Source organism: Flavobacterium hercynium, assembly GCF_002217285.1.
Lineage (GTDB): Bacteria > Bacteroidota > Bacteroidia > Flavobacteriales > Flavobacteriaceae > Flavobacterium > Flavobacterium hercynium.
The window spans coordinates 1-57314 of record NZ_MUGW01000074.1 but is presented as its reverse complement, the minus strand read 5'-3'; the positions used below and the strand labels follow the sequence as shown (position 1 = coordinate 57314).

51 protein-coding genes and 4 tRNA genes are annotated in these 57314 nt (G+C 34.4%); 43 read left to right on the top strand and 12 right to left on the bottom strand.

What is annotated here, in order from left to right; all coding sequences use genetic code 11:
* The coding region (tamL, locus tag B0A66_RS22030; RefSeq protein WP_089051993.1) for a translocation and assembly module lipoprotein TamL at positions 1-1501 on the top strand (1501 nt) is incomplete at its 5' end.
* Positions 1502-1638: 137 nt separating this feature from the next.
* Positions 1639-2268, top strand: a complete 630-nt coding sequence (locus B0A66_RS22025) for a DUF4230 domain-containing protein (protein ID WP_089051992.1) — start codon at positions 1639-1641, stop codon at positions 2266-2268.
* A 187-nt stretch (positions 2269-2455) separates the two neighbouring features.
* Here B0A66_RS22025 and B0A66_RS22020 read toward each other — a convergent pair whose 3' ends face one another.
* On the bottom strand, positions 2456-4222 hold the full coding sequence (locus B0A66_RS22020) for an aromatic amino acid hydroxylase (protein ID WP_089051991.1): 1767 nt from the start codon (positions 4220-4222) through the stop codon (positions 2456-2458).
* A gap of 130 nt (positions 4223-4352) precedes the next feature.
* Complete coding sequence (locus B0A66_RS22015) at positions 4353-4799, bottom strand: hypothetical protein (protein ID WP_244283577.1); 447 nt, start codon at positions 4797-4799, stop codon at positions 4353-4355.
* A 220-nt stretch (positions 4800-5019) separates the two neighbouring features.
* Here B0A66_RS22015 and B0A66_RS22010 point away from each other — a divergent pair, with 220 nt between their 5' ends.
* On the top strand, positions 5020-6096 hold the full coding sequence (locus B0A66_RS22010; RefSeq protein ID WP_089051990.1) for a DKNYY domain-containing protein: 1077 nt from the start codon (positions 5020-5022) through the stop codon (positions 6094-6096).
* Here B0A66_RS22010 and B0A66_RS22005 read toward each other — a convergent pair whose 3' ends face one another.
* From B0A66_RS22005 to B0A66_RS21980, 6 genes are all read right to left on the bottom strand, one after another.
* Complete coding sequence (locus B0A66_RS22005) at positions 6097-6486, bottom strand: group III truncated hemoglobin (RefSeq protein WP_089051989.1); 390 nt, start codon at positions 6484-6486, stop codon at positions 6097-6099.
* 134 nt (positions 6487-6620) lie between these two features.
* Complete coding sequence (ilvA, locus tag B0A66_RS22000) at positions 6621-7865, bottom strand: threonine ammonia-lyase IlvA (RefSeq protein WP_089051988.1); 1245 nt, start codon at positions 7863-7865, stop codon at positions 6621-6623.
* Between the two features lie 180 nt (positions 7866-8045).
* Positions 8046-8582 carry a DUF4136 domain-containing protein gene (locus B0A66_RS21995; protein ID WP_089051987.1) on the bottom strand — a complete coding sequence of 179 codons (537 nt, stop codon included), beginning with the start codon at positions 8580-8582 and terminating at the stop codon, positions 8046-8048.
* Between the two features lie 32 nt (positions 8583-8614).
* On the bottom strand, positions 8615-10591 hold the full coding sequence (locus B0A66_RS21990; RefSeq protein ID WP_089051986.1) for a urocanate hydratase: 1977 nt from the start codon (positions 10589-10591) through the stop codon (positions 8615-8617).
* 402 nt (positions 10592-10993) lie between these two features.
* The gene (locus B0A66_RS21985) at positions 10994-11956 is read right to left on the bottom strand and encodes a 2-hydroxyacid dehydrogenase (protein WP_089051985.1); all 963 of its coding nucleotides are present in this window, start codon (positions 11954-11956) and stop codon (positions 10994-10996) included.
* A 17-nt stretch (positions 11957-11973) separates the two neighbouring features.
* The gene (locus B0A66_RS21980; RefSeq protein WP_089051984.1) at positions 11974-12156 is read right to left on the bottom strand and encodes a DUF5522 domain-containing protein; all 183 of its coding nucleotides are present in this window, start codon (positions 12154-12156) and stop codon (positions 11974-11976) included.
* 114 nt (positions 12157-12270) lie between these two features.
* On the opposite strand from B0A66_RS21980, the gene B0A66_RS21975 reads away from it, so the two are divergent.
* From B0A66_RS21975 to B0A66_RS21955, 5 genes are all read left to right on the top strand, one after another.
* A complete protein-coding gene (locus tag B0A66_RS21975; RefSeq protein WP_089051983.1) occupies positions 12271-12606 on the top strand; it encodes a hypothetical protein in 336 nt (111 codons plus the stop codon).
* Positions 12603-13511 (top strand): 1-aminocyclopropane-1-carboxylate deaminase/D-cysteine desulfhydrase, encoded by a 909-nt coding sequence (locus B0A66_RS21970; RefSeq protein WP_089051982.1) that lies wholly within the window; start codon positions 12603-12605, stop codon positions 13509-13511. The genes B0A66_RS21975 and B0A66_RS21970 overlap by 4 nt, the downstream gene beginning before the upstream one ends.
* Complete coding sequence (locus tag B0A66_RS21965) at positions 13504-14403, top strand: glucosaminidase domain-containing protein (protein WP_089051981.1); 900 nt, start codon at positions 13504-13506, stop codon at positions 14401-14403. The genes B0A66_RS21970 and B0A66_RS21965 overlap by 8 nt, the downstream gene beginning before the upstream one ends.
* A 74-nt stretch (positions 14404-14477) precedes the next feature.
* Positions 14478-15764, top strand: a complete 1287-nt coding sequence (gene hemL / locus B0A66_RS21960) for a glutamate-1-semialdehyde 2,1-aminomutase (protein ID WP_089051980.1) — start codon at positions 14478-14480, stop codon at positions 15762-15764.
* A gap of 147 nt (positions 15765-15911) precedes the next feature.
* Positions 15912-18389 carry a zinc-dependent metalloprotease gene (locus B0A66_RS21955; protein WP_089051979.1) on the top strand — a complete coding sequence of 826 codons (2478 nt, stop codon included), beginning with the start codon at positions 15912-15914 and terminating at the stop codon, positions 18387-18389.
* Between the two features lie 204 nt (positions 18390-18593).
* Here the strand turns inward: B0A66_RS21955 and B0A66_RS23175 are convergent, their stop codons facing one another.
* Positions 18594-19352, bottom strand: a complete 759-nt coding sequence (locus B0A66_RS23175; RefSeq protein WP_244283575.1) for a hypothetical protein — start codon at positions 19350-19352, stop codon at positions 18594-18596.
* Positions 19353-19591: 239 nt separating this feature from the next.
* On the opposite strand from B0A66_RS23175, the gene B0A66_RS21945 reads away from it, so the two are divergent.
* From B0A66_RS21945 to B0A66_RS21925, 5 genes are all read left to right on the top strand, one after another.
* Positions 19592-20512: a DUF4274 domain-containing protein gene (locus B0A66_RS21945; RefSeq protein ID WP_089051978.1), complete on the top strand. Its 921-nt coding sequence runs from the start codon at positions 19592-19594 to the stop codon at positions 20510-20512.
* A gap of 126 nt (positions 20513-20638) precedes the next feature.
* On the top strand, positions 20639-21664 hold the full coding sequence (locus B0A66_RS21940) for a 2-hydroxyacid dehydrogenase (protein ID WP_089051977.1): 1026 nt from the start codon (positions 20639-20641) through the stop codon (positions 21662-21664).
* Between the two features lie 66 nt (positions 21665-21730).
* Complete coding sequence (locus tag B0A66_RS21935; RefSeq protein WP_089051976.1) at positions 21731-22333, top strand: hypothetical protein; 603 nt, start codon at positions 21731-21733, stop codon at positions 22331-22333.
* A 133-nt stretch (positions 22334-22466) separates the two neighbouring features.
* Positions 22467-23654 carry an AAA family ATPase gene (locus B0A66_RS21930; protein WP_244283574.1) on the top strand — a complete coding sequence of 396 codons (1188 nt, stop codon included), beginning with the start codon at positions 22467-22469 and terminating at the stop codon, positions 23652-23654.
* Positions 23654-24247 carry an RloB family protein gene (locus B0A66_RS21925; protein ID WP_089051974.1) on the top strand — a complete coding sequence of 198 codons (594 nt, stop codon included), beginning with the start codon at positions 23654-23656 and terminating at the stop codon, positions 24245-24247. The genes B0A66_RS21930 and B0A66_RS21925 overlap by 1 nt, the downstream gene beginning before the upstream one ends.
* Before the next feature lie 51 nt (positions 24248-24298).
* Here the strand turns inward: B0A66_RS21925 and lysS are convergent, their stop codons facing one another.
* Positions 24299-26002 carry a lysine--tRNA ligase gene (gene lysS, locus B0A66_RS21920; RefSeq protein WP_089051973.1) on the bottom strand — a complete coding sequence of 568 codons (1704 nt, stop codon included), beginning with the start codon at positions 26000-26002 and terminating at the stop codon, positions 24299-24301.
* Between the two features lie 548 nt (positions 26003-26550).
* Between lysS and B0A66_RS21915 the strand changes: the two genes are divergently transcribed.
* The 6 genes from B0A66_RS21915 (at position 26551) to B0A66_RS21890 (ending at position 31436) form a co-directional block, all read left to right on the top strand.
* Positions 26551-27303: a hypothetical protein gene (locus B0A66_RS21915; protein ID WP_089051972.1), complete on the top strand. Its 753-nt coding sequence runs from the start codon at positions 26551-26553 to the stop codon at positions 27301-27303.
* A 5-nt stretch (positions 27304-27308) separates the two neighbouring features.
* Positions 27309-28010, top strand: coding sequence for a lipoyl(octanoyl) transferase LipB (gene lipB / locus B0A66_RS21910; RefSeq protein ID WP_089051971.1), 702 nt, complete (start codon positions 27309-27311; stop codon positions 28008-28010).
* 21 nt (positions 28011-28031) lie between these two features.
* A complete protein-coding gene (locus B0A66_RS21905) occupies positions 28032-28862 on the top strand; it encodes a helix-turn-helix domain-containing protein (protein WP_089051970.1) in 831 nt (276 codons plus the stop codon).
* Positions 28863-28880: 18 nt separating this feature from the next.
* Positions 28881-29780 (top strand): helix-turn-helix domain-containing protein, encoded by a 900-nt coding sequence (locus B0A66_RS21900; RefSeq protein WP_089051969.1) that lies wholly within the window; start codon positions 28881-28883, stop codon positions 29778-29780.
* Between the two features lie 86 nt (positions 29781-29866).
* Positions 29867-30706 carry an SDR family NAD(P)-dependent oxidoreductase gene (locus B0A66_RS21895; RefSeq protein ID WP_089051968.1) on the top strand — a complete coding sequence of 280 codons (840 nt, stop codon included), beginning with the start codon at positions 29867-29869 and terminating at the stop codon, positions 30704-30706.
* A gap of 139 nt (positions 30707-30845) precedes the next feature.
* Positions 30846-31436 carry an NAD(P)H-dependent oxidoreductase gene (locus B0A66_RS21890; RefSeq protein ID WP_089051967.1) on the top strand — a complete coding sequence of 197 codons (591 nt, stop codon included), beginning with the start codon at positions 30846-30848 and terminating at the stop codon, positions 31434-31436.
* A gap of 50 nt (positions 31437-31486) precedes the next feature.
* Here B0A66_RS21890 and B0A66_RS21885 read toward each other — a convergent pair whose 3' ends face one another.
* Positions 31487-32146, bottom strand: a complete 660-nt coding sequence (locus B0A66_RS21885; protein WP_089051966.1) for a ribonuclease HII — start codon at positions 32144-32146, stop codon at positions 31487-31489.
* 170 nt (positions 32147-32316) lie between these two features.
* Between B0A66_RS21885 and B0A66_RS21880 the strand changes: the two genes are divergently transcribed.
* The 5 genes from B0A66_RS21880 to B0A66_RS21860 all read left to right on the top strand — a co-directional run bounded on the left by B0A66_RS21880 (position 32317) and on the right by B0A66_RS21860 (position 37889).
* A complete protein-coding gene (locus tag B0A66_RS21880; protein WP_089051965.1) occupies positions 32317-34284 on the top strand; it encodes a putative porin in 1968 nt (655 codons plus the stop codon).
* Positions 34285-34330: 46 nt separating this feature from the next.
* On the top strand, positions 34331-35692 hold the full coding sequence (locus tag B0A66_RS21875; RefSeq protein ID WP_089051964.1) for a pyridoxal-phosphate dependent enzyme: 1362 nt from the start codon (positions 34331-34333) through the stop codon (positions 35690-35692).
* 84 nt (positions 35693-35776) lie between these two features.
* Positions 35777-36259, top strand: coding sequence for a 3'-5' exonuclease (locus B0A66_RS21870; protein WP_089051963.1), 483 nt, complete (start codon positions 35777-35779; stop codon positions 36257-36259).
* Positions 36260-36324: 65 nt separating this feature from the next.
* On the top strand, positions 36325-37596 hold the full coding sequence (locus B0A66_RS21865) for a DUF2851 family protein (protein WP_089051962.1): 1272 nt from the start codon (positions 36325-36327) through the stop codon (positions 37594-37596).
* 65 nt (positions 37597-37661) lie between these two features.
* Entirely contained in the window at positions 37662-37889 is a 228-nt protein-coding gene (locus B0A66_RS21860; protein ID WP_089051961.1) for a PspC family transcriptional regulator, read from the top strand.
* 78 nt (positions 37890-37967) lie between these two features.
* Here B0A66_RS21860 and B0A66_RS21855 read toward each other — a convergent pair whose 3' ends face one another.
* Positions 37968-39419 (bottom strand): amino acid permease, encoded by a 1452-nt coding sequence (locus B0A66_RS21855; RefSeq protein ID WP_089051960.1) that lies wholly within the window; start codon positions 39417-39419, stop codon positions 37968-37970.
* Positions 39420-39688: 269 nt separating this feature from the next.
* Here B0A66_RS21855 and B0A66_RS21850 point away from each other — a divergent pair, with 269 nt between their 5' ends.
* From B0A66_RS21850 to B0A66_RS21760, 19 genes are all read left to right on the top strand, one after another.
* The gene (locus B0A66_RS21850; RefSeq protein ID WP_089051959.1) at positions 39689-40576 is read left to right on the top strand and encodes a ComEA family DNA-binding protein; all 888 of its coding nucleotides are present in this window, start codon (positions 39689-39691) and stop codon (positions 40574-40576) included.
* 15 nt (positions 40577-40591) lie between these two features.
* Entirely contained in the window at positions 40592-41734 is a 1143-nt protein-coding gene (locus B0A66_RS21845) for an acyl-CoA dehydrogenase family protein (RefSeq protein WP_089051958.1), read from the top strand.
* A gap of 163 nt (positions 41735-41897) precedes the next feature.
* Positions 41898-42092, top strand: coding sequence for a 30S ribosomal protein S21 (rpsU, locus tag B0A66_RS21840; RefSeq protein WP_026985791.1), 195 nt, complete (start codon positions 41898-41900; stop codon positions 42090-42092).
* 130 nt (positions 42093-42222) lie between these two features.
* Positions 42223-43116 (top strand): tyrosine-type recombinase/integrase, encoded by an 894-nt coding sequence (locus tag B0A66_RS21835; RefSeq protein WP_089051957.1) that lies wholly within the window; start codon positions 42223-42225, stop codon positions 43114-43116.
* 36 nt (positions 43117-43152) lie between these two features.
* Positions 43153-43455, top strand: a complete 303-nt coding sequence (gene hpf, locus B0A66_RS21830; protein WP_089051956.1) for a ribosome hibernation-promoting factor, HPF/YfiA family — start codon at positions 43153-43155, stop codon at positions 43453-43455.
* A 91-nt stretch (positions 43456-43546) separates the two neighbouring features.
* Positions 43547-43620: transfer RNA gene (locus B0A66_RS21825), tRNA-Thr, on the top strand.
* A 52-nt stretch (positions 43621-43672) separates the two neighbouring features.
* Positions 43673-43753, top strand: a tRNA-Tyr gene (locus tag B0A66_RS21820).
* An 83-nt stretch (positions 43754-43836) separates the two neighbouring features.
* Positions 43837-43908 (top strand) — tRNA-Thr (locus B0A66_RS21815).
* A gap of 55 nt (positions 43909-43963) precedes the next feature.
* Entirely contained in the window at positions 43964-45151 is a 1188-nt protein-coding gene (gene tuf, locus B0A66_RS21810) for an elongation factor Tu (RefSeq protein ID WP_031456758.1), read from the top strand.
* 57 nt (positions 45152-45208) lie between these two features.
* Positions 45209-45279, top strand: a tRNA-Trp gene (locus tag B0A66_RS21805).
* A 19-nt stretch (positions 45280-45298) separates the two neighbouring features.
* Positions 45299-45496 carry a preprotein translocase subunit SecE gene (gene secE, locus B0A66_RS21800; protein ID WP_041517377.1) on the top strand — a complete coding sequence of 66 codons (198 nt, stop codon included), beginning with the start codon at positions 45299-45301 and terminating at the stop codon, positions 45494-45496.
* A gap of 10 nt (positions 45497-45506) precedes the next feature.
* On the top strand, positions 45507-46058 hold the full coding sequence (gene nusG / locus B0A66_RS21795) for a transcription termination/antitermination protein NusG (RefSeq protein WP_089051955.1): 552 nt from the start codon (positions 45507-45509) through the stop codon (positions 46056-46058).
* Positions 46059-46125: 67 nt separating this feature from the next.
* On the top strand, positions 46126-46563 hold the full coding sequence (rplK, locus tag B0A66_RS21790) for a 50S ribosomal protein L11 (RefSeq protein WP_007807442.1): 438 nt from the start codon (positions 46126-46128) through the stop codon (positions 46561-46563).
* A gap of 13 nt (positions 46564-46576) precedes the next feature.
* Complete coding sequence (gene rplA / locus B0A66_RS21785) at positions 46577-47266, top strand: 50S ribosomal protein L1 (RefSeq protein ID WP_031456760.1); 690 nt, start codon at positions 46577-46579, stop codon at positions 47264-47266.
* A 22-nt stretch (positions 47267-47288) separates the two neighbouring features.
* Positions 47289-47792 carry a 50S ribosomal protein L10 gene (gene rplJ, locus B0A66_RS21780; protein ID WP_089051954.1) on the top strand — a complete coding sequence of 168 codons (504 nt, stop codon included), beginning with the start codon at positions 47289-47291 and terminating at the stop codon, positions 47790-47792.
* Between the two features lie 92 nt (positions 47793-47884).
* On the top strand, positions 47885-48256 hold the full coding sequence (gene rplL, locus B0A66_RS21775; RefSeq protein WP_007807437.1) for a 50S ribosomal protein L7/L12: 372 nt from the start codon (positions 47885-47887) through the stop codon (positions 48254-48256).
* A gap of 262 nt (positions 48257-48518) precedes the next feature.
* Positions 48519-52331: a DNA-directed RNA polymerase subunit beta gene (rpoB, locus tag B0A66_RS21770; RefSeq protein ID WP_089051953.1), complete on the top strand. Its 3813-nt coding sequence runs from the start codon at positions 48519-48521 to the stop codon at positions 52329-52331.
* 294 nt (positions 52332-52625) lie between these two features.
* Positions 52626-56936 carry a DNA-directed RNA polymerase subunit beta' gene (gene rpoC / locus B0A66_RS21765; RefSeq protein ID WP_089051994.1) on the top strand — a complete coding sequence of 1437 codons (4311 nt, stop codon included), beginning with the start codon at positions 52626-52628 and terminating at the stop codon, positions 56934-56936.
* A 10-nt stretch (positions 56937-56946) separates the two neighbouring features.
* The gene (locus B0A66_RS21760; protein ID WP_089051952.1) at positions 56947-57258 is read left to right on the top strand and encodes a DUF3467 domain-containing protein; all 312 of its coding nucleotides are present in this window, start codon (positions 56947-56949) and stop codon (positions 57256-57258) included.
* Positions 57259-57314: the final 56 nt, after the last annotated feature.

The following is a 57314-nucleotide window of genomic DNA, read 5'->3' as shown; positions in this document are numbered from 1 at the left end:
CGTGCGATACAAAAAGGAAGATATTGTACAATACAAAGACTTCACGATTATAGATACCGCGAACACCTTTAATCCAAGGGTTTTTGACAGAACGATTTATTTTAAAAAAGGAGATCTGTATACTAGACAAGATCATAATCTTACGCTGAATCGTTTCGTGAATTTAGGAACATTTAATTTTGTAAAAAATGAATTCAGAGCTTCAGATAGTTTAAAAAACACGTTAGATTCCTATTACTATTTAACGCTTTTACCTAAAAAGTTTATTCGTGTTGAGGTATTGGGTAAAACCAATTCAGCAAGTTATACAGGAACAGAAATAAATGTAAACTGGAACAACCGAAACTTATTTAAAGGTGCGGAGTTACTGACGGTTTCCATCTTTGGAGGTGCTGATTTTCAGTTGGCAGGACAAAATAAAGGCAATAATATTTACAAACTCGGAGCAGAAACCAGTTTGACATGGCCAAGATTTATAGCGCCCTTTAAATTTGAAGGTTCAAGCGGATTTGTTCCCAGAACAAAAGCGACTTTACGCTACGAATATCAAAACAGAACACAGCTGTATTCATTGAATTCTTTTAATGCATCATTTGGTTATTTGTGGAAAGAAAACATCAGAAAAGAACACCAGTTAAATGTACTGGATGTTACCTATGTAAGTCCGAATAATGTAACGCCCGAATATCTGGCAGATATAGATAAAAATTCGGCATTGGGAAGGGTAATTGAAAAGCAGTTGATCTTTGGTCCGACTTATTCTTATACGTTTACGAACACGATGCAAAAGCGTAAAAAAAATACCTTCTATTTTAATGGAGAATTAGACCTTGCCGGAAATATAACAGGTTTAATAACGGGAGCAAACATCAAAAAAGATAAAACGGTTAATATATTTGATGTTCCGTTTAGTCAATACATAAAAATTAAAACCGATTTAAGACATTATTTAAAACTGGGAAGAGATAGCGAATTAGCCAGCAGACTTATTGTAGGTGCCGGATTTGCTTATGGAAACTCGACTGTTTTACCAACTTCTAAACAATTTGTAGTAGGAGGAACGAACAGTATTCGTGCCTTTAGAGCAAGGACATTAGGTCCTGGAAGTTTTTTAGCAGAACCCACAACAAGTACTTATTTGCCGGATCAATCAGCAGATTTAAAACTGGAATTTAGTACCGAATATCGTGCAAAGCTTTTTAGCATTGTCCGCGGTGCCGTATTTGTAGATGCCGGAAATATTTGGCTTTTAAACGCAGATCCCGATAAACCAGGAGCAGAAATAAGCAAAGATTTCATGAACGATATTGCCGTTGGAGCGGGAGCAGGATTGCGTTTTGATTTATCTTTTCTGGTTTTGAGAACTGATTTAGCTTTTCCACTGCGAAAACCCTATTTGCCAGATGGTGAGAAATGGGTAATCGATAAAATCGATTTTGGAAGCGGTCCGTGGAGAAAAGATAATCTGATATTGAATATTGCAATTGGATATCCTTTTTAGAATTAATTCGCTGCGAATTACGAATTTTGCTTACAATTTATATTATAACCAACTTCCTAATGAATTCGTGTATTCGTAGCGAAATTTTAATCAGGCTTTTGAAAAAAAGAACTAAATTGCTCTAATAAATAAATGGAATGCAAAATATACTCAAAAGAATTTTAGTTGTAGCCGTAGTTGTAATTGCAATAGTTTTGGCGTTTAAATACTGTGAATTTAAGAAAGAAGACGATTCTACTATCGATTATAACACCAACTTGATTCAACAGCAAATTCTAAACGTTGGAAAATTAGTCGTTACCGAAGGTCATTTTTCGGAAGTTCTAACCTATAAAAACCAACAGAAATATTTGATGGATATGGTTTCTTTTGAGAAAAAAGCGCTTATTGTTGTAAATGCAAACGTAACTGTAGCGTATGATTTGCATAAAATGAAATACGATATCGACGAGAAGAACAAAACCATTACGATTTTAAACATTCCAAAAGAAGAAATCACGATCAATCCTGATATTCAATTTTATGATGTCGAGCAAAGTAAATTAAATCCGTTTACAGGTGATGATTATAATAAAATCAACAAATCAGTAAAAGCCAATCTGGCTAAAAAAATCGACAAATCTTCTCTTAAAACCAATGCTCAAAACAGACTAATTAGTGAATTGTCTAAAATTTTGATTCTAACCAACACAATGGGCTGGAAGCTGCAATACAACGGAAAAGAAATAGAATCGGAAACCGATTTGAATCAGGATTTGAAATTGTAAAGTAGAGGTTCAAAGGGACAGAGGGACAAAGGTTTTAAGGTTCTTTTCTCTATCTTGTAATTGACTTTGCATTCTAATAATACGCCGATGACACGGATTCGCTATGCGAAAACGCGGATTTTTACGGATTTTCTATACTCCTTTCTGTTCTTTCTGAAATAACAGACTATTCGTGCTACTATACTCCCTAATGTCTCTGCGTCGAAGAAGAATCAAAAATCAAATCCAATCCACCGGAAATTAAATGAGCAATTTCGGGGCGTTTTTGTTTTAATTGATCGAGGTAAACCATTACTTCCTGCAAAAGCTGTTTTTCGTTTGAGGCTTCTAATAGCTCTACTATTTCAACTGCTAATAACCAATCTTTAGCATGATTTGCTTTAAGTTTTTCGAATACCGGCTTAAGTTCAGATGGAGCATCTTTATTCTCTCTGATCAAACGAACTGTTTGGTAAAGTATTTCTAAATCATCACGTTCGTCGGAGTGTTTGGCTTTGATTGTAGTTGTTTTGGGAACGTTATCGATCAAGTCAAAACTATTAATGTCAGCAGGACCTGAGAAAGCCGAAACTACTTTTTTTCCAATCGCCATATCGTAATTTCCCCATTCTGGCTGAAACAAAACAGTTTCGCCATGTTTTACGGTACAATTTCTAAAGCTAATTAAAATGATTTCACCATGCAGGTTTCTTGAACCTGTAATGATTTCTCCTTCAACAATAATATTTCCTTCAAACTCTAATTTTACAGTTTCGTTTTCTACAATGCTGTAGGCTTGTAAATCCTTTGGACTCATATCTTCAATCGCTAAATTGAATCCTTTTAGTTTTCCAATCGGACTTCCAAAACCTTCCGGATGTGTTAGCGTTCCGTGTCCAACTAATTCTTTTTCACGATACGAAAGAGCTGTTTTTCCGGTAGTCTGAATGTAAACAGGTTTTCCTTCATCTTCAATTACATTGGTGAAAACGCCGGAAACTTGCAAACCTGTGCTCAATTCAATTGTTCCTAAAGCATTAGAATGTATTAGTTTTTGAATTCCCGAAAGTCCTCCTGTACGTAAAGCCATTTTATTGGCAAACTCTTCCAGAATCAAACTTAAATGCGAGAAATTAGGTGTTACATAAAGTTGAGGTTGCAGCTTCGTAATGTCAAAATTTTGATTGGCAGCCGAAATATCGTACGGTATTTTCTTGACGTTATCGGTCATACACCAGGCACTTTCACCAATTGAAGAAAGCAATCCGGCACCATATATTTTAGGATCATCAACAGTTCCTATTAAACCATATTCTACAGTCCACCAGTGTAAGTTTCTAATTTGAGCCATTTCTGATAATTCGCCCATATTGTTTTGCAAATCGGCAACTGCTTTTTCTGCTTCGTCTATTTTTTCTTGTGGAGTATCTTCAGCTTCCTTTAAAATCGAAAGCAAACGGATCGCTTCATACATCTGATAATCTTTGTATGAAGAAATGGCTTTGCATCCAATTTCTCCAAAACGGCGCAAATATTCTGCATATTCAGGATTGGCAATAATAGGAGCATGCCCTGCACCTTCGTGAATGATATCCGGAGCAGGCGTATATTCAATATGTTCTAACTGACGAATATCGGATGCTATAACCAAAACGTTATAAGCCTGAAATTCCATAAAAGCATTAGGCGGAATAAAACCGTCAACAGCCACCGCAGCCCAGCCAATTTCAGTCAGGATTCGGTTCATACCATACATACTCGGAATGTTATTGATTTCGATTCCTGTTTTGCGTAAACCTTCCAGATAAGAGCTGTGTGCGACCTTCGATAAATAATCTACATTTTTACGCATCACGTATCGCCAAACCGCCTGATTTATGGGCGTATAATCGCCATAATCCTGAGGTTTAATAAATTGCTTTAAATGTTTAGGCAATCGCTCTAATAACGGATTTGTTTCAATACTTGCATTCATTTCGAAAACGTTGTAGATTAAGAATGTAAAATTACGAATTTACAGTCCTATTTTTTGCTATTACTTACAATATTTTTATTGCAGGCTGTTTTTTATTGCAGTTTTAGCAGAAGTTTTTTTTGAAGATGCTTCAGCAATACTTTTTTTCATGCTGTATACGATCAATCCGATCTTCATAAAATTCTATTTCATTGATCGACATGTTTACTTTTCTCAGCTCTGTTTTTAGCTGTTTTTTACAATCGGGACTTATCCATAAACCTTTTAGCATATTTTGTTCCTGATTTAAAATCATAACACCTGTAAAACCATTTTCGACTAACAGAAACTCGCTTTTATTTTTTTTGTTCTGAGTTGTATCTAGTGGTATCCACTCATCGGATTTGTCTAAACGATACATAGAAGTATATAAGAGAGCATCGCTATGCGGATTTTCTGCTGCTTTCATATAAAAAGTTACCGCTGTTTCTCCATCAATAGTTCCTTTGTACAAAAAAGATTTAACGGTTTGTACCTGAGCGTTATTGAAAATGAAAAAGGAAATAATGAAAGATAAAATTGCTTTAATTATATTCATGATAAAATTATTTTCGTCAAAAATAGTTTTTTAGAAAATAATAATTTAAAAATTACCCAAAAAAATCTGATTAAAAAATAATCTTGTGTAAAGACAATTAGCAATCAAAAATACATAGCGACTTATCATTCAATTAAAAAAAGAGATTCATAATAAAAATAAAATTACTTAGTTTTACAAAGTAGTATCATTCCGAACAAAATACCATTTTAGACGTTATATGAAAATTATTTTTATCATCGCAGCAGTCATTCTTGTCCTTGTTTTAAGTATCAGGTTTTTTTTCTTCAAAATTGGAGATCCGGTAAATCTAAAAGTTTCAAACTCTTATTTTCATCACTACAGAAAAAATATAATTGTGTTTTCGCCAATGGGAAATTGGTTTGAATTGGGCTATTTTGAATCTGATGCAGATGTTGCTTCTTTTGAGGCTTTGAATGAAGATTTCGGAAAAGATAAAAGCAATGTATATTGGAAAGGACATAAGCAAGAAGTTGATCACGCTACATTTCAAATAGATGAGCAAGGTATTATCAAAGACAAAGATCATGTCTATAACATACATAGTAAAAAAGCAGATGTATTAGAAGTTATCGATGGTGCTGATCCAAAAACTTATCAATTGTTGGATCCATCAATTAAAGATTATAGAATAAATAAATGGTTTAAAGATGCTAATGCTGTTTATTATAAAAACAAAAAAATAAAAGGTGATGCTGAAACTTTCAGACCAGTAAATGACGCCATTGCTGTAGATGCTAATTTTGTTTATGCAATCATTAGTTACCGTGGGGAAGGGCAGAACATGATTGAGGTAGATGAGGTGATTCAGAAAAATAAAAGACCGGAAGGCGAAGTTCATGCGATAAACGAAACCTATGCTCAGATTGGGAATTCAATAGTTTCTGCTTTCACAAAAGACGAATTTGAACTTTCTCAGTTTGATGCTATTACAGACATTAAAAAGATTGATTACTGGACAATAGCAGTAAACAATATTTTGATTAGTAAAGGTGTACAATATCCTGAAATTGATGTGAATACTTTCGAAACATTAAACAATACTTTTTCAAAGGATAAGAATGGTGTTTATTACAATTGTAAAAAAATAGATGCTGCTGATCTTTCGAGTTTCGAAGTCTTATCGGAAGAATATTCTAAAGATGCTAAAAATGTTTACTATAAAAATGCCAAGGTGGTGGGAGCAAATCCGGCAACATTTAAAGCAGCTTTAGAATATGAGGTTTGGGAAGACGGACAAAGTAAGTACAAAAACGGAAAAGCGATAGTCAAATAATTACAGCGCTTTATCCTGGTTTCTGAAATAGTCAATTTTATGATTGAACATGTGCGCCATGTTGGTAGCACGCATCTTAGCTTCTTCAGTTAGCGGACCTGCAAATTGAGCATCTATTGTGGTATTAAAAAGCATAATCCAGCGGTCAAAATGAGTCTTTTCTACCGGTAATTGTTTGTGCGGTGGAAAAGGCGTTCCGGAATAAGCGCGCACATCAAACAAAATAGTTTGCCAAAAACCATACATTTTTTCTAAATGCTCAGCCCAGCGATTTTGTAGTTTATCATTAAAAATCGGCCCCAGAAGATTATCCTTTCTAACGTTCGCATAAAAGGTATCCACCATTATTTTTATGTCTTCTATATTCGATATATCTTTAAGTGTTGTCATATTTTTGATCTAAAAGTGAAGCGTAAAAATACAATATAAGATCTTTTATTCTTTCTGACATTTATCATCTTTAGCAAATTTTGATATTTAATTTTTTGCCAGTGAAGAAGTGTGAAAATACAACAATCTTAATTTTAGCCAATTAGCTGCGTAAACAAATCCTGATTTTCATTTAGATATTGAAACTCAAAACCATTTTCTACCATATTCATTTTAATAGACTTGATATCTTTCTTGTTTTTTAATTCCAATCCAACCACTACAGAACCTACTTCGCGGCTGTTTTTCTTAGCAAACTGAAAATAGGTAATATCATCGTCAGGGCCTAAAATGTTGTTTACAAATTCTTTTAAAGCACCTGGACGTTGCGGAAACTGAATCATAAAATAATGCATCAATCCTTCGTAAAGCAAAGAGCGTTCTTTTATTTCCGCAGTTCTCTCGATATCGTTATTACTTCCACTTACGACACAAACTACGTTTTTACCTTTTATTTTGTCTTTGTACAAATCCAGTGCTGCAATGGTTAAAGCTCCAGCAGGTTCTACAACCATAGCTTCTTCATTGTATAAACGAAGGATAGTAGTACATACTTTACCTTCCGGTACCAAAACAATGTCTGCCAGATTGTTTCGGCAAATTTCAAAAGTCAGATCACCAACTTGTTTTACGGCTGCTCCATCTACAAATTTATCAATGTTCGTTAGCGGAGTGTTTTTATTGTTTTCAATAGACGTTTTCATCGAAGGAGCACCTTTTGGTTCCACGCCAATAATTTTAGTATTTGGGCTTAGTTGTCTAAAAACTTCAGATAATCCGGAAGCAAGGCCACCACCACCAATCGGAACAAAAACGTAATCGATTGGTTCTCTATAATTTTCTAAAATTTCTAAGCCAACAGTTCCTTGTCCTGCAATAACATGAACATCATCAAAAGGATGAATAAATATCTTATGATTCTTAATAGCATCTGCCGTTGCCGAGGCATACGCATCATCAAACGTGTCACCTGTAAGCACAATTTCAACAAAAGATTTGCCAAACAATTGTACTTGCTTAACCTTTTGTTTTGGCGTTGTTTTCGGCATATAAATTTTACCCTTTATTTGTAGAAGATGGCACGAATAAGCAACACCCTGAGCATGATTTCCTGCACTTGCGCATACAATTCCGATTGCTTTTTCAGCTTCGTTCAGAGATGAAATTTTGTTGTAAGCACCTCGAATTTTATAGGATCTCACAATTTGCAGATCTTCTCGCTTTAGCAAAATAGTGGCTTTAAACTCTTCTGAAAGGTTTAAGTTTTGTGTAAGTGGCGTAGCGGCAACTACATTTTCGAGTTGTTTTTTGGCGGCAAGGACATCGTTTAATAGATTCATGATATTGATAATTTTAAAAATAAAAAAACCTCCCGATTTGGGAGGTTTAATAAATTGTATATTGTTTACTTATTTATATAACACCTCGCCATTATTGCTGAATTGCAATAATGTTAATAGCGATAATAATGCTGTTTAAGTTGGACATCTTTTATTGTTTGGAAAAAACAAATGTATTAATTATTTTTTTACTGGCGGATATTGCGCTAATATTTTAGTTACAATGTCGTTTACTTTAGCGTCTTTTTTATCCGGATTTTTAGTTAAGGTTGCAATTCCTTCACCTTGCCAGATCATTTCTTTCTTTTTAGCATCGATCAGGTCGATGAATAAAGTTCCTTCCGTAGAAGTTGATACCTGAGTTTGGTTTCCATACATCATAAAAGGATTCCATCCCCATCCCCAACCGTAACCCCATCCTGCGCTAAATTGGTTTACGTTTACCTGCTCTCTTGATTTTGTAAAAATGTTTACTAATAAATCAGGATTCTCACTTTTGGTAAAACCTTTTGCCTGCATTTGCTGATCAATGGCGTGTAGAATACGTCTTTTATCCAAATCAGAGATTTCAACCTTATCAATTCCAGCTTTAAAAAAGGCATACGTTTTATAAGGAGCAAAATCTACGTTTTTATCATAATCAGAGTAAACACTAACAGAACTGCAAGAAGTTAGTATCAAAAGCAGAAAAACCGGCACTAATTTGAATGTTTTCATATATTTAAAATTTAAATGTTCTTGTTTACAGGCTATAACAGATTTTCATCCACAATATTAGGTAAAGTAACTTTTAATAAAGGCTGTGTTTCCATTGCTCTTTTTATAGCAAAAATTGCTTCATCATTTCTAGCCCAGCTTCGTCTTGAAATACCATTGTTAACATCCCAGAAAAGCATTGATGCTAAACGCTTTGAAGCCTCTTTAGAACCATCAAGAACCATACCAAATCCGCCATTTATAACCTCTCCCCAGCCAACACCGCCACCATTGTGAATCGAAACCCAGGTAGCGCCTCTAAAGCTGTCACCAATTACGTTTTGAATCGCCATATCAGCAGTAAAACGAGATCCGTCGTAAATGTTTGAAGTTTCTCTGTATGGAGAATCGGTTCCTGAAACATCATGATGATCGCGCCCTAAAACAACCGTTCCAATTTCGCCTTTGGCAATAGCCTGATTAAAAGCTTCGGCAATTTTAATACGGCCTTCAGCATCAGCATATAAAATTCTGGCTTGTGAACCCACAACCAGTTTATTCTCCTGAGCACCTTTAATCCATTTTATATTATCCTGCATTTGCTGCTGAATTTCATTTGGAGCCGTTTTTGCCAACTCTTCCAAAACCTGACTTGCGATAGTATCTGTTTTTTGCAAATCTTCCGGCTTGCCTGACGTACAAACCCATCTAAAAGGACCAAAACCGTAATCAAAACACATTGGTCCCATGATATCCTGAACATAGCTAGGATACTTAAAATCGATGTTGTTTTCTGCCATAACAGCTGCTCCGGCACGTGACGCTTCTAATAAAAAAGCATTTCCGTAATCGAAAAAGTAAGTTCCTTTTACTGTATGTTTATTAATAGCATCAGCTTGTCTGCGCAAAGATTCCTGTACTTTTTCTTTGAATAATTCAGGATTATTAGCCATCATTTCGTTAGCTTCTTCAAATGAAATACCAACCGGATAATAACCTCCAGCCCAAGGATTATGAAGCGAAGTCTGATCCGATCCTAAATCAATTTTAATATTTTCTTTGTCGAAACATTCCCAAACATCTACTACATTTCCTAAATAAGCAATAGAAACTACTTCTTTATTGGCTTTCGCCGAAGTCACCCTTTTTACTAATTCATCTGTAGAAGTTACAATTTCATTAATCCAGCCTTGTTCGTGGCGAATTTTTGTGATTTTTGGATTCACTTCTGCACAAACCGTTATGCAGCCGGCAATATTTCCTGCCTTTGGCTGTGCTCCGGACATCCCGCCAAGTCCTGAAGTTACGAATAAATTTCCTTCCGGATTTTGTTTTATTTTTCTGAAACCATTTAAAACTGTAATTGTGGTTCCGTGAACAATCCCTTGAGGTCCAATATACATATAACTTCCAGCCGTCATTTGTCCGTATTGCGATACACCCAAAGCATTCATTTTTTCCCAATCATCCGGTTTAGAATAATTCGGGATCACCATTCCGTTTGTTACGACAACTCGAGGTGCTTCAGCGTGAGAAGGGAATAATCCCATCGGATGTCCTGAATACATCGTTAATGTTTGCTCATCTGTCATTTCAGACAAATATTGCATTGTCAGTAAATATTGTGCCCAGTTTTGAAAAACAGCACCGTTTCCGCCATACGTAATCAATTCATGCGGATGTTGCGCCACAGCATAATCCAGATTGTTCTGAATCATGTGCATAATCGCTTTTGCCTGCAAAGATTTTCCGGGATATTCATCAATCGGACGTGCGTACATTCTATAATCAGGACGTAGGCGGTACATATAAATACGTCCGTAGGTTTCTAGTTCTGCTGAAAATTCAGGAACTAACTCAGTATGATGCTGTGGTTCGAAATAACGTAATGCATTTTTTAGCGCCAGTTTTTTTTCTTCTGCCGAAAGAATTTCTTTTCTTTTCGGAGCGTGATTTATAGCCGGATCATATTCTTTTTTTGGAGGTAATATTGAAGGAATTCCCTGTTGTATTTGTTCTTGGAAAGTCATTTTTTCTTTTAGATTTTAGATTGTTAGATCTTTAGACTTGCTTAGACTTCTTAGATTTTAATTTTAAACATCTAATTTAATTGTCTGTAAATTGTCTAATTTTTGAATTGGCACAGAATTACATTAAACTATGGATAACGAATATCCGACCTGTGATAGGATTTGTGGATCTTAATCCTAAATTTTCGCAAGAGAATATCCATGAATTATTTTAGATTTTAGATTGATGATTTTAGATTTTTTAGATCTATTTTATATTATTTAATTATTTAATGATTGTATTTAATTAGTAGACAAAAAAGATCCAAAAATCTAAAAGTCCAATAATCTGTTTTAAAAGTTTGTTTCGAATTATTAGAAAAAAAAATCTAATAATCTAAGCAAGTCTAAAAATCTAACAATCTAAAAATTAACAGCAAAAGGCATTTCTTTACCTTCAAAAACTGCGATTATGTTTTGCGCTGCACAAATAGCCATTGCATTTCTTGCTTCAGAAGTTGCTGAACCAATGTGCGGTAAAATACAGCAATTTGGCAGAGACAACAACGGATTGTTTGGTAACATCGGTTCCGGATTGGTAACGTCGAGTCCGGCGCCCCAAATGATATTATTACTTAAAGCATAAAACAAATCATCTTCATTATGAAATTTTCCCCTTGCTGTATTAATGAAAATAGCATTGCGTTTCATTTTAGCAAAAGTGTTTTTATTAAATAGTTCGTTATTTTCTTCCGTATAATTAGAGTGAATACTCAAAACATCACTTTGTGCAAGCAGGGTTTCAAAATCTACAAAAGTAGCATCCAGTTCACATTCCGCACTTTCGTTATGAGATCGGTTATGATAAATAATGTTCATTCCAAATGCTGCTTTACATTTCTTAGCCATTTCAAAGCCAATTCTGCCTAAGCCAAATATTCCCAATGTCTTACCGTAAAGTTCCTGTCCTAAATTCTCTAATGCATTAAAACTTCCCCATTCTCCGTTTATAATTTTTTTGTGATTATAAGATGACTTTCTGGCAACGCTTTGCATCAATAAAAAAGCAATATCTGAAGTCGCTCTGCTTAGCACATCAGGTGTATTACCAACAGGAATTTTTCGGCTATTTGCTGACGGCATATGCACAACATCAAATCCAACTGAAAATAAGGCGATCCCTTTTAAATTAGGACATTGTTGAAAAAAGTCTTCATCTAAATTATTAGCGCCAACATTCAGAAGCACATCATTTTCTTTACAGATTTTTATAAACTCTTCTCTTGATAATATATTTTCTGTAGGATTTATGGTAAGGTTGATTCCTTTTTCCTGAAGTAATACGATGCCGGCTTGCGGTATATTTTTAGTTATAAAAACATTCATTTTATAGTGTTGTAATTTTAAGACGATTTATTTATTCTTCCTGTTTTTTTATCATACCCGTAAGGACAATGACGACAACCGCTTTTACAGCAATAACCACGTTTTAAATGGTGTTTTTCGGTAAAACATTTGTAACCTTCGGGAGTATAATAAAAATCTTCGCCTTCGATTAATTTATTTTCATTACTTTGCTCTTTCATAAATCTGCTTCGCGTTCGATTTAATAAACATAAAATCAAAAATATGAATATTTAATTATGATTTTATTTAAATCGAACAATTTTATAGCTACAAATTTATAAATTTTACACTCCATGTTTCTGATTGTTGCTAAATATTTAATTCCAAAAGGATATAGCGGAATGGCCGTGTTTCCGTTTATTGTAATGAAACACGATGTCAATAAAGCCAATAAAATATTTATCAATCATGAAAAAATACATTTACGTCAACAACTGGAAATGCTGATACTTCCGTTTTTTATTTGGTATGTTTTTGAGTTTTTAATTCGTTTACTTCAATATAAAAACAAAGATTTAGCATACCGAAACATTAGTTTTGAAAGAGAAGCTTACACAAAAGAAACCGATTTACATTATATCAGGAACAGAAGAATATTTCAGTTTCTGCATTACATCAAATTAAAATGAATCCAGTTTTTAATCAATCCCTAAATATTACTTTTTCGAATGCTATTTCGCTGACAATTAAGCGTGAAGATTTAATTCATCCGTTTGTTTCAGGAAATAAATTCAGAAAATTAAAATACAATTTGCTTGAAGCGAAAGCCCAGAATCAAAAAACGTTATTGACTTTTGGAGGCGCTTTTTCCAATCATATTGCTGCGGTTGCGTATGCCGGAAAAGAGCAGGGCTTTAAAACGATTGGTATTATTCGGGGTGATGAACTTGCAAATAAAATTGAACAGAATCCAACGCTAAAATTTGCACAGGAAAATGGCATGCAATTCGAGTTTGTTTCGAGAGAAGACTATCGTTTAAAAAGTGATGTTTCTTTTATCGAAAAGCTCAAAGCACAATTTGGGGACTTTTATTTAGTGCCCGAAGGCGGAACAAATGAACTTGCCGTAAAAGGCTGTGAAGAAATTTTAACAACAGACGATGCGGTTTTTAATTATGTTTGTTGTGCAGTGGGAACAGGCGGAACAATTTCCGGATTGATCAACAGTGCGGCAGAGAATCAGAAAATTTTAGGGTTTCCGGCGTTAAAAGGTGACTTTTTACAAGATGAAATTCGTATTTTTGCAAAAAAAGATAACTGGAATTTAATTTCTGACTATCATTTTGGAGGATATGGGAAGATAAATTTAGAATTAATTGAATTTATCAATGCTTTTTTTGATGAAAATCAAGTGCCTTTAGATCCAATTTATACAGGAAAGATGGTTTTTGGCGTTATAGATTTAATACATAAAAACTATTTTCCTGCACATTCAAATATTTTATTGATTCATACCGGAGGATTGCAAGGCATTGACGGAATGAATATAAAATTGAAGAAGAAAAAATTACCAATACTCAAAACAAATGCTTAAAAAAATCATAGGCCTTTTTATAATCATTGCTTTAGCAAGTTGCTCTGCTAGTAAACCTAGAATTGCAACCACCCAAAAAGCAGCAGCTATTCAGAAAACAAGAACAGCGAACACCAAAAAAGCAACGTATTCTAAACCTGTTGCCCAAAAATATCCAAGCAACAATAATAAGACAGAAGTTATTCAGTCTACTTCAAAAACAGTTGTAACCAGTAATTTAATCACAGATTACGTTTTGCAGTATAAAGACATTGCAATGGGTAACATGCAGAAATATAATATTCCGGCAAGTATTATTCTGGCACAGGGAATCTTAGAATCCGGAGCAGGAAGAGGTGATTTAGCACAAGAAGCAAACAACCACTTCGGAATCAAATGCCACAAAGACTGGACTGGAGAAACCGTTCGTCATGACGATGATGCGGCACAGGAATGTTTTAGAAAATACACAGAAGCCTCAGAATCATACCGCGATCACGCCTTGTTTTTAGTAGGTAAAAACCGTTATGCAACCTTATTTACTTATGAAGTAGATGATTACAAAGCTTGGGCAAAAGGACTTCGCGCAGCAGGTTATGCAACAGATCCGAATTATCCCGACAAATTAATCAGCTATATAGAACGTTATAATTTGCATCAATACGATTGTTTGGTAACAGGGAAAAATTACAAACCATCTGATAAATCTATTTTGGTTAATACCTCTACAGGAAGTGGAAGTACTAAATCGAATAATACTAATTATAACGATCCTTCTTTATACGAAGTTCAAAAAGGAGATACCTTATATTCAATATCAAAAAAATTCAACGTATTAGTTGACGATTTAAAACAAAAAAATAACCTTTCAGATAATGCAATTTCTATCGGACAGAGATTAAGAGTTAAGTAAGTCATAAAGTCGCAAGTCAAAAGTCATAAAGTTGAAAATATCAGCAATCTAAAATCTAAAATCAGAAATCTAAAATGATCTATAAAAGAAGTAGTCAGCTTTTTGCTGAAGCAGAAAAAGTAATCCCAGGAGGCGTAAATTCACCAGTGAGAGCCTTTAAAGCGGTAGGAGGAACTCCTATTTTTGTAAAAAGTGCCAAAGGAGCTTATTTGTTTGATGAAGACGGAAACAAATTAGTTGATTACATTAATTCCTGGGGACCAATGGTTTTGGGTCATGCTTATCAGCCGGTTGTTGATGCTGTGATTGAAAAAGCAAAACTGGGAACTTCATTTGGAATGCCAACAGAATTAGAAACTGAAATTGCAGCTTTAGCCGTTTCGATGGTTCCAAATATCGATAAAATTAGATTTGTAAATTCAGGTACAGAAGCTTGTATGAGCGCCATTCGTTTGGCTCGTGGCTTTACAAAAAGAGATAAAATAATCAAATTTGCAGGATGTTATCACGGACACTCAGATTCATTTTTGATTCAGGCAGGAAGTGGTGCTGTAACTTTTGGTTCTCCAAATAGCCCAGGCGTAACAGAAGGAACTGCAAAAGATACTTTATTAGCAAAATACAATGATTTAGAAAATGTAAAAACATTAATCGAAGCTAATAAAAATGAAATTGCCGCAATCATTATCGAACCGGTTGCAGGAAATATGGGTTGTATTCCGCCTCAGCAAGGTTTCTTGCAAGGATTAAGAGACTTATGTACCGCAAACGGAATTTTATTAATTTTTGATGAGGTAATGACAGGCTTCCGTTTAGCTCGCGGAGGAGTTCAGGAATTATTTAATATCAATGCTGATATCGTAACCTTTGGAAAAGTTATTGGCGGAGGATTACCGGTTGGTGCATTTGCTGCCCGTGCTGAAATAATGAACTTTTTAGCGCCGCTAGGACCCGTTTATCAAGCAGGAACATTGTCAGGAAACCCGCTTGCAATGGCAGCAGGATTGGCAATGTTAAAAGCCCTTGATAGTGACAGAGCAATATTTACACGTTTAGAAGAAAAAACAGCTTATTTAGAAGCAGGAATCGATCGCGTACTGAAAGCAAACAATGTTACGTTTACCATAAACAGAGTAGGATCAATGATTTCTGTTCACTTTGATGCAAATCCGGTAGTTGATTTTCAAACGGCTGCAAAAGGAGACAATGAAACATTCAAAAAATTCTTCCACGGCTTATTGCAGGAAGGCGTTTACATTGCGCCATCGGCTTATGAAACCTGGTTTATTACAGATGCCTTAACGTATGAAGACTTAGATTTCACTATAAATGCAATTGATAAAGTTTCTAAAACATTCTAAAAAATAGAAAATAATAAAGACAAAAGGTCTATTCTGAAAATTCAGTTTAGGCCTTTTTTTATTTAGCATCTTAAAACAGCAGATAGTTTGTAGGAAATGGAATAAAAATTTATTTTTGTTGCTCACTAATCACTAAACGTCTTATAAATGAATAAAGTTTTCATTTGTGTTGCGACAGCAGTTTTACTATTGCTTCCTGCTGCTCAATTCGCTCAATCTAAAAAAGAGAAATCGAAGAAGAAAGAAGAAACAGTAACAACTCCGCCAGAGAAAAAACCAGAATCCAGTATAAAAGAATATAGCAAAGTCATTACAAAAGCCGCTATTTCAGATGAGGGGCTTTTTACGGTACACAAAGTCGATAAAAAATACTACTTCGAAATTCCGAATAAATATTTAGACAAAGACATGCTTTTAGTGAGCAGATTGTCCAAACTTCCTTCTAATTTAGGCGGAGGTTATGTAAATGCAGGAGCAGAGACAAATGAACAACTTGTAGTCTGGCAGCGTTTTCAGGATAAAATATTAATTAAAGCAAAAACATACAATGCTGTCGCCAATGATTCGCTTCCGATTAGTATCTCTGTAAAAGCCAATAATTACGAACCTACATTGTTTGCTTTTGATATTGTTGCCTTCAGTAAAGATTCTTCAAACACAGTAATTGACGTAACTAAATTTTACAGCACAGATGTAAAGGCAATCAGCGGAATTTCTGCAGAAATGCGTGAAACCTACAAAGTAAAAGGATTAGACGATTCGAGAAGTTTTATCAATACGATAAAAAGCTTTCCGCTAAATATCGAAGTTACTCAGGATTTTACATACAATGCTTCGAAACCTTCTGTATTACAGGAAACAGAATCTATTAGTATTCAGATGAATCAGTCGATGATTTTATTACCGGAAGTTCCAATGAAACCAAGATTGGCAGATAACAGAGTAGGTTGGTTTACTGTCGATCAATACGATTACGGAAGCAATGAATTAAAATCAGACCTTAAAACCTATATCCAGCGTTGGAGATTAGAACCAAAAGATCCTGAAGCTTACGCGAAAGGAGAATTAGTAGAACCTATAAAACCAATTGTGTATTATCTGGATCCGGCAACTCCCGAAAAACTAAGAAAATATATTAAAAGAGGAATCGAAGAATGGCAAAAACCTTTTGAAAAAGCAGGCTTTAAAAATGCAATTCTTGCTAAAGATGCTCCCACAAAAGAAGAAGATCCCGATTTTAGCCCTGAAGATATTCGCTATTCTGTTATTCGTTATGTAGCAAGTACCACCAGAAATGCAATGGGACCAAGCGTTTCGGATCCGAGAACTGGCGAGATTATAGAAAGTGATGTCATTTGGTACCACAATCATTTGCGTTCGTATAGAAACAGATACTTGCTAGAAACCGGTGCAGCAAATCCAACAGCGAGAACATTGCAAACAAGTGATGAAGAAATGGGAGAAATGATGCAAATGGTAATTGCGCATGAAGTAGGGCATGCTTTAGGACTTCCGCATAATATGGCAGCAAGTTCTGCTTTTGATGTCGAAAGTTACAGAAATGGAACTTTTACGCAAGAAAATGGTATCGCAGCCAGTATTATGGATTATGCACGTTTTAATTATATTGCGCAACCCGGAGATAAAAATATTCGTTTTATTCGTAAAATGGGTGCTTACGATGATTATGCGATCAATTGGGGCTACAGAGTAATTCCGGATGTAAAATCTCCTGAAGATGAAAACCCAACCTTAGCAAAATGGATTTTAGACAAAGCTGAAAATCCAGTATATAAATTCGGAAAACAAAGCAGCGCTTTTGATCCAAGTTCGCAAACAGAAGATATTGGAAACAACTCTGTTAAAGCAAGTACCTACGGGCTTAAAAATTTAGAATACGTAGCAAAACATTTAAACGAATGGACGAGTTCTGTTACCAATAATTATGATGATTTAGACGAATTATATAAAGAGTTTTTAGACACTTGGAGCCGTTATGTTGGGCATGTTGTAACCAATGTAGGGGGAATTTACGAAAATACCAAAAAGCCAAATCAGGCTGGAGATGTTTACGAGGTAGTTCCACAAGCAAAACAGGTTGAAGCAATGAACTGGCTGCAAAAAAATGCATTCAATTCACCAACGTGGATTGTAAATTTATCAACCTTAAAAAAGACAGATTTTGCAGGATATACGGAGAAGTTCAGAAGTATTCAGGCAAGACAATTAAACAATTTGATGGCTTTAGGTCGTATTGGCCGATTAATGGACAATGAAATTCTTGGCACAGATACGTACAAAGCATTAGATTTTTTTAAAGACATTCGCAAAGGCATTTGGAAAGAAACGGCGACAATTGTAAACGTTACGATCTACCGCAGAAATCTTCAAAGAGCCTATATTGAAAGAATGAAATATTTAATGACGGAGGAAATAAAACCGACTGATCGTTCTGTTGTTTACTACAATGTTAATCAATCTGATCTTAGGGCATTAGTACGTGGAGAATTAACCGCATTAAAGAAAATGCTGGCTATTGCAAAAACAGGCGGAATAAACACTGAAACAAAATACCATTACGAAGACTGTATCAAAAGAATAGATGCGATTCTGGATCCAAAATAGTATAATAAAAAAGAGGCTCGAAAGCCTCTGTGTGTACAGTTTTAAAATCAACACGAATTTCACGAATTGGCACGAATTAATTTTTTGAAATCAATAACATAAACCAAAATTTACTTGAATAGATTTGTGAAAATTGGTGCAATTCGTGTTTAATGCTGATCGCTATAAATTTGTGTCCACACATTAGCTCGAAGCCTCTTTTTTTTATTTTTTGTCTTTTTTATGACCTTTCATTTTGTCTTTATGCTCTTTTTGAAGCGCTGTCCATTTTTTGTACTGATCTGCATTTAGAATACTTTTCATTTTAGCATCATTCGCTTTATGATCTTCCTTCATTTGCTTTCTCATGGCTTCTTTTTCTGCAGCAGTTGGTTCAGTACCTTTTTCTGCTCTGCTTTTTTTAAGCATTGCCATTTTGGTGCTTCGGTCAGATAAAAGCTCACTTACTTGTTTTTGCTGATCAATGTTTAAACTAAGTTCTGTTGTCAGCTTTTGCAAATGCGCCTGATCGCGTTCTTGTGGTGTTTTGAAATCATCTTTATGATCGCCTTTTTTATGATCTCCTTTATCACCTCTCGCTTTGTGTTCTTTTTTCAAAGCAGACCACTTTGTGTATTGGTCAGCATTTAAAATTGCCTTCATTTTAGCATCATTTGCTGCTTTTTCAGTTTCCATTTGCTTTTTAAAAGATTCTCTTTGTTCAGCAGTAGGCTTCGCAGTGTTGTCTTTTCTTTCAGCTCTGAATTTTTCTGCCTTAGCACTTCTTTCTGCTAAAAGCGATTTTACCTGATCCTGTTGCTTTTTATCTAAACTCAATTCAGAAGTTAATTTTTGTAATTGTTTTTCATTACGTTGCTCCGGAGTTAATTTTTCTCTTTGATCACGTCCTGATTTCTGATTGATGTCTTGTGCAAAACTCACTATTCCAACGAATAATAAAGCCGCAATAAATAATTTTTTCATGATTCGTTTTTTTAAGATTATACCATTTAGACACCATCGTATCCGTTAGGTTTAATCACATTGTCAGAATTATCATTTATTTAACAAATTGACACACTGGAATGTAGCAGGGTAAAAGCTGTGAAATATTTCTGCAACGCCTGAATTTGTTGTAAAAGTTTCGAATTATAAGGCATTTATAACTTAGGGTTTTTAAATTTGTAGTATCTCAGGAATCTAAAAACAATAGGGCAGAAAATATGGAAGAAATATTTACCAAGAAAAATAAAAACCGCGTTTCAAAAGCAGTAAATCATGAAATGTCCTATCGAAAACTAACGGCTGCAGAACTGCATCAATTTGTACAGCATTGGAATTATGATGACGGAATAGAACCTTTTAAATGGATAATCCAACAAAAACATCTGGATAAAGGAACAGCACTTTGCTTGTATTGGTTATTACAGCCCGATTATTTTTGTGGAATTCAAAACGAAGACCAAATACAGCAGGATATTAATTATGAAAGTTATCTGCTTATAAAAGAAATTGAGAAAAATTATTCTTCTGGTTTTTATGAAGACGAGAATTTTTCTTTTGATCCTAATGAATTTTTAGACGCCAATGCAAACACAAAATGTATTCCGGCTGTAATGCTTGAAACATCAAAAGGAACTATTTTTGAAAGACAAGACATTGAATTTGCATTTTTAAGAGAACCCAATGAAAAAGAGTTAAAAACAATAAATACTAAAATCGCAGATGCTGTCAAGATTATTAAAATCTCAAATTCTGATTTTGTGTACGATCAAACAGATGCTGCCATACAAGCCATAATAGAAAGTATTGAATACTGGAAAGGAAAAGATTTAGGAAAGCTGAAAATCAAAAATCTTTCGTACTTGTGGTTGGATTGTGTTCAGAAAAAACACAATTGGAATTGGATTATCTGGGATTGGGAAACCGGAAATAATATTGGCGTAAGCAATGCTACAAAAGAGCTGACCTGTGTAGCAGATACCATTATCGATCATACCATCGATGGATTTCAGCCTTCTGAAATCATCTCAGATTTGTATCAGGATCTGGCAGGAGTAAACAACTTCTATGATTTAAAAAGAGATCCGTACAGCGGTGTCGGGTTACTTTTTAGTACAGATCATTTAAAATTCAGATCGTAGTAATTTGATGTAAAATAAGAAAAGACAGACTATTTTTGGCGCCACAAAGTTGGTGTCAGAAATGAAGTTCGGAATTAATTGCGTAATTTAGTAGAACCTATAAATTAGCAACCAAATCAAATTGTCATGAATGTACCTTCTACATCACATCAACATAAAATTGCCTTTTTTTCAACACAGCCTTACGATAAAATCTTTTTTAATAAACACAATAATGAGTTTGGTTTTGAATTGGATTTTTTTGAAACCCAGCTTAATCCGCAAACTGTAATTCTAATTGAGAATGCGGATATTGTATGCGTTTTTGTAAATGATATTGTAAACGAGTCAGTAATAGAGCAGCTCGCAGAAAAACAAGTTAAAATTATCGCGTTGCGTTGTGCCGGTTTTAATAATGTCGATTTAGAAGCAGCAAAAAGAAACAATATAAAAGTATGCCGTGTTCCGGCTTATTCGCCTCAGGCAGTTGCAGAACATGCCATGGCAATGATTCTGACATTAAACAGAAAAACTCATAAAGCCTACAACAGAGTTAGAGAACAAAACTTCTCCTTAAACGGATTATTAGGTTTTGATTTATTCGGAAAAACAATCGGAATTATTGGTACAGGAAATATAGGAAAAGCATTTGCTAAAATCGCAATAGGATTTGGCTGTAAAGTGCTGGCGTACGATATCGTATCGAATCCGGAAATGGAAAAAGACGGTGTGCAATTTGTAACTTTAGAAGAAGTCTTTAGAGAAAGTGATATTATTTCACTGCATTGCCCGTTAAACGATCAGACCAAGCATGTGATCAATGCGAACTCTATTGCGATGATGAAAGACAGCGTTATGATCATCAATACAAGCAGAGGAGGACTGATTGAGACAGCAGCCGTAATCGAAGGTTTAAAAGAAGGGAAAATAGGATACTTGGGAATTGATGTCTATGAACAAGAAGAAAAACTATTTTTCAGAGATCTTTCGGCAGACATTATCCAGGATGATGCAATTCAGCGTTTAATGAGTTTTCCAAATGTTTTGGTTACCGCACATCAGGCCTTTTTTACCAACGAAGCCTTAACACAAATTGCTTTAGTTACTTTCAATAATATAAAATCACTCGTAAATTTAAACGATATCGGGAACAAATCAGCGCTATTGGTTTAAGAAAAAGTAGTTATTGATTTTTATTATCACTAAATTTAAATAGTACAAATTATAAAAATCAGAATTATGAAACCTAAATATTTAATAGCAGCATTGATTTTTGCAATGTTTGCCTGTCAAAATAAAGATAAAACTGAATCAAAAAATATTATAGAAAAAATTGCCGAAGATACCTTGTCGAAAACAGTCGCGGGAACGGCAGATGTAAGCGATGTACCTGCAAAAGAAGATAAAACAGTAGAATTGATCCAAAAGCAATTGACTGTATTGTTAAAAAAAGATTTGCCGGCAATGACAGCCAAAGATCGATTCTTTTATTACGATGCCTTCGATTTGAATAATGACCAGAAGAATGAATATTTTGTTGGTTTTTCCAGCCCCTATTTCTGCGGAAGCGGAGGTTGTACCGCTTACCTGCTCAACAACGACGGAAGTTTAATCAATACTTTTACTGTTACAGATTTTCCTATTTATGTCACGACTTTAACCACGGACAATTTTTACGATCTGATTATAAGAAGCGGAGGTAAACTACATCACATCAAAATAAAAAACGGAAAATATCCGTCAAATCCTTCTATTGAGCACGAACACAAAGGCGCTATTCCAAAAGAACATACAAAGGTTTTAGATTTTGATGCTAAGAAAAGTAAAAAGTATTCGTTTTAACTGTTCTGAAACAATTTACTTATTTAGAGTGTTAAAGTGCAAATAACCCTTATATTTGTATAATATTTACAAATTAACCCCTTAAGTGATGTTGTTAAACTTTAGAGTGTCCAATTTTCGATCCATAAATGAAATGGTAGAGTTGTCTATGGTACCCAGTGATTTAAAAAATCCAGTAAACAGTATCAAGGTGACCAATCCAGAGGCGACAAAAAATAAAGATTATTATGCGTTGACTTCTGCAGCAATCTATGGTCCAAACGCCAGTGGGAAAAGTAATATTATTAAAGCTTTGGGAGATTTTAGAGAATATGTTAGGAATTCAACAGATAATAAGCCCAACGAAGCCATAAGCTTATATGAACCGTTCAAACTAAGTGAAAAAAGTTTACGTAATCCATCTTTTTTTTCAATTGATATGTTAATTGGAAATGTTTTGTATACTTATTCTATTGAAGTTTTTGAAAAAGAAGTCATAAAGGAATCTCTTTTTTTCTATCCTAAAGGTTTGAAAGTTAAAGTTTTTGAAAGAAATAGACAAGAGTTTTACAAAGGTAATGGATATGAAGGTATTTTTGAAACCATAAAACAAAGAACTACTGAGAACCAGTTGTTTCTGAGTAAGGCAGCCGTTGAAAATATTGAAATAGCTAAAAGTGTTTATGAGAGAATTTCTATGGTACTTGTATTCACTACAGATGTTTTTCATTCTGATAGATTTAATAGAACTGCGAATAAACATATTTTTAGTGATTTTGAGGGAAAAAGTTTAATTCTAAATTTATCAAAGTCATTAATACAAAAGTTGGATACCCAAGTTATAGATTTTCAAGAGAAAGATGGAGTAATAAAAACGATTCATCTAAATGATAAGAATGAGAGAATTGAATTTGAATTTTCTGATGAGTCTTCTGGAACACAACGAGCCATCTCTTTCTCCCCCTTAATCTTTATGGCTCTAAAGTATGGTGACACTATTGTAGCTGATGAATTTGAGAGAAGTTTACATCCTGAAATTGCACAATATATTTTAAGTTTATTTAATGATCCCGAAGTAAATACAAAAGGTGCACAGTTTATATTCGCAACCCATGATACTACGTTGTTAAGTCCGGAAAATAATTTACGAAGAGATCAGATTAATTTAGTGGAGAAAAATTCAAAAGGGGAAACGGAATTATATACTGTTTCAGATATTAAAGGGATAAGAGGAGATGGGAATTTTGAAAAATGGTACATTGAAGGAAGATTAGGTGCAGTGCCCAATATTGCAAAAGAAACTTTTAGACATGAATTGATTGATTTTATAAATTCAAAATAATGGCTAGGAAGAGACCCGTTAATAATTTTAGATTTAGAGAATTTAAAGCAAAGGTTTTAATTCTTTGTGAAGGATTGACTGAGAAAAATTATTTTACTGCGATGAAGGAAGATTTAGGTTTACCTAAAACTATTGCTGTTAATGTAATTGATTGTAGAGGAGATGTCGCAGATGTTTTAAAGAATGCAAAGAAAGATGGTTTTGAAAAAATATTTGTAGTTTTCGATCATGATAATTTTGCAAAACGAGGCGATGTTTTTAAGCTCGCTTCTCAAAAAAATGCAGATGTTATATTTTCTAGTATTTGTTTTGAGATATGGTATTTGTTTCATTATAAAAAAAGCACTAAAGCTTTTTCTTCTGAATCCGAGCTGGAAAAAGAATTAAAGAAATGCATTGGAATGGAAAGCTATGAAAAAAACAACTTTAAACATTATTCTATTTTAAAAGATAAGCTGTCAACAGCAAAAGCAAATGCGCAAAGTATTAGATCGTCTGTTATTGAAGATAATTATGGTATTGCAATTTTTGATTTGAATCCTTATACCAATATCGACGAACTAGTAGATTATTTAGAGAAACAAAAAACATAAAAAAAGAGCTTCAAAATTGAAGCTCTTTTTTGTAATGTATTTCAAAAAATATTATCCCAACAATTCAACCATTTTAAATTCGCCCTCGACAGCAACTTTAGTTAAACCGTGTTTAGATAAGTTTTTCATCGAGGCATCCCATTTTTTACCGCTTAAGTTAGCTGTAACTTTCAGGTGACCTAATTCAATTTTATTTTCGTTTGCTTTAAGCAATTCAATAATTATTTTTTCTTCGTCAGTCAACTCGATTTGAGCTAGTTTTTTCTCAGGACGCATTTGAGGGAATAATAAAACTTCCTGGATAGAAGCATTGTTTGTTAAGTACATAATCAAACGATCCATTCCAATTCCCATTCCCGATGTAGGCGGCATACCGTATTCAAGCGCTCTTAAAAAGTCTTCATCGATAATACCATTTGCTTCATCATCACCTTTCTCAGACAAACGCATTTGATCCTCAAAACGCTCACGCTGATCGATTGGGTCGTTAAGTTCAGAATATGCATTTGCGATTTCTTTACCACAAATCATCAATTCAAAACGCTCCGTAAGTTCAGGATTATCGCGGTGTTCTTTACATAAAGGCGACATTTCTTTAGGATAATCCGTAATGAAAGTTGGCTGAATATAATTTCCTTCGCATTTTGCTCCAAAAATTTCATCAATCAATTTTCCTTTACCCATTGTTTTATCAACGTCAATTCCCATTCCTCTTGCTGCATCAAACAATTCCTCTTCTGTTTTTCCTGAAATGTCAAAACCAGTAAAATGTTTAATAGAATCCGTCATTGTAACACGAGCGTAAGGTGCTTTAAAACTTACTTTGTGCTCACCAAAAGTTACTTCGCTAGTTCCGTTTACGGCAATCGCGCAATGCTCCAGTAAACCTTCAGCAAATTCCATCATCCAGTTGTAGTCTTTGTAAGCTACATATATTTCCATAGCAGTAAATTCAGGATTATGCGTTCTGTCCATACCTTCATTTCTAAAGTTTTTAGAGAACTCATAAACGCCTTCAAAACCACCAACGATCAATCTTTTTAAGTACAATTCGTTTGCAATACGCATGTAAAGCGGAATATCAAGCGAATTATGGTGCGTAATAAACGGACGCGCAGCTGCACCACCTGCAATAGGCTGTAAAACTGGAGTTTCTACTTCAATATAACCAGCATCGTTAAAGTAACCACGCATCGCATTGAATAACTTAGTACGTTTAATAAAAGTATCCTTAACATGTTGGTTAACCGTTAAGTCAACATAACGCATTCTGTAACGTAACTCAGGATCGTTAAAAGCATCGTGAACATTTCCTTCTTCATCTACTTTTGGTAACGGAAGCGGACGTAACGTTTTACTCAAAAATGTAAAACCACTAACACGAATACATTTTGCACCAACTTGTGTAGTAAACAATTCACCTTCAACACCAATAAAGTCACCTAAATCAGTTAATTTTTTAAATACCTGATTGTATAACGTTTTATCATCACCTTCACACAAAACATCGCGATTAACATACAATTGAATACGTCCTTCACTATCCTGCAATTCAGCAAAACATGCTTTCCCTTGATCTCTAACACTCATCAAACGTCCGGCAACAATCACCTTCTTACCTTCCTCAAAAGTTTCCTTCACCTGCTTCGAAGTATGATTTACAGGAAAAAGATTTGCCGGATAAGGGTTTATCCCTAAGTTGCGTAAGGTCTGAAGTTTTTCTCTTCTAATGATTTCTTGTTCTGATAATGCCATTTTGTGCTCTTTTTTAAGAGTTCAAAGATAAAGAAAAGAATGCAGATTTTAGAATGCAGGTTTTAGATTTTTTGCAGCAGTAATTTACAGTGTTTCAATTCCGTTTTGTCCCGCTATTCGCTTGTATCTTTTTTGCAGAAAAAGCAAAAAAGGATACCGCTGCTATCATGCCGTGTAGACATAATTTTAAAATCAACACGAATTTCACGAATTGACACGAATTCTTTTTTTGAAATGAATTACACAAACCAAAATTTACCTAAAGAGATTGGTGAAAATTGGTGAAATTCGTGTTCAGTCCTATCTGTATAATTTTATGTCCACACGGTAGGCTGCTGTCGGGGCTAGGTTAGAGATTTCCGGTTTTAAAAGAACATTTTAGTCGGAGCACTTATTAGCATAAAAATGTAGAAAATCGTAGTGCACTGGAAATTACCAGAACAGCAGAATGGCATTGAAAGAGCAACTTTTCGATTAGACGATTAAACAAATCAACGATTAAGCAATTAAAATAAGAGTTCGTATATTTGATGAAAAATTTAATCTTTATGAAACTATATAAACTTCTTAGTTTTTCTTTTTTATTAGCAACCTTAACGAGTTGTACTTTTACCGAAAACATTCATGTAAACGACAACGGAACCGGAAAATTTTCTGTTGATATAGATGGTTCAGCCTTAATGGCAATGGCGGGTGATCAAATAGGACAACAAATGGGGGCTGAGGCTAAAAAAAGCATAGATACCACATTTACCTTTAAAAAATTATTTGAGGAGAAAAAAGACAGCATTGCTAAATTATCTCCTGAAACACAAAAAGAACTTAAAAAGCTAGAAAATTATGTAGTCAATACTAAAATGAATGCAGAGCAAAAAGAGTTTTTAATGAAGATCTCTAACGACTTTAAAAATGTAAATGAATTGCAGGATGTATTGCAGGCATTGAGTGCTTTTCAAAAATTAGAAAGTGCTGCAAATGCAACAGCTCCTTTTGGTGGAGGATTCGGAAATAACAACAGCAAATTGAGTTTTAGTTATGACGGAAAAAAATTCAGCCGTAAAGCAGTTGTAAACAAAAAAGATGCTGAAAAAAAACAGGAATCAGAAGCAGATATGTCAAAAATGATTTTTGCATCTTCAAATTATATTCTACAATATCATTTTCCTAAACGAATCAAAAAAGCATCAAATCCAAATGCGGTGTTTAGCGACGACAGAAAAACAATAACAATTCAATACCCTTTTACGGATTATATGGAGAATCCTGACAAACTTAACTTTGATGTAGAGTTTGAAAAATAAACAAAATGAATAAAAAAATTCAACTTCAGGATCTGGGGAATAAAGATTATAAAGCTACTTGGGAATATCAGGAAGACCTTTTCAAAGATGTTGTAGATTTAAAAATCAAAAACAGAAGAGAAGAACTCGATTTGCCTACACCTAATTATTTATTATTTGTAGAGCATCCGCATGTGTACACCTTAGGTAAAAGTGGCGATTTAGAAAACTTATTACTGAACGAAAAGCAATTAGAAGCCAAAGGGGCAACTTTTTACAAAATAAATCGTGGTGGAGATATCACGTATCACGGACCAGGGCAAATTGTAGGTTATCCTATTCTCGACTTAGAAAATTTCTTTACAGACATTCATAAATACTTACGCTTTCTCGAAGAATCTATTATTCTCACTTTAGAAGAATATGGATTAAAATGCGGAAGAAGCGATGGCGAAACCGGAGTCTGGCTAGATGTTGGAACACCTTTTGCGCGCAAAATCTGTGCGCTTGGCGTACGTGCTTCCCGTTGGGTAACCATGCACGGATTTGCATTAAATGTAAACGTAGACTTAGGTTATTTTGACAATATAATTCCGTGTGGAATTCGGGGAAAAGGCGTTACATCACTGCAAGTAGAACTAGGTGTAGAAAAAGTAGATGAAGACGAGGTAAAAGCAAAAATCATAAAACATTTAACGCATTTATTCGAAGCAGAATTTATTCAATAAAGACTTAAATATAAAAATAGTATGAAGAATGCTGAAGAAAATAACAATTACAGAATTGCAGTTCCTTTGGCATTTGAAACTGTTTTTTCTCATTTTTACTTTGCTGAGAATAAAACAGCACTTCCAATAACAAAAACCTTGCTACCCAGTTTTCAAACCATTATGGTTTTTAACTTTGGAACAGCAGGCTCTTTAAAATTAAAAGAAAATAATGTGCTGCAAGTCGAAAAGTGCATGGTTTTAGGTCCCATAAAACAAGCTTTTGATTATACATTAGAACCCAATTCAGAAATTTTAGTAGCTAATTTCAAAGAAGATGCTTTTTACAGATTCTTTGGTAACGCACTTTTAGCGCATACAGTTCCTGTTCATCCCGATGATTTAGTTCCCGGAAATTGTTTCTCTGCCTTATGGGAAGAATTAAAGGAAATACCAGATAATCAAAATCGTGTTGACTATATCTTAGACTTTTGCAAGCCTTATTTAGGAGAGCAAAACCAGATTACAACACTTTTGGCTAACTTTAAACAAGAAGCGCTTAATCCAATTAAAGCAATAGCTTCTCAAACCAATCAGACAGAACGTAACATTCAGCTGAATCAGAAAAAGCTTTTTGGGTATACGATTAAAGAAGTCAGCAGATATGAAAGGTTTTTAAAAGCAGTCGAAAAGATTCAGAAAAACGCCTTAACTGAAATAAAAATTGATTGGTTAACCGTGGTAGAAGATTGTGGATATTACGATCAAAGCCAGTTAATTCATGATTTCAAATATTTCACAAACATTTCTCCTACTAAATTTTTAAAATTCCAGAAAGATATTTGTAACGGAACCCCAACGAGTGTTGTTTGAATTTTGTAACTTTACAAAATGGAAAAACTAGAAAGCATAGAAGATTTTTATCAAAAGAAACTCCTTTTCATGCCCGAGAATCTTAAAAAAGAAATCGGACATTTTAATGTTTTTGTACTCGATGAATTTATGGGATGCAGCGCTAAGCCTATTCCATACAGCAGACGCGATTACTTTAAGATCAGTCTGATCATCGGGAAAAACAGAGTACATTATGCCGATAAAGTCGTAGAGATCGAGAAACAGGTTCTTTTCTTTGCAAATCCGCAAGTACCTTATAATTGGGAAGAACTGGAAGAACAGCAAACAGGCTTTTTTTGTGTTTTTACCGAAGCTTTTTTTCATCAGTTCGGAAATCTCAAAGAATATCCGGTTTTTAAACCCAATGGTTCGCCTGTTTTTGCTATTGATGATGATCAGTTAGAAAAAATTAAAAGTATTTTTCAGCAAATGATCGTCGAAATAAATTCTGATTATACCTATAAATATGATGTGTTGCGAAATTTAGTTTTCGAACTTATTCATAGCGCATTAAAAATGCAACCTGCTAATATATCTGTTACACAGCATTCTAATGCATCCAGCAGAATCTCATCATTGTTTTTAGAACTGCTCGAAAGACAATTTCCAATAGAAAATTCCAGACAACGTTTCTCTCTGCGTTCCGCGGCTGATTTTGCAGATCAATTAACTGTTCATGTCAATCATCTCAACAGAGCATTAAAGGAAACAACACAAAAAACAACTTCAGAAATTATCACCGAGCGTATTCTGCAGGAAGCAAAGATTCTTTTGAAACACACCGATTGGAATGTCTCTGAAATCGCATACAGTTTAGGATTCGAAGAACCCACACATTTTAATAACTTCTTCAAGAAAAATATCCAGCTTACACCTACACAATTTAGAGTTGTTTGATTTTTGTAATTTACTGTTTGAATTGCGTTAGCCAAACGCTCCGTTGCTGTCTTACTTTTGTCTTCTAATTAAAACACTATTAAAAAATGGAAACAAATAAAGTATGGTTCGTAACAGGAGCCTCAAAAGGTTTAGGTTTGGTTTTAGCAAAAAAACTATTGGCAAGTGGTTATAAAGTAGCCGCAACTTCCAGAAATGTAAATTCGTTGATTAGCGAAATTGGTTCAGCATCAGATTCTTTTTTACCTCTCGAAATGGATCTTTTAACAGAAAACAGTGTTCAGGCTGCTGTTCAAAAAGCAATAAGTCATTTTAATACAATTGATGTCGTAGTAAATAATGCCGGTTATGGGCAAATAGGAACATTAGAAGAACTTTCAGATGAAGAATCAAGAAGTAATTTTGATGTAAATGTATTTGGTTTGCTAAATGTAATTCGAAATACAATGCCACATTTTAGAGCTCAAAAATCAGGACATTTCTTTAATATCTCTTCTATAGGAGGATACCACGGAGGATTTGCAGGTTGGGGAATTTATTGTTCTACTAAATTTGCCGTATCAGGATTAACAGAAGGTTTGCAGGCAGAAGTTAAAGAATTTGGAGTAAATGTTACTTTGGTGTATCCAGGGTATTTTAGAACTAGCTTCTTATCTGAAGGTTCAATGGGATTACCGAAAAATCCAATTGCTGATTATGAAGAAGCTCGTCAGTCAGTTATAGCGCATCAAAATGAAATCAACGGAAATCAGCCGGGCGATCCGGAAAAAGCAATTGATGCTTTAATTCAAATTAGCAAGGAGAAAAATCCACCATTGCACTTATTTTTAGGACAAGATGCGTATGATATGGCAAACAGTAAAATAGAGATCGTAAAAACAGAACTTGAAAACTGGAAAGAACTTACCACTTCAACATCATTCTAAAAAACTCATTTTTCACCTAATCAATCCCGCTACTTTTTTTAGCGGGATTTTTTTTGAGATATGCTTTTCGTTTTCTTACAATTTTCTTTCGGGCTCACATTCTACTTTTGACCTGTATTACTTTAATAAAAACAGAAACATGAAAAATTTAATTATTTACGCGCATCCCAATTCATCCAGTTTAAACCATTTTTTTAAACACACAATTGTCGAAAGTTTAGAAAAATCAAATCAGGAAATTGTAATTCGGGATTTAAACGAAATTAATTTTAATCCGGTACTTTCTTTAGATGATTTAAGTAAACAACGACTGGGTACCGTGACAAGCGATGTTCAGATAGAACAAGATTATATTACCTGGGCAGATCGAATCATTTTTGTGTATCCTATTTGGTGGGCAGGAATGCCGGCAATCATGAAAGGATATATAGACAGAGTATTTAGTTATGGATTTGCCTACCAATACAATCAGGGGATTCAAAAAGGATTACTGACAGGAAAGTCGACAATTATCGTTAATTCACACGGAAAATCCCATGCAGAATACGAAGCCAATGGAATGGGGAAAGCACTAATTTTAACCTCAGATACGGGAATCTTTAGTTATTGTGGTTTAGAAATACAGCATCATTTTTATTTTGACAAAGCCGACAGTGTTTTTGATGAAAAAATTATTGCTGAATGGAAAAACCAGCTTCAAAATGTTTTTGAAGTTGAGGTAGGAGCGTAGCAAAATTTTAAACAGCTAAATAGTATTTGCCGGTAAATATTAGAATGAAACTAAAACTCTAGTTCTAATTGCTCCGGCAAAAGTCTAAAACTCATTCGGTGATACTTTGTGGTTCCGTATTTACGAATGGCTTCACGATGTTCTTTTGTTGGATATCCTTTGTTTTTCTTCCAATTGTACATTGGGAACTCTTCGTGAATCTTATCCATATAATCATCACGATATGTTTTTGCTAATACAGAAGCTGCCGCAATACTCAAAAATTTAGAATCTCCTTTTATAATACTTTGATTTGGAATCGATTTTAAAAGAGCGATTTCAGTATCTGAAAACTGTTTGCCGAAAGTATTTTTCAACCCTAATTTGGCATTCAGCGAACGATTTCCGTCAACAATAATAAATTCCGGAACCTGTTTTAGTTTTAAAATACATTCCTGCATGCCTTTCATAGAAGCATTTAGGATATTTATCTCGTCAATTTCATCGGGAAGTAGATGCGTTACGGCAAAGCAAACAGCATCCTGCTCGATAATAGGTCTTAAAAGTTCTCTGGTTTTTTCAGACAATTGCTTACTGTCATTCAATAGCTGATTCTCAAAATCAGATCTTAAAATTACCGCGGCAGCCGTTACGGGCCCTGCCAAACATCCTCGGCCAGCCTCATCTGTTCCTGTTTCGAAAACAAATCCTGAGAAATTTTTTTCAAGCATTCTAATAGTTTTTAAAAGGCAAATATTATAAAATTTTCTGTAAAAATATCCGTTCTACTACTAATTACAAAGGCAGTCGTTTAAATTGAAGTGTTTTTTTATTTATACGGTTTTATCTTTTACCTTTGCCTGACAAATTTTGCCAAAATAATTATCTATAAAGCTATCAAATGAGAATACTATTTTTTCTATATCTATTAGTCGTACCCACTTTATTGTTTTCTCAGGAAAAAAAGACTTCTAATAATAGTTTAGATATGAACACAAAGTATAATAGTATAACAGATACTGTTAAAAAGAAAACGAGCAAAATTGCCACTATTGACCAGTATCAAATTATTACTTTAGAGCATGACACCACTTATGTAGATACATCATTGACTTTAAAAAGTGCTTACAAACAAAATCATTTAAGAAAAGATCTTTTCGGACTTTTACCTTTTTCAAATATAGGACAGGTTTATAATACATTACAATATAATTTAACCGATGTTTCGCCTTATCCTGAAATAGGTTTTACCGGAAAACATTTTGGTTACCTTGAAGCAAATCAAATTCAGTATTATTCAGCAGCGACACCATTGACAGAGTTGTTTTTTAATACCACAATAAACAAAGGACAAAATGTAGATTCGTTCATTACCTTAAATACTTCAAAAAACCTTAACTTTTCTATAGCCTACAGAGGTTTACGTTCAGAAGGAAATTATATCAATCAGTTAGTAAGCGCGGGTAATTTTAGATTTACTACAAGTTACGCTACTACAGAGAAAAGATATGTTTTAAAAGCGCATTTTACATCTCAGGATATTTCAAATGGAGAAAATGGAGGAATTACAACACCTCTAAATTTTGAAAGTGGAGACAAAGACTTTGACAATCGCCAGCGTCTGCAAGTCTATTTAACCGATGCAAAATCAATGTTAAAAGGGAGACGTGTGTTTTTTGATCATGCCTTCAGAGTCAATCCAAAAGATGCTAATAATAATTTGTACGTAACGCATCAGTTTAATTACGAAAGCAAATTTTACGAATACAATCAAAGAACAGTAACGACAACTATTGATGGGTTGCCGGTACAACGCTTTGGAGAATCGTACCTGACAAGCGGAATAAACGATCAAACCCGATTTGAAAGATTATACAATAAGGGAGGTCTTGCCTACGAAAATTCTCTTTTAGGGAAATTCAATTTCTTTATAGACGATTACAGATCCAATTATAAGTATGAAAAGGTGATGATATTTGATGATGGCAGAGCTATTCCTGCTAACATTTATCAGCAAATTAATAATTTTGGCGGACAATATGAGTATCAAAAAAACAAATGGAACGGTAGATTTTTATATTCAAGATCAATCGGTAATGAATCCTTATCAGATCTAGATGCAAAATTACGATATACGTTAAACGATGATATTAAATTTGATTTCAGATATCGTAATGTCAATAAATTAGCGAATAATAATTACAACTTATACCAAAGTAGTTATGTAGCGTATAATTGGTCAAACAATTTTAAAAATGAGAAAATAAACACACTTAGTGCCAATGTTTTTACGCGTTGGTTAAATGCTGAGGTACAATATTCAGTTTTAAATGATCATTTGTATTTTCAAGATGCTTCTACAGAAGCGGATGATTTAAACAGAGTTCAGATTATAAAACCAGCTCAATATGAAAATGCAATCAATTATTGGTCAGTAAAAGCAAGCAGAGAATTTAAATTTGGACGATTTGCTTTAGACAATACGCTTTTATATCAAAAGGTAGAGCAGTCGAATTTAATTTTGAATGTTCCTGATTTTGTAACCAGAAACACAATTTATTATTCCGGATATTTTTTCAAGAAAGCATTGTTCATGCAAACCGGTATTACATTTAATTACTTTACAGAATATTACGGTAATGATTATAATCCTGTTATTGGAGAATTTTTTGTTCAGCAGGAAAAGAAAATTGGAAATTATGCCAATCTTGATTTCTTTGTAAACGCCAGAATCCGTCAGACAAGAATTTATTTAAAAGCAGAACATTTTAATTCTTCTTTCTTTAAAGACAATTATTATTCAGCACCTAATAACCCATATCGTGATTTTACGATTAGTTTTGGTTTAGTTTGGAATTTCTTCCAATAAGCCAAACGCCCTTTTTATTTTAAACCAAATATTTAAATTTATATAAATGGACTTTTCAAATAACATTTTAGAAACAATTGGTAATACGCCATTAGTAAAACTCAACAAAGTTGTTGCTGAAATTGATGCGTTAGTATTGGCAAAAGTCGAAACTTTTAATCCTGGGAATTCTGTAAAAGACAGAATGGCCGTAAAGATGATTGAAGATGCAGAGGCAGATGGTCGCCTACAGCCGGGAGGAACTATTATTGAAGGTACTTCAGGAAATACCGGAATGGGATTGGCGCTTGTTGCCATCATAAAAGGATACAAATTGATTTGTGTTATCTCTGATAAACAATCAAAAGAAAAAATGGATATTTTGCGTGCTGTTGGAGCCAAAGTTGTAGTTTGCCCTACAGATGTTGAGCCAACAGATCCACGTTCGTATTATTCAGTTTCAAAACGTCTTGCTTTAGAAACACCAAATTCATGGTACGTAAATCAATACGATAATATGTCAAATTCTTTGGCACATTATGAGCAGACAGGACCGGAAATCTGGAAACAAACAGATGGAAAAATAACGCATTTTGTTGTAGGTGTAGGAACTGGAGGAACAATTTCAGGAGTTGGAAAATATCTAAAAGAGAAAAACCCAAACATTAAAATCTGGGGAATTGATACTTATGGTTCTGTTTTTAAAAAATACCACGAAACGGGAATTTTTGATGAAAATGAAATTTACTCGTATATAACAGAAGGTATTGGAGAAGATATTTTGCCTAAAAATGTTGACTTTTCTTTAATCGATGGATTTACCAAAGTAACAGATAAAGATGCAGCAGTTTACACCAGAAAAATTGCACTAGAAGAAGCAATCTTCGTGGGGAATTCTGCAGGAGCTTGTATAAAAGGGCTTTTACAGTTAAAAGAGCATTTTAAACCAGATGATGTTGTAGTTGTATTATTTCATGATTCAGGAAGCCGTTATGTAGGTAAAATGTTTAATGATGACTGGATGCGTGAGCGTGGTTTCTTAGAAGAAAACATCACCAAAGCGGAAGACGTTATCAAAGATCATATTGATAAAGAATTGATCGTTGTGCGAACAGAAGAATTAGTTTCGCATGCTATTGACCGTATGCGTAAATACAAAATTTCACAAATTCCGGTTGTTGATATCAACGGATTTGTTGGTTCTGTTGATGAAACAGATTTATTTAGAAGCTACGTAGCAGATAAAAATGTTGCCGAAAAACCAATTAAAGAAGTAATGGGCAAACCTTTTCCAATTGTACAATTAGGAACGCCAATCGAAGAAGTTTCTAAATTATTTACAAAAGAAAATGATGCCGTTTTGCTTGATTTAGGAAACGGGAATCACCATATTATCACCAAGTATGATATTATCGGCTCAATAAAATAAAATTATTTTAGAAATGCATATAACCATAAATCTAATTTTACAAACAATTAGATTTATGGTTTTTTAGCTTAAATAGATTTACGAATGAATTTTACCGCTATAGATTTCGAAACAGCAACAGGTTATCATCCATGTTCTGTTGGAATTGTTACCGTAGAAAACGGCATTATTACAGATGAGTTTGTCACTTTGATAAAACCGCCAAGAAACGAGTACAATCCGTATACAATTCAGGTTCATGGTATCTATCCAAGAGATACCATAAATGCAAAATCTTTTTTGCAGGTATATCCGGAAATCGAAAAACGCTTAAAGAATAGAGTCGTTGTAGCGCATAACGAAAGTTTTGACAGAAACGTGCTAGTTAAATCAATGGCATTGCATGGTTTAGTATACGAAGATCTGAATATTGCTGAACGTTGGGAATGCACCGTTAAGATATACAAAGCCAAAGGTTTAAAGCCTACGAAACTAAGTGATTGTTGCAGGGAAATGAATATCGAATTGAATCATCACGAAGCCTTGTCTGACGCACGTGCTTGTGCGAAATTATTCATGTTAAAATAGATTGTAATTTTTGTACGTAAGATTAGTTTGTTTATTTTTAGGATTTATAATTTTAAACCTTAAAAATGAAAGAAGATTTTCTTCATTACCTCTGGAAATTCAAAAAGTTTGACACATTAAATCTACAAACCGTTCAGAATGACCCAATCCTTATTCTTAAAACCGGTGATTATTTAGAACTTGCCGGACCGGACTTCTTTAATGCACAGCTTATAATTGGGGATCAAAAATGGGCAGGAAATGTCGAAATACATTTAAAATCATCAGATTGGTACGTTCACGGTCATGAAAAAGACGCAGCATACGAAAATGTAATCTTACATGTCGTTTGGGAGCATGACACGGCAATATTCAGAGAGAACAATACTGAAATCCCGGTCTTAGTTTTAAAAGAGTATGTTTCCCCGGAAATGATTAAAGATTACAAAGAATTAATGGTTCCAAAATCCTGGATCTCTTGTGAAAATCAAATTGCTGAAATTGATGAATTCATTTTTAAAAATTGGATGGAACGATTGTTTTTTGAACGTTTAGAACGAAAGTCCAAATTTATTTATGAATTGCTGGAAGAACTAAACCAAGATTGGGAAGCTGTTCTGTTTTGTTTAGTAGCAAAAAACTTTGGTTTAAATACTAATGGAAACTCATTTTTGCAAATAGCCAAATCCATTCCGTTCTCCATTATAAGAAAAGAAAGTTTTGAAGTAGAAAATCTTGAAGCTTTGCTTTTGGGTGGAGCTGATTTGCTAAATGCAGAAAAAGAAGATGTCTATTTTGCAGATCTTAAGTTTAGATACTTTTACCTGTTGCATAAATATCAATTAGATAAAAATTACGCAGAACCCGTTCAGTTTTTTAAACATCGCCCGGATAATTTTCCCACAATCAGGCTTTCACAATTAGCGAATTTGTATAACAAACATCAAAATCTTTTTTCTAAAATAATAAGCTTAAAATCAGTAAAAGACATTTACAATGTATTCAATGTTTCTGTAAGTCCGTATTGGCAGAATCATTATATGTTTGATAAAGAGAGTCCGAAAAAAGCGAAAAGTATATCTAAGGCATTCATAGATTTAATCATTATCAATACCATAATCCCTATTCAGTTTGCTTATTCAAGTATTAGGGGAGAATCAATTTCAGAGGATTTAATAGCTTTAATGTTAGAAGTTGCGCCGGAGAAAAATTCAATCATTACAAAATTTGAATCTTTTGGTATCACAAGTAAAAATGCTTTTGAAACGCAAACATTATTACAATTGAAAAATGAATATTGTAATAATAGAGGATGTTTAAAATGTGGTATTGGAGTAGCATTATTAAAAAGTAATTAATCAATTGCCAATTGTATATTTTTGTACTTTTGTACTAATTCTGAGAATTTCTAAAAATAATAATTATGTTTTCAATAGTACGACTTAAATTTTTCTTCGAAAAATACGGATTTCATGTGTCATCCCGATTGGCTGATAAACTTGGAATGCGAGTAACGAGTGTACGATTGTTTTTTATTTATATCTCTTTTGTGACAGTTGGTTTAGGTTTTGGAGTTTATTTAACCTTGGCATTCTGGATTCGTCTAAAAGATTTAGTTCGTGCAAAACGAACGTCAGTATTTGATTTGTAGCACTTATTTTTAAATCATAAAAAAAGGATCATAAAGTTTTTATACTTCATGATCCTTTTTTCTGTTTATGTAAAGAAATTAATTCTGTGGATTATTCAATTTACTGTTTTTCTTTCCGTATACAAAGTATATTACAACTCCTAAAGCCATCCATATTACAAGACGTAACCAGCTTTCATTAGGTAATGAATACATTAAAGCTAAACAGATAACAATACCTGCAATTGGCACGAAAGGAACAAGAGGTGTTCTAAAAGATCTTGGAGCATCCGGCATTCTTTTACGCATTACCATTACACCAATACATACTAATACGAAAGCCAATAAAGTTCCAATACTTACCATGTGTCCTAAATCACTTACCGGTACAAGACCAGCAAATAAACTTACGAATACAAGGAAGAAAAGGTTAGTTTTCCAAGGAGTACGGTATTTTGGGTGAATAGTGCTAAAGAAAGAAGGTAGCAAACCATCTTTACTCATAGTGTAGAATACACGGCTTTGTCCCATAAGCATTACAAGCATTACAGAAGTATAACCTGCTAAGATAGCTACGATTAATCCGGTTTGTAAAAAGTCATAACCTGTTTTAGCAAATGCTGTAGCTGCTGGTTTAGCATCTCCTGCAAATTCACTATAATTAACAAGTCCTGTCATTACGTGTGCAAAGAATACATATAATAAGGTACAAACAATTAGTGATCCTAAAATTCCGATAGGCATTCCTTTTTGAGGATTTTTTGCTTCTTGAGCAGCTGTAGATACAGCATCAAAACCAATAAAAGCGAAAAATACTGTTCCGGCTCCTGCTGCAATTCCAGACCATCCAAATTGACCAAAAACACCAGTGTTTTCCGGAATGTATGGTGTGTAGTTTGTAGTATCAATAAAACTCCATCCTAAAATAATGAAGATAAGAACTACAGCTACTTTTACAACAACTAAAAAGTTGTTTAATGAAGCAGATTCTTTAGTTCCTCTGATCAATAATAATGATAGTAATGCTACAATAAAAATAGCAGGTAAATTTATAATTCCACCTTCTATTACTGTTCCGTCGCTTAGTTTTAAATGTTCCCAAGGTGAACATATCAGGTCAGGAGGAAGATGTATTCCGTATTTATTAAGTAGTTCCAAAAGATAGCGTGACCAACTTACACCAACTGTGGCGGCTCCCAGAGCATATTCTAAAACTAAATCCCAACCTATGATCCAAGCCATAAATTCCCCCATCGTAGCATACGAATACGTATATGCACTACCTGCAACCGGAATCATAGACGCAAATTCCGCATAACAAAGTCCTGCAAAAGCACATCCAACTGCCGCTAAAATAAATGAAAGTGTAACTGCGGGCCCTGCATGTTCTGCTGCGGCGATTCCTGTTAACGAGAATAATCCGGCTCCGATAATGGCACCAACTCCAAGCGCAACAAGTGATCTTGAAGATAGCGTTCTTTTTAAGCCTTTTTCAGATTCGGATGCTTCGTCTAGCAATACCGAAAGTGGTTTAGTTTTCCAAATTGACATACTGATTTTTGGTTTTATTGTTATTAAGCTCCAAATGTATCGTTTTTTAGAAAAAATAAAAAGAATTATATAATTTTAACTTAGATAATGTTTAATATTTGTAGAAAATTGATAAAAATGCCTTTTGCGAGAATGATATAATAATGATTTAATTTGTAAATAAGAATAAGTAGTAAAATGTGTTAATTTTGTATTTTTTAGATATTTTCTTATACTTATTATTTAGTTTGTCTTATTTTTGCGCTTTAAAACGTAAATATTTTGTAAGAATGGATTTTGATGGGATGAGGCTGTTTTTTAAATTTAACAGACAACAGCGTGCAGGGGTGTTTTTTCTTTTAGTAGTAATTTTAGTTTTACAAATAATTTACCTTTCAATAGACTTTACAATTTCTGAGGAGTTTTTAACCGAAAAAGAACAGTGGCTTTCGATGCAATCAGAAATTGATTCGCTTAAATTAAGAAAGGGTAATGAGGGAAATATAATTCATCCTTTCAATCCAAATTATATTTCAGATTACAAAGGCTATAAATTAGGTTTGTCTGTTCAGGAAATTGATCGCTTGCTGGCTTTTAGAAAAGAAAACAAGTATGTAAACTCTGCAAGAGAATTTCAGGAGGTTACAAAAGTGTCGGATTCTCTTCTGAATACTATTGCGCCATTTTTTAAATTTTCAAATAAGAATCAGGATAATAAGCAAACTATAATATATAGGAAAGATTTTGATCAGAAAAAGACTTTCAAAAAAGAGAAGCTCGTTGTTTTAGATATTAATAAAGCTACGCAGGAAGATTTGATGAAAATTCACGGCATTGGTGAAGCGTTATCATTCCGAATAGTAAAACAAAAAGAACTTTTGGGTGGTTTCGTTTCAATGGAACAATTAGATGAAGTTTGGGGTATTTCTGCTGATGTCCTTTTCGAATTAAAACATCATTTTAAGATTGATGCTCTTCCAAAATTTAAAAAAATAGCAATAAATGATATCTCATTAAAAGAGTTGTCAAAGTTTCCTTATTTCAATTATACCTTGGCAAAACAAATAATCACATACCGAAGTATGAACGGAAATTTTGAAAATATTGAGGATTTATCAAAAATTAAAGGTTTTCCTGTTGAAAAAGCAAAAATAATTAGTTTATATTTGGAGTTCTAAAAAACAATTAACTACATGAACTTTAATTCTAACGAAACGCAATTGATGATTGCACAGTCTATAAAAGAGTTTGCAGACAAAAATATCAGACCGTATATAATGGAGTGGGATGAAGCCCAAACATTCCCTGTTGATTTATTTAAAAAAATCGGCGAAATGGGTTTTATGGGAGTTTTAGTTCCCGAAGAATACGGTGGCTCAGGCTTAGGTTATCATGAGTACATTACAGTTGTTGAAGAAATTTCAAAAGTAGATCCTTCAATAGGTTTGTCAGTGGCGGCACATAATTCATTATGCACCAATCATATTTTAACCTTCGGAACCGAAGAGCAAAAGAAAAAATGGCTTCCTAAATTAGCAACAGCTGAATATATAGGTGCCTGGGGATTAACAGAGCATAATACCGGTTCTGATGCAGGAGGTATGAATACTACTGCTGTAAGAGACGGTGATTTTTGGATTGTAAATGGTGCAAAGAACTTTATTACGCATGCCATTTCCGGAGATATCGCTGTTGTAATTGTTCGTACAGGCGAAAAAGGAGATTCAAAAGGTATGACAGCTTTTGTATTCGAAAAAGGAACTCCCGGATTTACATCAGGAAGAAAAGAAAATAAATTAGGAATGCGTGCAAGTGAAACTGCCGAATTGGTATTCGATAATTGCAGAATTCCGGACGCTAATAGATTAGGAGAGGTAGGGCAAGGTTTTGTGCAGGCAATGAAAATATTAGACGGGGGAAGAATCTCGATAGGTGCTTTGTCTTTAGGGATCTCTAAAGGAGCCTACGAAGCAGCTTTAAAATATTCAAAAGAAAGACATCAGTTTGGTCAGCCTATTAGCAGTTTTCAAGCTATTTCATTTAAGTTAGCTGATATGGCAACTGAAATTGAAGCTTCAGAGTTATTGCTGCATAAAGCTGCGTTTTTAAAAGAACAGCATAAACCAGTTACGACACTTGGAGCAATGGCAAAGATGTATGCTTCAGAAGCTTGTGTGAAAATAGCAAACGAAGCAATACAGATTCATGGAGGATATGGGTATACAAAAGACTTTCCAGTAGAGAAATTTTACAGAGATGCTAAGTTGTGTACCATTGGAGAAGGAACTACAGAAATTCAAAAGTTAGTTATTTCAAGGAATTTGCTGAAAGAATAAAAAATAGATGATGGCTATCTATTATAAAGGAGACGTTTTTTAAGTCTTTTTGTTTTATCTGAGTACTCATTGATCTTTTTTTTAAAATAATTTAGAATTCATAACTCATAATTCATAATTAATACATACTTTTGCAGCCTTAACGAGAGGAGGTGTCTATATTATGTTAATTATACCAATTAAAGACGGAGAAAATATCGATAGAGCATTAAAGCGCTATAAAAGAAAATTTGATAAAACAGGAACTGTTCGTCAATTAAGAGCACGTACTGCTTTTATTAAGCCTTCTGTTATCAAAAGAGCTCAAATTCAAAAAGCTGCTTACATTCAAAACATGAGAGATGGTTTAGAAAGTTAGTATTACGCTTTTTCAAAATAATTACCGTTAGTTATCAAATTTTGATGCTAACGGTTTTTTTATGCTTAATTTTGAGATAAGCAATTCTATTATTTCTTAAGATAGAATGATTTAAAAAGTTTTAATTGTTATGAAATCAAATAAAGAAGCATTTCGTGATTATCTCGAGTTGGAAAAAAAATATTCCGCGCACACTATTAATGCTTATTTGAATGATATTACTTTTTTTGAAATTTTTAATGCGGAGCAATTTCAACAGGAAAATGTAGAGCGAGTAAATTACAGTCAAATAAGAACGTGGATTGTTTCTTTGGTGGATGATGGTATTTCTAATGTTTCTGTTAATAGAAAAATGTCTTCTTTGAAAGCTTTCTATAAATTTCTATTAAAAACCAAGCAAATAGAGGTTAGTCCAATGCTGAAGCATAAGGCGTTAAAAACACCTAAAATTGTGCAGATTCCTTTTTCTGAAAAAGAACTAACGGATTTAATGCAGCAAGTAGGAGAGCCTAATGGTTTTGAAGAAGTGCGTGATAAGCTTATTGTGGATCTTTTTTATACTACCGGAATTCGAAGAGCAGAGCTAATTGGTTTAATGAAAGCTAATGTTGATTTGTCTTCAAATGTGATAAAAGTTTTAGGAAAGCGGAACAAGGAACGAATTATTCCTATTTTGCCAGTTATTACAGAGCAGTTGCGTGTTTATTTGCAAGAAAGGTCGTTGCTTGAAAACATACAAGATGATAAATATTTTTTTATTTCGGTAAAAGGGTTAAAATTGAGTGAATCTTTTGTGTATCGTTTAATAAATTCTTACTTTAGTAGAGTCTCTGAAAAGGTAAAGAAAAGTCCGCATGTGCTTCGGCATACTTTCGCGACTCACTTGCTAAATAACGGAGCCGATCTAAATTCAGTTAAAGAATTATTAGGACATTCGAGTTTGGCTTCAACGCAGGTTTATACTCATAATAGTTTAACAGAGCTTAAAAAGGTATACGCAAATGCGCATCCTCGAAATAAGTAGTAATTCTAAAAATGTTTAACCCCTAAAATTAGTATTATGAAGGTAGATGTTCATGCAGTTAACTTCACTGTTGACAGAAAATTGGTAGATTTTATTCAGGAAAGATTGGATAAGCTGGAGAAGTTTTATGACCGTGTTGTTTCGTCCGATGTTTTTTTAAAGGTTGAGAGAACGAGTGATAAGGAAAATAAGGCTGTGGAGATTAAGATAAATGTTCCTGGAGACGAGTTTTTGGTTAAAAAACAGTGTAAAACATTTGAGGAGGCGATTGAGCTTTCGGCAGAATCTTTAGAACGTTTACTGGTAAAAAGGAAGGAAAAAATACGAGCACACATTTAATTGAAAATTTTTTTCAAAAAATGTTTTGATTCAAAGATAAAATAGCTACATTTGCAGTCCGTTAGAAATAGCGGACTTTTTTAATGATATTGCCAGCGTAGCTCAGTTGGCTAGAGCAGCTGATTTGTAATCAGCAGGTCGTGGGTTCGAGTCCCTCCGCCGGCTCTAAAATGTTTCAAATGCGATTTGAAATAGTTCATAAAATTATTGAAAAAATGGGGAGATACTCAAGCGGCCAACGAGGGCAGACTGTAAATCTGCTGTGTGAACTTCGCAGGTTCGAATCCTGCTCTCCCCACAAAAAAAGAAGTTAAGATTTTGGATTGTAGTTTATATGAGAAATATATTACGAAATTCAAAAATCTAAAATCAGAACTCTCTGCCGGTGTAGCTCAGGGGTAGAGTGCTTCCTTGGTAAGGAAGAGGTCTCGGGTTCAATTCCCGACATTGGCTCAAGTAAGTAGGAAATTGAAAATTAATATATAACTAAGATTAAAAATTAAGTAAAATGGCAAAGGAGAATTTTAATCGTTCCAAACCGCACTTAAACATAGGTACAATTGGACACGTGGATCACGGAAAAACTACATTAACTGCAGCAATTACAAAAGTATTGTCTGATGCTGGTTACTGTCAAGCAAAATCTTTTGATCAAATCGATAACGCTCCAGAGGAGAAAGAAAGAGGTATTACTATTAATACATCACACGTAGAGTACGAAACAGCTAACCGTCACTACGCTCACGTTGACTGTCCAGGTCACGCGGATTACGTAAAAAACATGGTTACTGGTGCTGCTCAAATGGACGGAGCTATCTTAGTAGTTGCTGCTACAGATGGTCCAATGCCACAAACTCGTGAGCACATCCTTTTAGGTCGTCAGGTAGGTATTCCAAGAATCGTTGTTTTCATGAACAAAGTGGATATGGTTGATGATGCTGAATTGTTAGAGCTTGTTGAAATGGAAATTAGAGATTTATTATCTTTCTACGAATATGATGGAGATAATGGTCCTGTAGTTCAAGGTTCTGCTTTAGGAGGATTGAATAACGATCCTGCTTGGGTACCAAAAATCATTGAATTAATGGAAGCTGTTGATGCTTGGATCGAAGAGCCAGTGCGTGACGTAGCAAAACCATTCTTGATGCCGGTTGAAGACGTATTTACAATTACTGGTCGTGGAACTGTTGCTACAGGTCGTATCGAAACAGGTATTGCTAATACAGGAGATCCAGTTGAAATCATTGGTATGGGAGCTGATAAATTAACTTCTACTATTACAGGAGTTGAGATGTTCCGTAAAATCCTTGATAGAGGTGAAGCTGGAGATAACGTAGGTTTATTGTTAAGAGGTATTGATAAAGAATCTATCAAAAGAGGAATGGTTATCATTAAGCCAGGATCAGTAAAACCACACGCTACTTTCAAAGCTGAGGTTTATATCTTGAAAAAAGAAGAAGGTGGACGTCATACTCCATTCCATAATAACTACCGTCCACAGTTCTACGTACGTACAACTGACGTAACAGGAGTTATTACTTTACCAGAAGGAGTAGAGATGGTAATGCCAGGAGACAACTTGACAATCAATGTTGCTTTATTAAGCCCAATCGCAATGAGCGTTGGTTTACGTTTCGCTATCCGTGAAGGTGGTAGAACTGTAGGAGCAGGTCAGGTTACTGAAATCGTAGGATAATCCTATAAAATTATAAAAAGCCAGTTGATTCTTAACTGTAATCACTGGCTTTTAATTACGGGCGTAGTTCAAGGGTAGAATAGCGGTCTCCAAAACCGTTGATGGGGGTTCGAATCCCTCCGCCCGTGCAATAAAAAATCATATCAAATGACAAAAGTTACTAATTATCTATCAGAGGCTTTCGAAGAGTTAAAGTCAAATGTTACTTGGCCTGCTTGGGCTGAGGTTCAAAAATTAACAATTGTTGTGGCTGTATTTTCAGTTTTATTCGCTTTGGCAACATGGGGAGTAGATGAATTTTTTGCAAAAGCTTTAGCTGGATTTTTTAACTGGTTAAAAGGATAAATTTTTTGTGATGGCAGATAATAATGTGAAAAAATGGTATGTGGTTAGAGCTGTAAGCGGACAAGAAAATAAAGTCAAAGCTTACATCGAAACTGAGATTGCCAGATTAGGTATGGGTGATTATGTTTCCCAAGTTTTAGTGCCTACAGAAAAAGTAGTTACTGTAAAAGAAGGGAAGAAAATGTCTAAGGATAAAGTATACTTCCCTGGATATGTTATGATCGAAGCTAACTTAGTTGGTGAGATACCTCATATTATTAAATCAATTACCAGCGTAATTGGATTTTTAGGTGAGATCAAAGGAGGGGAGCCTGTTCCTTTAAGGCTTTCTGAAGTAAATAGAATGTTAGGTAAAGTAGATGAGCTTGCTGTAAATACAGATACTCGTTCTATTCCTTTCAGTGTAGGAGAGACTGTAAAAGTAATTGACGGTCCTTTTAATGGCTTCAATGGTTCTGTTGAAAAGATCAATGAAGAAAAGCGTAAACTTGAAGTTATGGTGAAAATTTTCGGAAGAAAAACACCATTAGAATTAAGTTTTATGCAAGTTGAAAAAGTATAATTTTTGTTACATCTATAATAACCACTGTAATCGCTTCCAATGATTACGGTGTTAAATTTTTTAAAAAATGGCTAAAGAAATTAGTAAGGTAGTTAAACTACAAGTTAAGGGAGGTGCTGCGAATCCGTCGCCACCGGTTGGACCTGCTTTAGGAGCTGCTGGGGTTAATATCATGGAGTTCTGTAAGCAATTTAATGCTAGAACACAAGATAAACCTGGCAAAATATGCCCAGTACAAATTACTGTGTATAAAGACAAATCATTTGATTTTGTTGTAAAAACTCCTCCAGCTGCTGTCCAATTATTGGAAGCTGCAAAGCTAAAGTCTGGATCAGGTGAACCAAATCGTAAAAAAGTAGCTAGCGTTACTTGGGACGTTATCAAAGCAATTGCTGAAGATAAAATGGTAGATTTAAATGCATTCACAATTGAATCTGCAATGAGCATGATCGCTGGAACTGCTAGATCTATGGGTATAACTGTATCAGGAGATGCTCCTTTTTAATTAAGAGAAAGAAATGGCAAAATTAACAAAAAAGCAAAAAGAGGCTGCTTCAAAAATTGAAAAGAACAAACTATATACTTTAAAAGATGCAGCTGCATTAATTAAAGTTATAGCTTCTGCAAAATTTGATGAGTCTGTTGATATCGCAGTTCGTTTGGGTGTAGATCCAAGAAAAGCGAATCAAATGGTTAGAGGTGTAGTTACATTACCTCACGGAACAGGTAAAGATGTTAAAGTATTAGCATTAGTTACTCCAGATAAAGAAGCGGAAGCTAAAGAAGCTGGAGCTGATTATGTAGGTCTTGACGATTACTTACAAAAAATTAAAGATGGTTGGACAGATGTTGATGTAATCATCACTATGCCAGCTGTTATGGGTAAATTAGGTCCATTAGGTCGTATTTTAGGACCTAGAGGTTTAATGCCAAACCCTAAAACAGGTACTGTAACTATGGATGTTGCAAAAGCTGTTGCAGAGGTTAAAGCTGGTAAAATTGACTTCAAAGTTGATAAAACTGGTATCGTACATGCAGGAATTGGTAAAGTTTCTTTTGGAGCTGAGCAAATTTATGACAATGCACACGAAATTATTCAAACATTAATCAAACTTAAACCAACTGCTGCTAAAGGTACATACATTAAAGGTATTCACCTTACAAGCACTATGAGTCCTGCAATTGCATTGGATCCAAAAGCAGTATAATTGGTAGTTAATAATTTTTAGTATGACTAGAGAAGAAAAATCAATCGCGATTGAAGATTTAACTGCACAGTTAGCTGGTACAAATATTATTTATGTATCTGATATTTCTGGATTAAACGCAGAAACAACTTCAAACTTGAGAAGAGCTTGCTTTAAAGCAGGTATTAAATTAGAGGTTGTAAAAAACACTTTGCTTGCAAAAGCAATGGAAGCTTCTGCTAATGACTATGGTGATTTACCTTCAGTATTGACTGGTAACAGTGCTATTTTCATTTCAGATGTTGCAAATGCACCTGGAAAAATAATTAAAGATTTCAGAAAAAAATCTGCTAAACCTATCTTAAAGGGAGCATATATCAATTCTGAAATTTACATTGGAGATGAGCAATTAGATGCATTAGCAACTATTAAATCTAAAGAAGAACTTCTTGGAGAACTTATTGGATTATTGCAATCACCAGCACAAAGAATTATTTCTGCTTTACAAAACAAATTCGCTGGTAGCGAAGAAGAGGCTGAAGCATAATAATTCGTATGAGGAAGAATACTTCCTTGTAGCTTAATTAGCGCACAATAAATAAATTATATTTTTACAAATCATTTTAAACGATAGAAAAAATGGCAGATTTGAAACAATTCGCAGAACAATTAGTTAACTTAACAGTTAAAGAAGTTAACGAATTAGCAACAATATTAAAAGACGAGTATGGTATCGAGCCTGCTGCTGCAGCTGTAGTAGTTGCTGCTGGTGGTGGAGAAGGTGCTGCTGAAGAAGCACAAACTGAATTTACAGTTGTATTAAAAGAAGCTGGAGCTTCTAAATTAGCAGTTGTGAAATTAGTAAAAGAACTTACAGGTTTAGGTCTTAAAGAAGCTAAAGATGTAGTTGACGGTGCTCCAAGCAACGTTAAAGAAGGTGTTTCTAAAGAAGAGGCTGAAGGTCTTAAAAAATCATTAGAAGAAGCTGGAGCTGTAGTTGAGCTTAAATAATTCAACTCAGTTTTAAGAACTAGGTTTAGGTCTTGAGTTAACACTCAATGGCCTAAACCATTTTTCGTATAATAAAATATATTAAGTTTTATTATCAAATAGTTTAAAATACGAAAAAATTTTTGATCAATACGAAGAAAAACTTAAACTTACTTTCTTGGTTTATTTTAAAGATGTATTGATTACAAAAAGAAAGTATAAACTAAGACAATGTGTTTTTACACAAAAAACTACTTTTTTTTAATCAAAATTTTGTTCATTGATGATAACAAATCAGACTGAAAGATTGAATTTTGCCTCTACGAAAAACATTCCTGATTATCCGGATTTCCTGGATGTACAGGTAAAATCTTTTAAAGATTTTTTTCAATTAGAAACTAAATCTGACGAAAGAGGCAACGAGGGTCTATACAACACCTTCATGGAAAACTTTCCAATCACAGATACAAGAAATAACTTTGTATTGGAATTCCTGGATTATTTTGTAGATCCACCACGTTATACAATTCAAGAATGTATAGAGAGAGGTCTTACCTATAGTGTACCTTTAAAAGCTAGGTTGAAACTATATTGTACAGACCCGGAACACGAAGATTTTGAAACTATTGTACAAGATGTTTATTTAGGTACAATTCCTTATATGACTCCAAGTGGTACTTTTGTTATCAATGGTGCTGAGCGTGTAGTAGTATCTCAATTACACCGTTCTCCTGGGGTTTTCTTTGGACAATCATTCCACGCAAATGGAACTAAACTTTATTCTGCCAGAGTAATTCCTTTTAAAGGTTCTTGGATAGAATTTTCTACAGATATCAATAGCGTTATGTATGCTTATATCGATAGAAAGAAAAAATTACCGGTAACAACTTTATTCCGTGCAATCGGGTTCGAAAGAGATAAGGATATCCTTGAAATTTTCGACTTAGCTGAAGAAATTAAAGTTTCTAAAACAGGTATTAAAAAATATATTGGAAGAAGACTTGCTGCACGTGTATTGAATACATGGCATGAGGATTTCGTTGATGAAGATACCGGAGAGGTAGTTTCTATCGAACGTAACGAAATCATCCTTGATCGTGATACAATTATCGACAAAGATAATGTTGAAGAGATCATTGATTCTAACGTTAAATCTATTTTGTTACACAAAGAGGATAACAATCAGGCAGATTATGCTATTATCCACAATACATTACAAAAAGATCCAACAAACTCTGAAAAAGAAGCTGTAGAGCACATTTACCGTCAGTTGCGTAACGCTGAACCGCCTGATGAGGAAACTGCTCGTGGTATTATAGATAAATTGTTCTTCTCTGACCAACGTTACAACTTAGGTGAAGTAGGTCGTTACAGAATGAACAAGAAATTAGATTTAGATATCCCTATGGATAAGCAAGTGCTTACCAAAGAAGATATCATTACAATCGTAAAATATTTGATCGAATTGATCAACTCTAAAGCAGAGATTGATGATATTGATCACTTATCTAACCGTCGTGTTAGAACAGTTGGTGAACAACTTTCTCAACAATTCGGTGTAGGTTTAGCGCGTATGGCTAGAACTATTAGAGAGCGTATGAACGTTAGAGATAACGAGGTGTTTACACCAATTGATTTGATCAATGCTAAAACATTATCATCAGTTATCAACTCTTTCTTTGGAACGAACCAGTTATCTCAATTTATGGATCAAACGAATCCATTAGCTGAGATTACACACAAAAGAAGATTATCTGCACTTGGACCTGGTGGACTTTCGAGAGAGAGAGCTGGTTTCGAGGTTCGTGACGTTCACTATACCCACTATGGTCGTTTATGTCCGATTGAAACTCCAGAGGGACCAAACATTGGTTTGATTTCATCTCTTGGTGTTTATGCAAAAGTTAACGGAATGGGTTTCATCGAAACTCCTTACCGTAAAGTAACTAATGGTGTAGTTGATTTAGAAAGCACACCAATCTACTTAAGTGCTGAAGAAGAAGAAGGTAAAATGATTGCTCAGGCAAACATTGAAATGGATGCTACTGGTAAAATTACTGCTAGTAATGTTATTGCTCGTGAGGAAGGTGACTTCCCGGTAGTTGAACCATCTGTTGTACATTATACAGACGTTGCACCTAACCAGATTGCTTCGATTTCTGCTTCGTTGATTCCTTTCTTGGAACATGATGATGCGAATAGAGCCTTGATGGGATCAAACATGATGCGTCAGGCGGTTCCTTTGATCCGTCCGGAAGCACCAATCGTTGGTACAGGTTTAGAGCGTCAGGTAGCTTCAGATTCTAGAGTATTGATTAATGCTGAAGGAGATGGAACTGTAGAATATGTTGATGCTAATATCATTACTATCAAATACGACCGTACTGAAGACGAAAGAATGGTAAGTTTTGATGCTGATGAGAAAACATACAACTTAATTAAATTTAGAAAAACCAATCAAGGAACAAGTATTAACTTGAAACCAATCGTAAGAAAAGGTGACAGAGTAGTTCTTGGTCAGGTATTGTCAGAAGGATATGCTACTCAAAATGGAGAATTAGCTTTAGGTAGAAACCTAAAAGTTGCGTTCATGCCATGGAAAGGGTATAACTTTGAGGATGCGATTGTAATTTCTGAAAAAGTAGTTCGTGATGATATCTTTACGTCTATTCACGTAGATGATTATTCATTAGAGGTTAGAGATACGAAATTAGGAAACGAAGAGTTGACTAATGATATTCCTAACGTTTCTGAAGAAGCTACTAAAGATTTAGATGAAAACGGTATGATTAGAATTGGAGCAGAGGTAAAACCTGGCGACATTTTGATCGGAAAAATTACACCAAAAGGAGAATCAGATCCTACTCCGGAAGAGAAATTGCTTCGTGCAATCTTTGGGGATAAAGCAGGAGATGTAAAAGATGCTTCATTAAAAGCTTCTCCATCTTTACATGGTGTAGTTCTTGACAAAAAATTATTTGCAAGAGCCGTAAAAGATAAACGTAAACGTACTCAGGATAAAGATGCTTTAGGCGCTTTAGAAATGGAGTTTGAGACTAAATTTGTTGAATTAAAAGACAGATTGGTTGAAAAATTATTCTTGATCGTTAACGGAAAAACATCTCAAGGTGTAATGAATGATTTGGGTGAAGAAGTTTTACCAAAAGGTAAAAAATATACTCAAAAAATGCTTTACGCAGTAGAAGATTTTGCTCACTTAAGCAAAGGTCAATGGGTTGCTGATGATGCTACTAATAAAATGGTTAATGATTTAATTCATAACTATAAAATTAAGCTAAACGACTTACAAGGATCTTTAAGAAGAGAAAAATTCACTATTACAGTTGGAGATGAATTACCATCTGGAATCTTGAAATTAGCGAAAATTTACATCGCTAAGAAACGTAAGTTGAAAGTAGGGGATAAAATGGCAGGACGTCACGGTAACAAAGGTATTGTTGCTAGAATCGTTCGTCATGAAGATATGCCTTTCCTTGAAGACGGAACACCAGTAGATATCGTATTGAATCCACTTGGGGTACCTTCACGTATGAACATTGGTCAGATTTATGAAACTGTTCTTGGATGGGCTGGTATGAACTTGGGTAGAAAATTTGCTACTCCAATTTTTGACGGTGCTTCTTTAGATCAAATCAATGCGTTGACTGATGAAGCTGGAGTACCACGTTTCGGACATACACACCTTTATGATGGTGGTACTGGAGAGCGTTTCCATCAAGCTGCAACTGTGGGTGTAATTTACATGCTTAAATTAGGACACATGGTTGATGATAAGATGCACGCACGTTCTATCGGACCATACTCGTTGATTACACAACAACCACTTGGAGGTAAAGCTCAATTTGGAGGTCAGCGTTTTGGAGAGATGGAGGTTTGGGCACTTGAGGCTTATGGAGCATCAAGTACACTTCGTGAAATCTTAACAGTTAAGTCGGATGACGTTATTGGTAGAGCTAAAACTTACGAAGCTATCGTTAAGGGAGAGTCTATGCCAGAACCAGGATTACCGGAATCATTCAATGTATTAATGCATGAATTAAAAGGTCTTGGACTTGACATTCGTTTAGAAGAATAATAAGTATTAGGAAGTATTCAGTCCCGGTTTTTATCGGGGTTGATTACTCATTTATAAAAGTTTTTAGGATTTAAAACCCGTAAACCGTTCCGATTTTTTATATAAACTCAAAAGGTTTTATAATTAGCACTTCAACAATACGTTTTGAAGTTTAGAGAAGTAACCCGAGGTAATTTTGAATGCCGTAGGCCTTAAGCTATAAGCCGTAAGCACATGCGTAAAGCTTACAGCCTAATGCAAATAGCTTCAAAAAGAATCAATTTTTTAATTGCAAATAAATCAATAGTAAAAACTATGATGAATAATAGAAATAATAATAAAGATAAAAATCCAGTAAAGAGATTTAATAAAATTTCAATTGGATTGGCTTCACCTGAATCTATCTTGAAAGAATCAAGAGGAGAGGTTTTGAAACCAGAAACTATCAACTACAGAACGCACAAACCAGAACGTGACGGACTATTCTGTGAAAGAATCTTCGGACCTGTAAAGGATTTTGAATGTGCTTGTGGTAAATATAAAAGAATTCGTTACAAAGGTATCATCTGTGACCGTTGTGGTGTTGAAGTTACAGAGAAAAAAGTACGTCGTGACAGAGTAGGACACATCAACCTTGTTGTGCCTATTGCTCACATTTGGTATTTCCGTTCTCTTCCAAACAAAATTGGTTATATCCTTGGTCTTCCATCTAAGAAATTAGATATGATCATTTACTACGAAAGATACGTAGTAATTCAGGCTGGTATTGCTAAAAATGCAGATGGAGAGTCATTACAAAGATTAGATTTCTTAACAGAAGAGGAATATTTAAACATTTTAGATACTCTTCCACAAGAAAACCAATATTTAGATGATTTAGATCCTAATAAATTTGTTGCCAAAATGGGAGCAGAGTGTATTATGGATTTATTAGCACGTATCGACTTAGATGAGTTATCTTATCAATTAAGACACAGCGCTAATAACGAAACATCTAAACAACGTAAAACTGAAGCTTTAAAAAGATTACAAGTAGTTGAGTCTTTCCGTGAGTCTAACTTAAACCGTGAAAACCGTCCTGAGTGGATGATTATGAAAGTGGTTCCTGTTATTCCACCAGAATTACGTCCGCTTGTGCCACTTGATGGAGGTCGTTTTGCAACTTCAGATTTAAATGACTTATACCGTCGTGTAATCATCCGTAACAACCGTTTGAAAAGATTGATGGAGATTAAAGCTCCGGAAGTTATCTTAAGAAACGAAAAACGTATGTTACAAGAATCTGTAGATTCATTATTTGATAACACACGTAAAGCTTCTGCTGTTAAAACAGAATCAAACAGACCATTAAAATCATTATCTGATTCCTTAAAAGGTAAGCAAGGACGTTTCCGTCAAAACTTACTTGGAAAACGTGTGGATTATTCTGCTCGTTCGGTAATTGTTGTTGGTCCTGAATTAAAATTATTCGAATGCGGATTGCCAAAAGATATGGCATCTGAGTTATACAAACCTTTCGTTATCCGTAAATTGATTGAAAGAGGTATTGTAAAAACAGTAAAATCTGCTAAGAAAATTATAGACAAAAAAGAGCCTGTAGTTTGGGATATCCTTGAAAATGTAATTAAAGGTCACCCAGTATTACTTAACCGTGCTCCTACGTTACACAGACTTGGTATCCAGGCTTTTCAACCAAAATTAATTGAAGGAAAAGCAATCCAATTGCACCCATTAGTATGTACGGCTTTCAACGCCGATTTTGATGGGGATCAGATGGCAGTTCACTTGCCATTAGGACCAGAGGCTATTTTAGAGGCACAATTATTAATGTTGGCTTCTCACAATATCTTGAACCCTGCAAATGGTGCTCCAATTACTGTACCTTCTCAGGATATGGTCTTGGGTCTATATTATATGACCAAAGAACGTATCTCAACACCAGAACATATAATTTTAGGTCAAGACTTAACATTCTATTCTGCTGAAGAAGTAAACATTGCATTAAACGAAGGAAGATTAGAATTGAATGCTCGTGTGAAAATTAGAGCAAAAGATTTTAATGATGCTGGAGAATTAGTGTATAAAATCATTCAAACAACTGCAGGACGTGTATTATTTAATGAAGTAGTACCGGAAGCAGCTGGATATATCAATGATGTATTGACTAAGAAAAACCTTAGAGATATTATCGGACACATTTTAAGTGTGACTGATGTACCTACTACTGCTGCTTTCTTGGACAATATGAAAGATATGGGGTATAAATTCGCATTTAGAGGAGGTTTATCATTCTCTCTTGGTGATATTAGAATTCCAGAACAAAAAACAAAATTAATTGCAGATGCCAGAGAGCAAGTTGAAGGTATTTCTGTAAATTATAACATGGGTCTTATTACCAATAACGAACGTTACAACCAAGTTATTGACGTATGGACTTCAGCAAATGCTCAGTTAACAGAATTAGCAATGAAAAATATTAGAGAAGACCAACAAGGTTTCAACTCTGTATATATGATGCTTGACTCTGGGGCGAGGGGTTCTAAGGAACAGATTCGTCAGTTAACTGGTATGCGTGGTTTGATGGCTAAGCCTAAAAAATCTACTGCTGGTGGTGGTGAGATTATTGAAAACCCGATTCTTTCTAACTTTAAAGAAGGTCTTTCGATCCTTGAGTATTTCATTTCTACTCACGGTGCTCGTAAAGGACTTGCGGATACGGCTCTTAAAACTGCCGATGCTGGATACTTAACAAGAAGACTTCATGACGTTTCTCAGGATGTTATTGTTAATATCGAGGATTGTGGTACTCTTAGAGGTGTTGAAGTTTCTGCTTTGAAGAAAAATGAGGAAATCGTTGAATCTTTAGGAGAAAGAATTTTAGGACGTGTTGCGTTGCAAGATGTTATTAATCCTCTTACTAATGAAGTTTTAGTTCAATCTGGTCAACAAATTACAGAAGCAATCATGAGAGTTATTGAAGCTTCTCCGATTGAAAGAGTAGAGGTTAGATCTCCATTAACTTGTGAAGCTTTAAAAGGTATTTGTGCTAAATGTTACGGTAGAAACTTAGCTACCGGAAAAATGACACAAAGAGGAGAAGCTGTCGGAGTTATTGCAGCTCAATCTATTGGAGAACCAGGTACACAGTTAACACTTCGTACGTTCCACGTTGGAGGGGTTGCAGGAGGTATCTCTGAAGAATCTAGTATTGTTACAAGATTTAACGGTAGACTTGAAATAGAAGATTTAAAAACTGTAAAAGGTGAAGATAACGAAGGAAACTCTGTTGATATCGTAGTTTCACGTTCAACTGAATTAAAATTAGTTGATGAGAAAACAGGAATCGTTTTAAATACACATAACATTCCTTACGGATCTAGTATCTTTGTTAAGGATGGTGAAGTAGTTACTAAAGGATCTGTGATCTGTAAGTGGGATCCATATAATGGTGTAATTGTTTCTGAATTTACTGGTAAGATCGCTTACGAGGATTTAGAACAAGGACAATCGTTCATGGTTGAAATCGATGAGCAAACAGGATTCCAGGAAAAAGTAATTTCTGAAGCTAGAAATAAAAAATTAATTCCAACTTTATTGGTTTACGGTAAAGAAGGTGAATTGATTCGTTCGTATAACTTACCAGTAGGAGCACACCTTATGGTTGAGAATGGAGAGAAAATTAAAGCAGGTAAAGTATTAGTGAAAATCCCACGTCGTTCTTCTAAAGCAGGCGATATCACGGGAGGTCTACCAAGAATTACCGAGTTGCTTGAGGCTCGTAACCCTTCAAACCCAGCAGTTGTATCTGAAATTGACGGTGTAGTTTCTTTTGGAAAAATCAAAAGAGGTAACCGTGAAATTGTTATCGAATCTAAATTTGGTGAGATCAAAAAGTATTTAGTTAAACTTTCAAGCCAAATCTTAGTACAAGAAAATGACTTCGTAAGAGCAGGAGTACCATTGTCTGACGGTGCAATTACACCAGATGATATTTTAAGAATTCAAGGACCAGCTGCTGTTCAACAGTATTTAGTAAATGAAATTCAAGAAGTATACCGTTTACAAGGGGTAAAAATTAATGACAAGCACTTTGAGGTAGTTATTCGTCAAATGATGCGTAAAGTAAGAGTTCAAGATCCAGGAGATACATTATTCCTAGAAGATCAATTAATTCACACTAAAGACTTTATCGTTCAAAATGATAAATTATACGGTATGAAAGTAGTTGAAGATTCTGGAGATTCTGCTGTATTGAAACCAGGTCAGATTATTTCGCCTCGTGAATTACGTGATGAGAACTCATTGCTTAAACGAAATGATAAAAATCTAGTTGTAGCTAGAGATGTAATTACTGCAACTGCAACGCCAGTTTTACAAGGTATTACAAGAGCTTCGCTACAAACTAAATCATTCATCTCTGCTGCTTCTTTCCAAGAAACAACAAAAGTACTTAACGAAGCTGCTGTAGCTGGTAAAGTAGATGATTTAGAAGGATTAAAAGAAAATGTAATTGTTGGACACAGAATTCCTGCGGGAACTGGTATGAGAGAATACGATAACACTATCGTAGGATCTAAAGACGATTACAATGAAATGATGGCTAATAAAGAAGAATATATCTATTAATTAGGAAACTATGAGTAATCCGAAACAACAACAAGAGCAAATTAATATTGAATTAGATGAAACAATCGCAGAAGGAATTTATTCTAATCTTGCGATTATCAATCACTCTTCATCAGAGTTTGTTTTAGATTTTGTGAGCATTATGCCAGGTATTCCTAAAGCCAAGGTAAAGTCAAGAATTGTTTTGACACCACAACATGCTAAAAGATTATTGAAGGCAATAGGTGAAAATATTCATCGTTTTGAAGTCGCTCATGGCGAAATCAAAGACACAGAACAAGCACCAATACCTCTTAATTTTGGACCTACAGGACAAGCATAAATCAGAAAGCCCCAGAAATGGGGCTTTTTTTATGCCTTGTCTCGTCCTAAAAAAAG

Excerpts from the sequence above, each read along its gene's own strand:
- B0A66_RS22025 (WP_089051992.1), top strand. The coding sequence starts at position 1,639 with ATGCAAAATATACTCAAAAGAATTTTAGTTGTAGCCGTAGTTGTAATT.
- B0A66_RS22020 (WP_089051991.1), bottom strand. The coding sequence starts at position 4,222 with ATGAATGCAAGTATTGAAACAAATCCGTTATTAGAGCGATTGCCTAAA.
- B0A66_RS22015 (WP_244283577.1), bottom strand. The coding sequence starts at position 4,799 with ATGAATATAATTAAAGCAATTTTATCTTTCATTATTTCCTTTTTCATT.
- B0A66_RS22010 (WP_089051990.1), top strand. The coding sequence starts at position 5,020 with ATGAAAATTATTTTTATCATCGCAGCAGTCATTCTTGTCCTTGTTTTA.
- B0A66_RS22005 (WP_089051989.1), bottom strand. The coding sequence starts at position 6,486 with ATGACAACACTTAAAGATATATCGAATATAGAAGACATAAAAATAATG.
- ilvA (WP_089051988.1), bottom strand. The coding sequence starts at position 7,865 with ATGAATCTATTAAACGATGTCCTTGCCGCCAAAAAACAACTCGAAAAT.
- B0A66_RS21995 (WP_089051987.1), bottom strand. The coding sequence starts at position 8,582 with ATGAAAACATTCAAATTAGTGCCGGTTTTTCTGCTTTTGATACTAACT.
- B0A66_RS21990 (WP_089051986.1), bottom strand. The coding sequence starts at position 10,591 with ATGACTTTCCAAGAACAAATACAACAGGGAATTCCTTCAATATTACCT.
- B0A66_RS21985 (WP_089051985.1), bottom strand. The coding sequence starts at position 11,956 with ATGAATGTTTTTATAACTAAAAATATACCGCAAGCCGGCATCGTATTA.
- B0A66_RS21980 (WP_089051984.1), bottom strand. The coding sequence starts at position 12,156 with ATGAAAGAGCAAAGTAATGAAAATAAATTAATCGAAGGCGAAGATTTT.
- B0A66_RS21975 (WP_089051983.1), top strand. The coding sequence starts at position 12,271 with ATGTTTCTGATTGTTGCTAAATATTTAATTCCAAAAGGATATAGCGGA.
- B0A66_RS21970 (WP_089051982.1), top strand. The coding sequence starts at position 12,603 with ATGAATCCAGTTTTTAATCAATCCCTAAATATTACTTTTTCGAATGCT.
- B0A66_RS21965 (WP_089051981.1), top strand. The coding sequence starts at position 13,504 with ATGCTTAAAAAAATCATAGGCCTTTTTATAATCATTGCTTTAGCAAGT.
- hemL (WP_089051980.1), top strand. The coding sequence starts at position 14,478 with ATGATCTATAAAAGAAGTAGTCAGCTTTTTGCTGAAGCAGAAAAAGTA.
- B0A66_RS21955 (WP_089051979.1), top strand. The coding sequence starts at position 15,912 with ATGAATAAAGTTTTCATTTGTGTTGCGACAGCAGTTTTACTATTGCTT.
- B0A66_RS23175 (WP_244283575.1), bottom strand. The coding sequence starts at position 19,352 with ATGAAAAAATTATTTATTGCGGCTTTATTATTCGTTGGAATAGTGAGT.
- B0A66_RS21945 (WP_089051978.1), top strand. The coding sequence starts at position 19,592 with ATGGAAGAAATATTTACCAAGAAAAATAAAAACCGCGTTTCAAAAGCA.
- B0A66_RS21940 (WP_089051977.1), top strand. The coding sequence starts at position 20,639 with ATGAATGTACCTTCTACATCACATCAACATAAAATTGCCTTTTTTTCA.
- B0A66_RS21935 (WP_089051976.1), top strand. The coding sequence starts at position 21,731 with ATGAAACCTAAATATTTAATAGCAGCATTGATTTTTGCAATGTTTGCC.
- B0A66_RS21930 (WP_244283574.1), top strand. The coding sequence starts at position 22,467 with ATGGTAGAGTTGTCTATGGTACCCAGTGATTTAAAAAATCCAGTAAAC.
- B0A66_RS21925 (WP_089051974.1), top strand. The coding sequence starts at position 23,654 with ATGGCTAGGAAGAGACCCGTTAATAATTTTAGATTTAGAGAATTTAAA.
- lysS (WP_089051973.1), bottom strand. The coding sequence starts at position 26,002 with ATGGCATTATCAGAACAAGAAATCATTAGAAGAGAAAAACTTCAGACC.
- B0A66_RS21915 (WP_089051972.1), top strand. The coding sequence starts at position 26,551 with ATGAAACTATATAAACTTCTTAGTTTTTCTTTTTTATTAGCAACCTTA.
- lipB (WP_089051971.1), top strand. The coding sequence starts at position 27,309 with ATGAATAAAAAAATTCAACTTCAGGATCTGGGGAATAAAGATTATAAA.
- B0A66_RS21905 (WP_089051970.1), top strand. The coding sequence starts at position 28,032 with ATGAAGAATGCTGAAGAAAATAACAATTACAGAATTGCAGTTCCTTTG.
- B0A66_RS21900 (WP_089051969.1), top strand. The coding sequence starts at position 28,881 with ATGGAAAAACTAGAAAGCATAGAAGATTTTTATCAAAAGAAACTCCTT.
- B0A66_RS21895 (WP_089051968.1), top strand. The coding sequence starts at position 29,867 with ATGGAAACAAATAAAGTATGGTTCGTAACAGGAGCCTCAAAAGGTTTA.
- B0A66_RS21890 (WP_089051967.1), top strand. The coding sequence starts at position 30,846 with ATGAAAAATTTAATTATTTACGCGCATCCCAATTCATCCAGTTTAAAC.
- B0A66_RS21885 (WP_089051966.1), bottom strand. The coding sequence starts at position 32,146 with ATGCTTGAAAAAAATTTCTCAGGATTTGTTTTCGAAACAGGAACAGAT.
- B0A66_RS21880 (WP_089051965.1), top strand. The coding sequence starts at position 32,317 with ATGAGAATACTATTTTTTCTATATCTATTAGTCGTACCCACTTTATTG.
- B0A66_RS21875 (WP_089051964.1), top strand. The coding sequence starts at position 34,331 with ATGGACTTTTCAAATAACATTTTAGAAACAATTGGTAATACGCCATTA.
- B0A66_RS21870 (WP_089051963.1), top strand. The coding sequence starts at position 35,777 with ATGAATTTTACCGCTATAGATTTCGAAACAGCAACAGGTTATCATCCA.
- B0A66_RS21865 (WP_089051962.1), top strand. The coding sequence starts at position 36,325 with ATGAAAGAAGATTTTCTTCATTACCTCTGGAAATTCAAAAAGTTTGAC.
- B0A66_RS21860 (WP_089051961.1), top strand. The coding sequence starts at position 37,662 with ATGTTTTCAATAGTACGACTTAAATTTTTCTTCGAAAAATACGGATTT.
- B0A66_RS21855 (WP_089051960.1), bottom strand. The coding sequence starts at position 39,419 with ATGTCAATTTGGAAAACTAAACCACTTTCGGTATTGCTAGACGAAGCA.
- B0A66_RS21850 (WP_089051959.1), top strand. The coding sequence starts at position 39,689 with ATGGATTTTGATGGGATGAGGCTGTTTTTTAAATTTAACAGACAACAG.
- B0A66_RS21845 (WP_089051958.1), top strand. The coding sequence starts at position 40,592 with ATGAACTTTAATTCTAACGAAACGCAATTGATGATTGCACAGTCTATA.
- rpsU (WP_026985791.1), top strand. The coding sequence starts at position 41,898 with ATGTTAATTATACCAATTAAAGACGGAGAAAATATCGATAGAGCATTA.
- B0A66_RS21835 (WP_089051957.1), top strand. The coding sequence starts at position 42,223 with ATGAAATCAAATAAAGAAGCATTTCGTGATTATCTCGAGTTGGAAAAA.
- hpf (WP_089051956.1), top strand. The coding sequence starts at position 43,153 with ATGAAGGTAGATGTTCATGCAGTTAACTTCACTGTTGACAGAAAATTG.
- tuf (WP_031456758.1), top strand. The coding sequence starts at position 43,964 with ATGGCAAAGGAGAATTTTAATCGTTCCAAACCGCACTTAAACATAGGT.
- secE (WP_041517377.1), top strand. The coding sequence starts at position 45,299 with ATGACAAAAGTTACTAATTATCTATCAGAGGCTTTCGAAGAGTTAAAG.
- nusG (WP_089051955.1), top strand. The coding sequence starts at position 45,507 with ATGGCAGATAATAATGTGAAAAAATGGTATGTGGTTAGAGCTGTAAGC.
- rplK (WP_007807442.1), top strand. The coding sequence starts at position 46,126 with ATGGCTAAAGAAATTAGTAAGGTAGTTAAACTACAAGTTAAGGGAGGT.
- rplA (WP_031456760.1), top strand. The coding sequence starts at position 46,577 with ATGGCAAAATTAACAAAAAAGCAAAAAGAGGCTGCTTCAAAAATTGAA.
- rplJ (WP_089051954.1), top strand. The coding sequence starts at position 47,289 with ATGACTAGAGAAGAAAAATCAATCGCGATTGAAGATTTAACTGCACAG.
- rplL (WP_007807437.1), top strand. The coding sequence starts at position 47,885 with ATGGCAGATTTGAAACAATTCGCAGAACAATTAGTTAACTTAACAGTT.
- rpoB (WP_089051953.1), top strand. The coding sequence starts at position 48,519 with ATGATAACAAATCAGACTGAAAGATTGAATTTTGCCTCTACGAAAAAC.
- rpoC (WP_089051994.1), top strand. The coding sequence starts at position 52,626 with ATGATGAATAATAGAAATAATAATAAAGATAAAAATCCAGTAAAGAGA.
- B0A66_RS21760 (WP_089051952.1), top strand. The coding sequence starts at position 56,947 with ATGAGTAATCCGAAACAACAACAAGAGCAAATTAATATTGAATTAGAT.